General features: G+C 58.5%; 42 protein-coding genes. 14 read left to right on the forward strand and 28 right to left on the reverse strand.

What is annotated here, in order from left to right:
• Positions 1-291: 291 nt before the first annotated feature.
• Entirely contained in the window at positions 292-777 is a 486-nt protein-coding gene (locus LIO64_RS03540) for a hypothetical protein (protein ID WP_290548068.1), read from the reverse strand.
• 524 nt (positions 778-1,301) lie between these two features.
• Here LIO64_RS03540 and LIO64_RS03545 point away from each other — a divergent pair.
• Positions 1,302-3,266, forward strand: coding sequence for a TaqI-like C-terminal specificity domain-containing protein (locus LIO64_RS03545; RefSeq protein WP_290548069.1), 1,965 nt, complete (start codon positions 1,302-1,304; stop codon positions 3,264-3,266).
• Here the strand turns inward: LIO64_RS03545 and LIO64_RS03550 are convergent.
• On the reverse strand, positions 3,214-3,744 hold the full coding sequence (locus tag LIO64_RS03550) for a DUF805 domain-containing protein (RefSeq protein ID WP_290548070.1): 531 nt from the start codon (positions 3,742-3,744) through the stop codon (positions 3,214-3,216). The two genes, LIO64_RS03545 and LIO64_RS03550, sit on opposite strands and share 53 nt — an antisense overlap.
• Positions 3,745-3,863: 119 nt before the next feature.
• Here LIO64_RS03550 and LIO64_RS03555 point away from each other — a divergent pair, with 119 nt between their 5' ends.
• Positions 3,864-5,129 carry a hypothetical protein gene (locus LIO64_RS03555; protein WP_290548071.1) on the forward strand — a complete coding sequence of 422 codons (1,266 nt, stop codon included), beginning with the start codon at positions 3,864-3,866 and terminating at the stop codon, positions 5,127-5,129.
• Positions 5,130-5,142: 13 nt separating this feature from the next.
• Here LIO64_RS03555 and LIO64_RS03560 read toward each other — a convergent pair whose 3' ends face one another.
• The gene (locus LIO64_RS03560) at positions 5,143-5,880 is read right to left on the reverse strand and encodes a hypothetical protein (protein ID WP_290548072.1); all 738 of its coding nucleotides are present in this window, start codon (positions 5,878-5,880) and stop codon (positions 5,143-5,145) included.
• Positions 5,881-6,056: 176 nt separating this feature from the next.
• On the opposite strand from LIO64_RS03560, the gene LIO64_RS03565 reads away from it, so the two are divergent.
• Complete coding sequence (locus LIO64_RS03565; protein WP_290548073.1) at positions 6,057-7,088, forward strand: tetratricopeptide repeat protein; 1,032 nt, start codon at positions 6,057-6,059, stop codon at positions 7,086-7,088.
• Here LIO64_RS03565 and LIO64_RS03570 read toward each other — a convergent pair.
• On the reverse strand, positions 7,085-7,660 hold the full coding sequence (locus LIO64_RS03570) for a hypothetical protein (protein ID WP_290548074.1): 576 nt from the start codon (positions 7,658-7,660) through the stop codon (positions 7,085-7,087). The two genes, LIO64_RS03565 and LIO64_RS03570, sit on opposite strands and share 4 nt — an antisense overlap.
• Between LIO64_RS03570 and thiD the strand changes: the two genes are divergently transcribed.
• The 3 genes from thiD to LIO64_RS03585 all read left to right on the forward strand — a co-directional run bounded on the left by thiD (position 7,659) and on the right by LIO64_RS03585 (position 10,577).
• Positions 7,659-8,447, forward strand: a complete 789-nt coding sequence (gene thiD, locus LIO64_RS03575; protein ID WP_290548075.1) for a bifunctional hydroxymethylpyrimidine kinase/phosphomethylpyrimidine kinase — start codon at positions 7,659-7,661, stop codon at positions 8,445-8,447. The two genes, LIO64_RS03570 and thiD, sit on opposite strands and share 2 nt — an antisense overlap.
• A gap of 183 nt (positions 8,448-8,630) precedes the next feature.
• The gene (locus LIO64_RS03580) at positions 8,631-8,900 is read left to right on the forward strand and encodes a hypothetical protein (RefSeq protein WP_290548076.1); all 270 of its coding nucleotides are present in this window, start codon (positions 8,631-8,633) and stop codon (positions 8,898-8,900) included.
• A gap of 294 nt (positions 8,901-9,194) precedes the next feature.
• Complete coding sequence (locus tag LIO64_RS03585; protein ID WP_290548077.1) at positions 9,195-10,577, forward strand: DASS family sodium-coupled anion symporter; 1,383 nt, start codon at positions 9,195-9,197, stop codon at positions 10,575-10,577.
• Between the two features lie 70 nt (positions 10,578-10,647).
• On the opposite strand, the gene LIO64_RS03590 is transcribed toward LIO64_RS03585, so the two are convergent.
• From LIO64_RS03590 to LIO64_RS03600, 3 genes are all read right to left on the reverse strand, one after another.
• Positions 10,648-13,809 (reverse strand): efflux RND transporter permease subunit, encoded by a 3,162-nt coding sequence (locus LIO64_RS03590; protein WP_290548078.1) that lies wholly within the window; start codon positions 13,807-13,809, stop codon positions 10,648-10,650.
• A 12-nt stretch (positions 13,810-13,821) separates the two neighbouring features.
• Positions 13,822-14,979, reverse strand: a complete 1,158-nt coding sequence (locus LIO64_RS03595; protein ID WP_290548079.1) for an efflux RND transporter periplasmic adaptor subunit — start codon at positions 14,977-14,979, stop codon at positions 13,822-13,824.
• A gap of 111 nt (positions 14,980-15,090) precedes the next feature.
• Complete coding sequence (locus LIO64_RS03600; protein WP_290548080.1) at positions 15,091-17,847, reverse strand: calcium-translocating P-type ATPase, PMCA-type; 2,757 nt, start codon at positions 17,845-17,847, stop codon at positions 15,091-15,093.
• A 173-nt stretch (positions 17,848-18,020) separates the two neighbouring features.
• On the opposite strand from LIO64_RS03600, the gene LIO64_RS03605 reads away from it, so the two are divergent.
• Positions 18,021-18,674: a hypothetical protein gene (locus tag LIO64_RS03605; RefSeq protein ID WP_290548081.1), complete on the forward strand. Its 654-nt coding sequence runs from the start codon at positions 18,021-18,023 to the stop codon at positions 18,672-18,674.
• Between the two features lie 130 nt (positions 18,675-18,804).
• Here the strand turns inward: LIO64_RS03605 and LIO64_RS03610 are convergent, their stop codons facing one another.
• Positions 18,805-21,342, reverse strand: coding sequence for a hypothetical protein (locus LIO64_RS03610; protein ID WP_290548082.1), 2,538 nt, complete (start codon positions 21,340-21,342; stop codon positions 18,805-18,807).
• A 185-nt stretch (positions 21,343-21,527) separates the two neighbouring features.
• On the opposite strand from LIO64_RS03610, the gene LIO64_RS03615 reads away from it, so the two are divergent.
• Complete coding sequence (locus LIO64_RS03615) at positions 21,528-23,258, forward strand: thiamine pyrophosphate-dependent enzyme (protein ID WP_290548083.1); 1,731 nt, start codon at positions 21,528-21,530, stop codon at positions 23,256-23,258.
• Positions 23,259-23,344: 86 nt separating this feature from the next.
• Here the strand turns inward: LIO64_RS03615 and gatB are convergent, their stop codons facing one another.
• Together gatB and LIO64_RS03625 are read right to left on the reverse strand one after the other, a co-directional pair.
• On the reverse strand, positions 23,345-24,811 hold the full coding sequence (gene gatB, locus LIO64_RS03620) for an Asp-tRNA(Asn)/Glu-tRNA(Gln) amidotransferase subunit GatB (protein WP_290548084.1): 1,467 nt from the start codon (positions 24,809-24,811) through the stop codon (positions 23,345-23,347).
• Between the two features lie 569 nt (positions 24,812-25,380).
• Positions 25,381-26,112, reverse strand: a complete 732-nt coding sequence (locus tag LIO64_RS03625; RefSeq protein WP_290548085.1) for a uracil-DNA glycosylase family protein — start codon at positions 26,110-26,112, stop codon at positions 25,381-25,383.
• A 128-nt stretch (positions 26,113-26,240) separates the two neighbouring features.
• Here LIO64_RS03625 and LIO64_RS03630 point away from each other — a divergent pair, with 128 nt between their 5' ends.
• From LIO64_RS03630 to rfbA, 3 genes are all read left to right on the forward strand, one after another.
• Positions 26,241-27,185: a 6-phosphofructokinase gene (locus LIO64_RS03630; RefSeq protein ID WP_290548086.1), complete on the forward strand. Its 945-nt coding sequence runs from the start codon at positions 26,241-26,243 to the stop codon at positions 27,183-27,185.
• Positions 27,186-27,317: 132 nt separating this feature from the next.
• The gene (gene rfbB / locus LIO64_RS03635) at positions 27,318-28,370 is read left to right on the forward strand and encodes a dTDP-glucose 4,6-dehydratase (RefSeq protein ID WP_345779566.1); all 1,053 of its coding nucleotides are present in this window, start codon (positions 27,318-27,320) and stop codon (positions 28,368-28,370) included.
• Between the two features lie 9 nt (positions 28,371-28,379).
• Positions 28,380-29,243: a glucose-1-phosphate thymidylyltransferase RfbA gene (gene rfbA, locus LIO64_RS03640; RefSeq protein ID WP_290548088.1), complete on the forward strand. Its 864-nt coding sequence runs from the start codon at positions 28,380-28,382 to the stop codon at positions 29,241-29,243.
• 35 nt (positions 29,244-29,278) lie between these two features.
• Here the strand turns inward: rfbA and LIO64_RS03645 are convergent, their stop codons facing one another.
• The 8 genes from LIO64_RS03645 to mce all read right to left on the reverse strand — a co-directional run bounded on the left by LIO64_RS03645 (position 29,279) and on the right by mce (position 37,199).
• The gene (locus LIO64_RS03645) at positions 29,279-29,980 is read right to left on the reverse strand and encodes a hypothetical protein (protein WP_290548089.1); all 702 of its coding nucleotides are present in this window, start codon (positions 29,978-29,980) and stop codon (positions 29,279-29,281) included.
• A gap of 116 nt (positions 29,981-30,096) precedes the next feature.
• Positions 30,097-31,593 carry an acetyl-CoA hydrolase/transferase family protein gene (locus tag LIO64_RS03650; RefSeq protein ID WP_290548090.1) on the reverse strand — a complete coding sequence of 499 codons (1,497 nt, stop codon included), beginning with the start codon at positions 31,591-31,593 and terminating at the stop codon, positions 30,097-30,099.
• A 59-nt stretch (positions 31,594-31,652) separates the two neighbouring features.
• Positions 31,653-32,432, reverse strand: a complete 780-nt coding sequence (locus LIO64_RS03655) for a biotin--[acetyl-CoA-carboxylase] ligase (RefSeq protein ID WP_290548091.1) — start codon at positions 32,430-32,432, stop codon at positions 31,653-31,655.
• 36 nt (positions 32,433-32,468) lie between these two features.
• Positions 32,469-34,133: a sodium ion-translocating decarboxylase subunit beta gene (locus LIO64_RS03660; protein ID WP_290548092.1), complete on the reverse strand. Its 1,665-nt coding sequence runs from the start codon at positions 34,131-34,133 to the stop codon at positions 32,469-32,471.
• Positions 34,134-34,212: 79 nt separating this feature from the next.
• Positions 34,213-34,620 (reverse strand): biotin/lipoyl-containing protein, encoded by a 408-nt coding sequence (locus LIO64_RS03665; protein WP_290548093.1) that lies wholly within the window; start codon positions 34,618-34,620, stop codon positions 34,213-34,215.
• A gap of 79 nt (positions 34,621-34,699) precedes the next feature.
• Positions 34,700-35,158, reverse strand: coding sequence for an OadG family transporter subunit (locus LIO64_RS03670; RefSeq protein WP_290548094.1), 459 nt, complete (start codon positions 35,156-35,158; stop codon positions 34,700-34,702).
• A gap of 21 nt (positions 35,159-35,179) precedes the next feature.
• Complete coding sequence (locus tag LIO64_RS03675) at positions 35,180-36,745, reverse strand: acyl-CoA carboxylase subunit beta (RefSeq protein ID WP_290548095.1); 1,566 nt, start codon at positions 36,743-36,745, stop codon at positions 35,180-35,182.
• 31 nt (positions 36,746-36,776) lie between these two features.
• On the reverse strand, positions 36,777-37,199 hold the full coding sequence (gene mce, locus LIO64_RS03680; RefSeq protein WP_290548096.1) for a methylmalonyl-CoA epimerase: 423 nt from the start codon (positions 37,197-37,199) through the stop codon (positions 36,777-36,779).
• 186 nt (positions 37,200-37,385) lie between these two features.
• Between mce and LIO64_RS03685 the strand changes: the two genes are divergently transcribed.
• Both LIO64_RS03685 and rplS read left to right on the forward strand, forming a co-directional pair.
• Positions 37,386-38,903: a TIGR03790 family protein gene (locus tag LIO64_RS03685; protein WP_290548097.1), complete on the forward strand. Its 1,518-nt coding sequence runs from the start codon at positions 37,386-37,388 to the stop codon at positions 38,901-38,903.
• 110 nt (positions 38,904-39,013) lie between these two features.
• Positions 39,014-39,361 carry a 50S ribosomal protein L19 gene (gene rplS, locus LIO64_RS03690; protein WP_012419257.1) on the forward strand — a complete coding sequence of 116 codons (348 nt, stop codon included), beginning with the start codon at positions 39,014-39,016 and terminating at the stop codon, positions 39,359-39,361.
• Positions 39,362-39,537: 176 nt separating this feature from the next.
• Here rplS and LIO64_RS03695 read toward each other — a convergent pair whose 3' ends face one another.
• Both LIO64_RS03695 and LIO64_RS03700 read right to left on the reverse strand, forming a co-directional pair.
• Entirely contained in the window at positions 39,538-40,302 is a 765-nt protein-coding gene (locus LIO64_RS03695) for a DUF4328 domain-containing protein (RefSeq protein WP_290548098.1), read from the reverse strand.
• A gap of 5 nt (positions 40,303-40,307) precedes the next feature.
• The gene (locus LIO64_RS03700) at positions 40,308-41,972 is read right to left on the reverse strand and encodes a discoidin domain-containing protein (protein ID WP_290548099.1); all 1,665 of its coding nucleotides are present in this window, start codon (positions 41,970-41,972) and stop codon (positions 40,308-40,310) included.
• 345 nt (positions 41,973-42,317) lie between these two features.
• On the opposite strand from LIO64_RS03700, the gene LIO64_RS03705 reads away from it, so the two are divergent.
• Positions 42,318-42,518: a hypothetical protein gene (locus LIO64_RS03705; protein ID WP_290548100.1), complete on the forward strand. Its 201-nt coding sequence runs from the start codon at positions 42,318-42,320 to the stop codon at positions 42,516-42,518.
• Between the two features lie 1,126 nt (positions 42,519-43,644).
• Here the strand turns inward: LIO64_RS03705 and LIO64_RS03710 are convergent.
• The 8 genes from LIO64_RS03710 to ileS all read right to left on the reverse strand — a co-directional run bounded on the left by LIO64_RS03710 (position 43,645) and on the right by ileS (position 57,601).
• Positions 43,645-43,971, reverse strand: a complete 327-nt coding sequence (locus LIO64_RS03710) for a hypothetical protein (protein WP_290548101.1) — start codon at positions 43,969-43,971, stop codon at positions 43,645-43,647.
• 4 nt (positions 43,972-43,975) lie between these two features.
• A complete protein-coding gene (locus LIO64_RS03715; RefSeq protein ID WP_290548102.1) occupies positions 43,976-49,507 on the reverse strand; it encodes an RHS repeat-associated core domain-containing protein in 5,532 nt (1,843 codons plus the stop codon).
• 398 nt (positions 49,508-49,905) lie between these two features.
• Positions 49,906-51,642: a hypothetical protein gene (locus tag LIO64_RS03720; protein WP_290548103.1), complete on the reverse strand. Its 1,737-nt coding sequence runs from the start codon at positions 51,640-51,642 to the stop codon at positions 49,906-49,908.
• 27 nt (positions 51,643-51,669) lie between these two features.
• Positions 51,670-52,896: a cysteine desulfurase gene (locus LIO64_RS03725; RefSeq protein WP_290548104.1), complete on the reverse strand. Its 1,227-nt coding sequence runs from the start codon at positions 52,894-52,896 to the stop codon at positions 51,670-51,672.
• A gap of 2 nt (positions 52,897-52,898) precedes the next feature.
• Positions 52,899-53,381, reverse strand: a complete 483-nt coding sequence (locus LIO64_RS03730; RefSeq protein WP_290548105.1) for a rhodanese-like domain-containing protein — start codon at positions 53,379-53,381, stop codon at positions 52,899-52,901.
• Between the two features lie 18 nt (positions 53,382-53,399).
• Positions 53,400-54,062, reverse strand: coding sequence for a DUF1573 domain-containing protein (locus tag LIO64_RS03735; RefSeq protein ID WP_290548106.1), 663 nt, complete (start codon positions 54,060-54,062; stop codon positions 53,400-53,402).
• A gap of 7 nt (positions 54,063-54,069) precedes the next feature.
• Entirely contained in the window at positions 54,070-54,843 is a 774-nt protein-coding gene (locus LIO64_RS03740; protein ID WP_290548107.1) for a signal peptidase II, read from the reverse strand.
• A gap of 28 nt (positions 54,844-54,871) precedes the next feature.
• On the reverse strand, positions 54,872-57,601 hold the full coding sequence (gene ileS / locus LIO64_RS03745) for an isoleucine--tRNA ligase (protein WP_290548108.1): 2,730 nt from the start codon (positions 57,599-57,601) through the stop codon (positions 54,872-54,874).
• Positions 57,602-57,671: the final 70 nt, after the last annotated feature.

Here is a 57,671-nt window from a genome sequence, read left to right on the forward strand (position 1 = left end):
GCAGCTGACTCTTAATCAGTTTGTCCACGGTTCGAGCCCGTGACGGGGTACCATCTCTTTTTTAAGTCCGGCTTGCTGATAGCAAAGCCGGGCTTTTGGTTGATAGGAATGTTGAAAAAACGATTTGTTCTTGCCAATTCTCATTTATCCTGCCAGACCTTTTTCCCGGAGGTGCAAGCATACACGATAATATGGAGAGGCCGTTGTTTAAAATCAGGTGTTGAAATCTCTTGAGAATTACATTTCGTTTTTAATAACAGCAACATAAAGAATTCCATGCGAATGCCGTTCTTATTGATTTTCTCCATACATGGGGAAAGGATCGTTTTCGTCCACGCATGACATTTCAAGAAAATATTGCTTGGAATACGGTTCTTTGAAAACATGTCCACTGTAATAAGTGGAGATGGCAAACATATCCGTCAATACTGTGCCTTTTTTAACGAATCTCCCGGGAAGTCCCCATTGCCTGGAATCGTTCAAAGAACGCAGATATCCCTTATATCCCCGGTAAATGACATGATCGTTATTATAAATGATTATTCTGTCCGTATCTCCAATATCATTTTTTGCTAGAAAATCCCGGATGTTGTCGGAATCAAAATTTAAAAAATACGGATTTTGATTAAATGATACATCATCGGAAAAAACAATATCTCCGGATTCTGATTTTATTTGAATATGGGCACAATTGTTTTTTGTAAATAAAATAATTGCTGAAATGATTAAAATAACCAATGTAATCAGGAAAGATATTTTTAATACATTTTTTTTCATATTGCCTATGATTCTAAAGCTGTTTGGTATTCGTCGGGGCTGTAAACATCGCCTTGAGAATACATGGTACTGTCACATTTTCCAGAGTAATAGAAAAACAGGACGTCAGGGATACCTGTAACCGCAGTGCCCTCCCTTCATGATTTTATGAATGATTTCTGAAACATATACATTCGCCGCCTTCCTGTGCAGGGTTCCTGGCATAATGATATATTTTTGACGCTATACAGGTTTTATTGTTGCAAGAGCTGCGGATGCTCCCCGGATGATTTCAGGAGACTGCGACTGCCTTTCCCTGCGGGAAGCATGCATGGAATGTTAAGGAAAAACGTCCCGGACAGAAATATAGTGAGGGAGGCATCCGAGGCAATTTCTGCTTTTGATTGCGTGGGCCGGTCTGGTAGTGTACGAATACGGTAGTGAAGGAGCGGAGCGTTCAGGATTGTTTCATGGCCCGGTGTTTTGTCCCGGAGCGGGGAAGGGGGAGCCATTCCGAAGCATGGGGGCGGTTGAAAGAGGCTTTGATGAACAATTTGCTGGAACGGCAGGCGGACCATGCATGCCGCCTGCCGGAAGGATTCTTTTTTTCCCTGAGGGAAGAGGATGCTCACCGGGCTGTTACTCCTTCCGTGCTGGAGGGGATGCAGGAACGCTCTCTGACGGATGCCCGCCGTTCCGGAACCGTGTATACTCCCGGCTTCCTGGTCCGCTGGATGGTCCGGGAGGCGGTATCCTTCTGGCTGGCATCCAGATTGCCTGTTCCCAGGAATGGTGATGAGGAAGCCAGGTTGCTGAAAAATATCCGGGTGCTGGATTTATCCGCCGGGGCCGGGGCTTTCACTATGGGAATGCTTCGGGAACTTGTCGCCCGCAGAAAGCGTCTGGAGCCGAAATATACGGAGGCCGATTTAGTTCGTACCATTCAGGAAGAGAATATTTACGGGGTGGATGTTTGTGCGGAGGCGCTGGAGGTGGCGCGTTTCCGTTTTCACTGTGCATGGCTCGCTGCCGGAGGAAAAGGGTATTGCCGGGACCACCTGCTGTGCGGGGATGGCCTGGACATGTCTGAGGATGGCGTCTGGCAGCGGGGCCTTTCAGCGGTGATGGCGGACGGAGGCTTTGACCTGGTAATCGGGAATCCCCCTTTTGTCGGGGAAAAAGGGAACAAGGAACTGTTTGACCGCCTGAAGTCTTCTCCGTTGGCTTCCTACTGTTCTTCACGCATGGATTACTGGTACGTGTTCGCCTGCGTGGGGCTGGACGCCCTGAAGCCGGGCGGCGTGATGCATCTGGTCGTGCCCAACAAGTGGATGGCGAATGCCGGGGCGGCCCCCCTGCGCCGGAAGCTTCTGGCGGAATGTGCGCACCTGCATTTGTCGGACTTTGGCGCCTGCCGGGTTTTTGAGGGAGCGCGGGTGCATACCATGACCCTGCTGGCGGAAAAAGGGGCGGAGTCCGGGTGCGCGGCCGTGGAATACCGCCGTTTTTCCGGCTCCCCGGAAGCCGTGGAAGAAGTGCGGGATTTTCTGGACCATGCCCCCTATGAGGCGCATCCCTTGCCGGAAGACCGGAAGGCTGCGGCGCTGCATGGCCTGTTTTTCTGTTCCGCGGCGGAACAAGCTCTTCTGGACAGGATGGAGTCACGCAGGGATTTGGAGCTGGACGCTGCAAGTGAGATCGCCCAGGGAATCGTGCCCAATCCGGATGTGGTTTCCGCCCGCGCCCTGGGAACGCTGGGTGCCGGGGAGGCGCGAAAGAGGGGCATCCGGCGCGGGGAAGGCGTGTTTGTGGTGCCGGAGCGTCAATTCCATGACGTGCCGGAGCAGGAGCGGCGGTTTCTCAAACCCCTGTATGAACCCCACCTGGTGCAGCGCTACGGAGTACGGGAACCGGAAAAAGTGCTGCTGTACCTTACGCCTTCCAACGGGGCGGACCGGGCCGTTACGCTCATCCGCCATCTGGAAAAATTCCGCCCCCTGATGGAAGCCCGGCGGGAAACACGCATGGGCCGCATGAAGTACTACCACGTGCACTGGCCCCGGAAGGAACGGTTCTTCCTTCCCGGTCCCAAGATTCTGGCGGTACGCAAGTGCGCCCGGCCCACCTTTGCCTATACGGAGAAGGAGGCGTATGTGATGATGGCGTTCAACGTGATACGCACGGAGCGCATAAGCATGAAGTACCTGGCCGCCCTGTTCAATTCCCGCCTCATGCAGTTCTGGTTTCTCCGCCGGGGGAAAATGCAGGGGGATTTTTTCCAGATGGATACGGCCCCCATCCTGCGCGTTCCCATCCGGGTGCCCGGCCTTTCCCGGCTGCGGGAGGTAGAGGCGCTGGCGGATGCCCTTGCGGTCCGTTATTGCCCGGAGGCAGATGAACGGATGAACAGGCTGGTGGAAGAGATTTACGGACTGTCCCCGGAGGAGCGGGAGATGGTTATTCAGGCGTGTTCTCCTCCGCAGGCCGGGAGGGGAAGCATGCCAGAATGATCAGCAGCAGCCAGTAGGCGGAGGAAAGGACGCCCAGGAACTGGGTGATGGAGCCTCCTTCGTATTGGAAGCGGTCCAGCACGGCCCAGTTGATAATACTGATGACGGCCAGCGCAATGTAGCCGTACCCCCATGCCGTACTGAACCCCGCGTCCCTGAGCCTTCTGATGGTAACGCCCCAGATGGGCAGATAGAAGACCATGGTGACGATTTGCACGATGAGGATGAAGGGCGCCATGTGGGAAGAGATGATCGTCTGGACTTGTTCCGGGTCCTGCATTCCCGACAGTTCCCCCCACGGCAGCCCCAACGCAAAGATGACCCCGCCGGCCATGCCGAAGACGAAGGAAAAGATAAACAGGAAGAGGTAGAATCCCCAGAACTCCCGCCGCGAGGCCGTCCCCGAGAACGTAGCGTAATTTTTCGTGAGGCACAGGATAAAGTATCTCCAGAGGGAAGGGCGTGCTGGCGTGTTCATATCTGTCCGTTTTTATAACACGGCCACCCGGAAACCTGCAATGGCAAAAGGAACATCCGGACTTGATTTTCAGGGGTGTCCCCGTAAGGTGTGCGTCCTGCAACTTGTTCGTTAATCCTATGATGAAGCCTGTTTTTCTGCGGAATTGCCTGTCTGCCGTCTGCTGGTGCGCTGTTTTCCACGCGGCGGGGGACGGCGCGGGGATGGCGCAGGCCCGTCCGGCATCCGCGGGCTCCCTTCCTTCCCTGTGCAGCGTGCTGGACCGCGGCCCCGTTCTCTACCGGAATGATTCCTCCTGGATCAGGAAGGTGAAGCTGACTCTGATCGGCCAGTACCAGGCTGCCGCCGTCAGCCCCAATGGAGCCAACAAGTTCTGCCCTTCTTCCGGCGGCCATAACAGCGAGTGGCGGCGGGCCTACCTGGGCGGCGACATTCTGATGGGAGACGGCTCCTGGCGCCTGTCCAACCTGACGAATGTGGGGGACCTGGAAGGCCGCCACCGTGAAGTGCGCGGGGAATGGACCGGCAGCCGCACGGAATGGTCCCTGTATGAGCTTTATCTGGAAAAGACCATGCCCGGCGTCAAGTTCAGGGCGGGGAAGCTGACGCCGCAACTCACGTCCGAATACTGCCTGGCTTCCTCCCGGATCAAGACGGTGGAAAGGTCCGCCCTGTGCAATGAATTGATTCCCATTTCCAACTGGGGGCTGGAGGCCAATTTCCAGAAGGACGCCAAAAGCCTGTACCATTCCTACGGCATTTACCTGAACGCGAACGGCACGGATCTGAAGGATGAAATCCAGTTCCATTCCGCGGACAATCTTTTTGCCCTGAACGCCATGAAGTGGAAGGTGGCCTCCCCCATGTGGGACAGCCAGACCTTGGGGTACCAGTACGCCCATAATTTTACGGAGTGGCGCGGAAGGAAGATTCCTTCCACTTCCGATTACTGCGGAACGGGGGCGCAGGACGTTGTTTCCCTGAGCTGGGACGCCAGCCGTGGCGCCTTTTCCGTGATGGGGAACCTGCTGGCGGGGGTGGGGATTGTCGGGCAGCCGGGCGCCAAGAATGTGTATGGCCTGGTTCTTCAGCCCGTTTACCGGATTTCCCCCCATTTGGAAGGCGTCTTCCAGTACCAGTGTTCCTTCGGCAACCGTTCCGTGAAGCTGAACACCCGGTATGCGCCCAGCGTCACCCATTACCCCGCATGGGTGGACAGCATGCATTCCTTTTACCTGGGGCTGAACTGCTACCTGTGCCCGGAAGCCGTGAATGCGGTCAAACTGATGCTGGCGGTGGAATACATCACCAGCCGCGTGGATTCAACAACGGCCAGGGCGTTCAACGGATGGAGCGTTTTCGGAGCCGTCCGGTTCAAGTTCTGATCCACCACCTCCGTTATTGTAATTTTCTCAGTACGGTGGGCTGGTAGGCCGGGAGCGCCGGAATGGGGACGTACCCGGGGGGAAGCTGGTCCCACACGGGATGCATGGGCCGGGAGTCCGCTTCAAAAATGGTCCCGTTGAAGGATTTGATGATGGTGCGGAAGGCCCCGGACGGAGCCGGCTGGATGACGAAAGGTTTCGGCTCCGATTCCGGTAGATTCATGTGCAGATTGACTTCCGCCTCGTTCCAGGCGGGCCAGACGTCGGAGGGCGAGGAAATCTCACGGATCTCCGTATTGGTGGCGGAAGGGGGCGTATGGAAAAAAGGGCTGTCCGGGTCGCCGTCGTTCAGCCAGACCTCGTCATCCGGTTTTTCCGTGGTGATGACCAGCTCTTCCTTGCTGGCCGGATGGTAGAATTCGTAGCCTGACAGGGCTTGCCTGTCCGTTTCCACCCTGTCTTCATTCATGTGGATGCTGATGGCGGGCTTGTTTTTGGGCGCGGCGCGCTCCATCTGGGACTGGAAGAGGGCAGCCTGCTGTTTCAGGGCTTCCGGAGAGGTGCCGCGCGCGTATTTGGGGAAGAAAACGCTTTTGGTATCTATTTTCCCCGGGCGGACTTTCACCGGTTCGTCCGACAGTTCAAAAATGTATTTTACGGGAGGTTCCGCAGCAGAAATCCGGCAGCAGACTCCCCCCATGGACACCAGGACCAGGCACGTCAGGAGATACAGGCGCGGTACAAATTTCATCAGCGGTTGAACTGGTTCCAGTAGAACAAAAAGAGGAAAATATTCAATGATAAAAGAGAAAATCCCTCTTCCGCGGTTCAAGAGGCGTCCGGGATGTCCCCCAGGCGCGGGCGGCTGCGGCATTTCCGTCATTTCTCTTCTTGGCAGGTCCGCGCGGCTGTCCTATGGTAATGGACATGATGAGAAAAGTTGCCGCCGGATGCCTGGCTGTCTCCGTATCCCTTTTCTGGTGCGGGTGCGACCGCAAACCCGCAGCCGGGAAAGATCAGCCTTCCCCTTCCGGGGAGAGGGAAGCGCCTGCCGCAGAAAAGGGGGAGGCAGGAAAATGGCAGGAACGCCTTGCCGCCGCATCCGCCAGGGCCGCCCGTGAGAAGGGGAATGACAAGGAGCATGTGAAGGCGCTCAATGACGTGGCCGCCCTGTATGCGGAGGGATTGCAGAACGGCTGGGCCCATCCGCTGGATGTGCGTTCCTGGTGTGACTCCGTGGCGGAGGCCGGCGCCGGGTATTCCGGGGAAACGGTCATCGGCGCCATGTTCCTGTACGGAACCGGCGTCAAGCGTGATGCGGCAGCGGCCAGGGAATGGTTTGAGTACGGCCTCGCGCGGCCCGGCAGTCAGCGGGGTAACGCCCTGTACATGCTGGGCATGATGTATTTCAAGGGGGATGGAGTGAACCAGGACGGGAACAAGGCTCTGGAACTGTGGCAGAAGGCGGCGGATGAGGAACATCCGGCGGCCATGGGACTGCTGGGCCGGGCCTACATGGAAGGGAAAATGGGCTTTGACCGGGATGCGGCCTCCGGACTGGTTTTGCTGGAAAAAGCCGCCAACGGGGGGAATACGGCTTCCTCCGTCTATCTGGGGAATATTTATGCGAAGGGGACGGGCGTGGAGCAGGATATGGAGCGTGCGATGAAATGGTATGAGCAGGCGGCTTCCGCCGGGGACGCCCATGCCCAGTACATCGCGGGGCTGGCGTATCTGGAAGGCTCCGGCGTGCCCGTGGATGAGGGCAAGGCGTTCAACTGGCTCCGGCTGGCCGCCGGGCAGGACCACGTCAACGCCATGCTGATGCTTTCCGTCTGCTACAGCACCGGAAAGGGAACCAGGCAGGATGCGGACATGGCGGAAGTCTGGAAAAAGAAGGCCCTCCAGCTGAATGCAGAGCGGGAAGGCGGCCGTGCGCCGCAGACGGAAGAACGTTAGCCTTCCCGGATTTCCCGGTTCAGGAATTCCAGGGCCTGCTTCCGTTCCAGAACGATGTTTCCCCGGGCGTCCGGAATGACCAGCAGGCCGTCCCGGTGTTCCAGAATGGCGTGGATCATGGCGAAAACGTGGCCCAGGGCGCATTCATCCTCCAGGATGAAACGCAGCATTTTGGTACGGTTTCCTATTTGCCGGAGGGCGGAGGCGTCCCTCTTGAATGCCTGGCGCGCGTCGTCCCTCTCCATCACCCAGAACACGTCCAGCTGGGATTCCCCTTCTTCATCCAGGTATTCCCCTTCCAGCACGTGGTCCGGCGCGTTTTCCGGCGCGCCGGAAAGGTTCAGCCGGAAGCACGGGTCCAGGCGGAACATGTTTTTTTGCAATTCCTCAGCCGTGGGCAGGGGCGCAGGCTGGATGAAAAGCCAGAATTCCTGATCGTCCGGGGCAGGGTTGGTCATGGGCGGATTGTGGCATTCCCTCGGCGTTTTCCCACCCGGATGTGTGACATTGAGGCGGTGCGTGCGGATTTTGGGATGTTCAAGACCGTCCCTGCCGATTAAAAACAGGGGCATGAGCATTCCCGTAATGATGACGATTGCCGGTTCCGACTGTTCCGCGGGGGCCGGGCTTCAGGCGGATATGAAGGCGGCCCTGGCCATGGGAGCGTTTGCGCTGACGGCCGTCACCTGCGTCGTGTCCGAGGTGCCGGGGCTCGTGCGCGGCATTCAGGAGGTGGACCCTGCGCTGGTGGCGGACCAGGTCAGAATCAATCTGGAACATTTTCCCGTGGGCGCCGTGAAGACGGGCATGCTGTATTCTCCGGCCATTGTCCGGGCGGTGCATGAAGTGCTGGCGGATGCGGATATTCCCGTAGTGGTGGACCCCGTGATGATCGCCACGGCGGGCGATCGGCTGATGCGGGAGGAGGCGGTAGCCGTTTATGAAGAACTGCTGCTGCCGGGCGCGGCCCTGCTGACGCCCAATCTGGATGAGGCCGCCGTGCTGCTCCGCTCTTCCTCCAATCCCGGAAGGGATGAACTGCCGGAGGCCGCCGCACGGCTGGCCCTGAAGTACGGATGCCCGGTTCTTCTGAAGGGCGGTCATCTGGAAGGGGACTGCCGGGACGTGCTGGCGGGGCAGGACGGCCGCATTCTGGGGGAATGGAACCGCCCGCGCGTGCAGGGGGTGAGCACGCATGGAACGGGCTGTTCCCTGTCCGCCGCCATTGCGGCGCGCCTGGCCGCCGGGGACGGACTGGTCACGGCGGTGGAGCGCGGCCTGGAATTCATTGCCGCCGCCATCCGTGACCACCTGCGCTGGGAACGCCCGGTCCGGGTGGATGCGCTGAAATTGTGGTAGAACCGCCTCCGCTCCGTTCCTTTTTCCCGTCGTCCGGTTGGGAAAAAAGGGGGCTGCCGTCCCCTTTCTGTGCCTTAATAACGCTTTGTGCTTGCGTATGGGATGCGGGGTTGGTAGTTGTATCCACGCCCATGTGCCACATGGAGCTTTTAAGAATTAGTAAATATCATAGCAATTATCACTATGGGACAGCAAATCCGCAAAGTCACCAAGCGCCGCAGACGTGCCGAATACAACAAGCGTAAGAAGGAACAGGCCAAGTTGAATTCCAATACGCCTATCCGTCTGGCCGTTCCCGTTGCCAAGGACGCCAAGCCTGCCGCCAAGGAAGCTCCCGCCAAAAAGACCGCGGCCAAGGCCCCCGCCAAGAAGGCTGAAACCAAGGCTCCTGCCAAGAAGGCCCCCGCCAAAAAGCCGGCTGCCAAGAAGGCTGCCGAACCTGCCGCTGAATAATTGCCCGGGCGCAGGGTTCCCCCCTTCGCGCGTCAATCAAACAGTTTTTACAAGCCGCCCCGCATGTGCCGGGCGGCTTTTTGCATGTCTGGACTTCTCTCGTTTTCAAAAGGGGGAGGGATGGTCCGCACGGGTTTCCTGCGCCTGTGCCGGGGAGGCCGTATCCAGAGTCCGCACTCCGGACTCCTTCCTTGTTCTTGATGCAGGTGGGGGAGCTTCTCCCGGCATCTTCCGGAATGAAGTTGACTCTATTTCCCGGAAGCGTACAAAAGGAAATAACACCATTTTTTAACCATGCGCCATCGTACGACAGATTCCGCCAAGGGGCACCGCAATTACATCATCATTGCGTGTGACGTGCTTCTTTTCCTGGCGATGCTCAAGTGGCTCCCCGTGGACCCGGAGGTAGCCAGAGGGCTGGCCGTTCTCACCTTCATTGGCGTTCTGTGGCTGACGGAGGCGCTGCATGTGACCGTGACCGCCCTGCTGGTGCCGGTGCTCGCCATGTTCATGGGCATTCTTCCGGGAGCGAAGGCGCTGGCAGGCTTTGCCGATCCCACCATTTTCCTGTTCTTCGGCGGCTTTGCCATGGCCGGCGCCCTTCATGAACAGAAGATAGACACCTGGCTCGCGGGAAAAATTCTCAAAATGGCCCGCGGAAGCCTGGGCATGGCGCTGGTGCTGATCTTTCTGGCGACGGCCTTTCTCTCCATGTGGATGTCCAACACGGCCACGGCGGCCATGATGCTCCCCCTGGTTATCGGACTGCTGGACCGCATTCCGGCGGAAAAGATCGGGACAACGGCCCCCTTTGCCGTGCTGGGAGTGGCGTACAGCGCCTCCATCGGCGGCATGGGAACGCTGGTGGGTTCCCCTCCCAATGCCATTGCGGCGCATGAGCTCGGCATGGGGTTTGCGGAATGGTTCCGGATCGCCATGCCCATTGTGCTGGTATTCGGGGTAATTGTCTTTTGCCTGATGTACCTGTTTTTACGCCCACGGCTGGGTCTGCATGTGGATATGTCCCCGGCAGAAGGGGATGAGACGGAATCCCGCCTGAACGCCAGGCAGGTGCGCGTGCTGGTTCTGTTTGTGCTGGTGGCCGGCAGCTGGATGTGCAGCAGCTTCCTTTCCTCCGCGCTGGGGGGCATCCCGTCCATGGATACGCTCATTGCGCTGTGCGCCGCGGTGCTGCTGCCCCTGTGCGGGGTCATCAACTGGAGCGGCATTGCCAAAAATACGGACTGGGGCGTTCTGCTGCTGTTTGGGGGAGGCATCACGCTCAGCAGCATTCTGGTGCAGACGGGGGCCGCGGGATTTCTGGCGGACCGGGTGTCTTCCCTGGCCATGGGCCAGAGTCCCCTGGTCATCCTGCTCATCATCAGCGTTTTCATTACGTCCCTGACGGAATTCTGCTCCAATACGGCCAGCGCGGCCCTGGTGGCCCCCCTGATGGTTACGGTGGCCTCCGCCATGGGCATGTCCGCCCTGCCGCTGGTGCTTCTGGTGGGTATCGGCGCTTCCTGCGCCTTCATGCTTCCGGTATCCACGCCGCCGAATGCCCTGGCCTTCGCCACGGGGAAATTCCCTCAAATGACCATGATCAAGGTGGGGCTGCTGATCAATGTGGTGCTCGTCCTTGTCAAGGCCTTCTGGGCCTGGATATTCTGGATGTAGGGAAAAAGCGTGTAGAGAAAAAGCGTCTATTGCCGTCCGCAGGGTTTTCCGTTCCGGGCGCGGGCATTGCTCATTTTACCGGAGCGGGCGCTCCCTGCGCCTTTTCCTGAAGCTGGCGGGCCACTTTCTTGTCCAGCCTGGCAAGTTTGGCAACCAGATAGAAGAAGGAGGGGATGAAGAACACCCCGATGAAGACGGCCGTAATCATGCCGCCGATCACCCCTATGCCGACCACCTGCCGCGCCGCCGCTCCCGCGCCCGTGGCCAGGGCCAGGGGAAGACAGCCCATGATGAAGGCGATGCTGGTCATCAGGATGGGGCGCAAACGGATTCTGGCCGCATCCAGCGTGGAGGTGAGCAGGTCTTTCCCCTGTTTCAGTTCCAGCACGGCGAATTCCACGATGAGGATGGCGTTTTTCGCCGCCAGCGCAATCAGCACGATGAGTCCGATTTCCGAGTAAATGTTCAACTGCTGGCCGAAAATCCACAGTGCCAGGAAAGCGCCCAGAATGGCGATGGGAGCGGTCATGAAGACAGCGACGGGTAGCGACCAGCTTTCATACAGGGAGGCCAGGATCAGGAAAACGAAGATGGCGGAGGCCGCAAAAATCATGCCGATGGTGATGCCGTGCTGCGCCTGTTTTTCCTGGTAGCTCATGCCGGAATAATCATACCCCATGCCGGAGGGCATCGTCTGGGCGAAGACTTCCTCCAGGGCATTCATGACCTGCCCGGAGGAATAGCCCGGAGCCGGGGTGACGTTGAGCTGGGAGCTGTTGAACATGTTCTGGCGGATCAGGAATTCCGGCGCCCAGCCGTGCGTGACGTTGATGACGGAATCCAGCGGAACCGGGTCCCCGGCATTGTTGCGCACGTAGAACATGGAAAGCTTGTCGATGCTGTTCCGGTAGGGGGCGTCCGCCTGCATGTACACCTGCCATTCCTGCCCGTAAATATTGAAATTATTCAGGAAGGTGCTGCCCATGTACGCCTGGATGGTGGCGTAAATCTCATCCACGTTCATGTTCTGGAGGGTGGCCTGCTCCGTGTTCACATTCAGATTGTACTGAAGGTTGGACGGAGACATGAAATTGCTGATGCCTGCGATTTCAGGCCGTTTCGTGGCGGCCTCGATGAACTTGGCCGTGTTGGCGGCCAGGAATTTCTCCCCGATGCCCTGGCGGTCTTCCAGCAGGAAGGTGACGTCCCCGGACGTGCCGACGCCCGGCAGGGGAGGCGGCGGAACCACATACGCCATGCCGGAGGAAATTTCCGCGTTCAGCTTGCTTTTCAGCCTGGCGGCGATGCCGTCCGCCGTCATGCCCGGGGCGGTCCGCTCCGACCACGGTTTCAGGGAAATGAAGAAAAAGGAGTTGGAGGAGCTTTGGACGGAGCTGATGAGGTTGAAGCCGTTCACGGTGGTGACCACTTCCACGCCGGGATCTTCCCGGATGATCCGTTCAATCTGCGCGGCTGTGGCCGCCGTGACGTTCAGGGAAGTATTGTCCGGCATTTCCACCCCTCCGAACAGGTAGCCCTGGTCTTCATTGGGGAGGAACCCGGTGGGGATGAGTTTGGCAAGGGGGAAGAGAAGGACGGTCATGGCGGCCAGCAGAAGGATGGAAAGCCACATGTGCCGGATGAGTTTGGCGCAGGTTTCCACGTACCAGTCCCGTGTCTTGTTGAAGCCCTTGTTGAATAAATTGAAGAAAGGCCCCAGCAGTGGAATGGAATCCGCCTTTCCGGCTTTCAGCAGTCCGGCGGACAGGGTGGGGCTGAGGGACAGGGCGCAAAAGGCGGAGATGATGATGGACACGCCGATGGTCACGGCGAATTGTTCAAACAGCTTGCCCGTAACGCCGGGCAGCAGCAGGGTGGGCACAAACACGCAGGAAATGACCAGCGCCGTACTCACGATGGGGCCGGATACCTCCTTCATGGCCGCCATGGTGGCCTGCATGGGCTTCTCCCCGTTGGAGATATGGTTTTTTACCGCTTCCACCACGACGATGGCGTCATCCACCACCAGGCCGATGGCCAGCACCAGCCCCATCAGGCAGATCGTATTGATGGAAAAGCCGAAGAACGGAAAGGCGATGAAGGCGCCCACGATGGAAACCGGCACGGCGAAGGCCGGAATCAGCGTGCCGCGCCAGCCCTGGAGGAAGATGAAAACCACCAGCACCACCAGGCCCAGGGCGATCACCAGCGTGCTGACGATGTCATTAATCCCGGCACGGACGGCCAGGGTGGAATCCAGGGAAACGAGGTAATCCATGCCGGGGGGCATGTTGGTATCTTTCAGCAGGGCCTTGATATTGTCCACCAGCTGGATGGCGTTTCCTCCGGGCGCCTCATAAATGCCGATGGAGGCGGCAGGCATGCCGTTTACGGAAGAACTGAGGCTGTAAGTCTCCGAACCCAGTTCCACGCGGGCGACGTCACTCACCCGCACGATGGAGCTGCCCTGTCCGCGCACGACGATGTTTTCAAATTCCTTCACGCTGGTCAGGCGCCCAGGGGCCTTCACGGTAAAGGAAAGCTGCTGGTCCGGCGGAGCGGGCTGCGCGCCGATCTTGCCCGCCGGATTCACGGCGTTCTGGGCCTGCACGGCCAGCATCACGTCACGGGCCGTAATGTTCAGGGCGGCCATCTTTTCCGGATTCAGCCAGATGCGCATGGCATAGCGGCCGGAGCCGAATACCTGCACGTCGCCTACGCCGGGGACGCGCTTGATGGCGTCCACCATGTTGATATAGGCGTAATTCGCCAGCCAGAGGCCGTCATAGGTGCCCTGCGGGGAATAGAGGCTGACCACCAGGGCGGGCAGCCCGCTGGTCTTGCGCAGGGAGACGCCCAGTTCGCTGACTTCCGGCGGAAGCTGGGAGGTGGCCTGCCCGTAGCGCAGGTAGGAAAGCACCTGGTCCATGTTCGCCTCCGTGCCGGTTTCAAAAAGGATCATCATGCTCATCTGCCCGTTGTTGGTATTGACGGAAGTCATGTAGGACATGCCGTCTACGCCGGACATCTGCTGTTCAATGGGGGAGGCGATGGATTTGACCACCGTCTCGCAGTCCGCCCCGGGATAGGTGGCCGTCACCTGGATGGAGGGGGGGATGATATCCGGGTACTCGGATATGGGAAGGCGCAGAATGGAGAAGACCCCCAGCAGAACGATGATGATGGAGAGGCAGATGGAAAGGATGGGGCGCTTGATGAAGAAATCAGCCATGGGGAGAAGGGCTTATTGGTTGCTGGCGGGGACTGCTTTCATGCGTGCAGCCGGGTTTCTGGAAGCCATTTCCGCCTGGAGAAGGCCGTCCACGACCACCTTGCTCTGCGGGGTGAGGGAATCCGGTTTCAGCGGAATAACCTGCTGCCGGTCGCCCTGCTGCGTTCCTGCCTGCACGGGAATGATGGAGGGGTGGTCGTTCCCGTCCAGCGCGATGACGAAGAAGCGGCCCTGGGTGGAAAGAAGGGCCTTTGACGGAACGGTCAGCGCATTTTTGACGGTGGCCAGCCGGGCCGTGGCGAGGATGAACATGCCGGGACGCAGCAGGTAGTCGGCATTGGGAAGATTGGCCTGCACGCGGATGGTGCCCGTCTGGGGATTGAACGCCCGGTCAATGGCCACCACCGTGGCTTGTTCCGGGTATTTGGTGCCGTCCTTCAGCGTGATGTCCAGCTTGCTGCCTTTCTGGACGCCTTCATTTCCGTTCTTGCCGGCCTGCTGGATCCATTCCTGCTGGGTGACGGCAAAATTGACGCGGATGGGGTTGACGGAGGAGACGATGGCGAGGGGGCCGCTTTCCGGGCTGACCAGGTCGCCGATGTTTGTTTTGGAAATGCCGGCAATTCCGTCAAAGGGAGCGTACAGCACCGTATAGGAGAGATTCTTTTCAGCCAGGGCCAAGGCCGCCGTGGCCTGCTGCACCTGCGCTTCCGCCGCAATGGCGGACAGGCGCGTGTCCTCGTACTTCTGCTTGGAAATGGCGTTCTCCGCGGCCAGGGGCTTGTAAATCTCCGTATCGTAATTCAACTGCTGAAGCTGGGCCTGCGCCTGCGCCAGCGTAGCTTTGGCCCTGGTTACCTGGTCCTTGAAGGTGGAATCGTCAATGCGGAAGAGCGCCTCTCCCTTCTTCACAATGGCCCCGTTGGCGTAATTCTGCGTTTGCAGGTAGCCCGTGATCTGGGGCACGATGGAGGAGTTGTCCACGCCGTCCAGATGGCCCACCCAGCTCCCCATGACCGGAATGTCCATGACAACGGGCTGTTCATAGATAATCGTGGGCGTTTCATGAGGAGCCTGTTCTGTCTTTTTACACCCGGAAAACAGGAGGGGAAGCAGGAAAAGGAGAACGGCGGAACCGGAAATAGAGCCCGTCAGGCGTGTCAAGTCCATGCTGTGAATGACACGCCTGCGGCCTCCTTTGTTGAAAGAAGGCTTTCCGGGCGGCAACGCCGTCCGTGTCATGCAGGGGTGGTTTCCGCCGCATCAGGCGGCTGGACGTGCTTACGGATGCCGGGGAGATGGGGACGGGGTGAAGGCCCTCGCCAGTTCCCCGATCCACAGGACGATGGAGGTGCCGGCAAAGATGAGGCCCCAGTCCGTCCAGCTCAGGGGCACCACGTTGAACATCTTGCCGCCGAAGGTGACAATGATGTATTGCCCGGCCAGGATGAGCAGCGCCACCAGGCCGAAGCCCCCGATACTGGCGCCCATGCGGGCGAAGGCGCTCTGGTGTGTGTTGAATGCCTTGGCATTGAACATGTTCCAGAATTGGAGAAATACGAAGATGGTGAAGAACAGGGACAGTTCATATCCGGTCAGTTCGTGTTCCGGAGAAGAAAAATCCAGGTAGCTGCGGAAGTAGCCGCTGAGGCTGAACTGCGTCAGGCTGGTGATGTCCGCATGCTTGAAGTATTGCAGCAGGCCGAACAGGAAGGCCACGAACAGGATGCCCACGCCCAGGATGTTCCGGCCCATGGGGCGGGTGATGATGTGGTCCGTGGTTTTGCGCGGCGGGTCCTGCATCACGCGTTCGTCCGGCGGCAGGGAGGCCAGGGCCAGGGCGGCGAAGGTGTCCATGATGAGGTTCACCCAGAGCATCTGCGTGACCGTGAGGGGAGATTCCGCGCCCAGGAACGCGCCGATGAGCACAATGAGGCAGGCCGCCACGTTGATGGTCATCTGGAAGACGATGAAGCGCTGGATGTTCCTGTACAGGGAGCGCCCCCACATGACGGCGCGGGAAATGCTCATGAAGGAGTTGTCCAGAATGGTGATGGCGCTGGCCTCCTTCGCCACGGTGGTGCCGTCCCCCATGGAAAGGCCCACCTGGGCGGCGTTCAGGGCAGGGGCGTCATTGGTGCCGTCCCCCGTCACGGCCACCACCTGGTCCTTCTTTTGGAGCAGTTTCACCAGGCGTTCCTTGTCCATGGGCCTGGCGCGGCACATGATTTTCAGGTCCATGACGCGGTTAAGCAATTCCTCATCCGGAGTCTGCTCAAACTCCACGCCCGTCATCAGGCGGTCCGGCGTGTCCGCCTCCGTCCACAGGCCGATCTGGCGGCCGATTTCCCGCGCGGTGCCGGGCGTGTCTCCCGTGACGATCTTGATATTGATGCCTGCATCCATGCAGTCCTTCACGGCCTGGGGGACATCGTCCCGGACGGGGTCGGAAATGGCGGCGATGCCCAGATAAACCAGGTCTTTGCGGATGACGCGGCCATCCTCGAATACCGGGGCGTCATCATCCAATATCCGGTAAGCAAAGCCCAGCGTGCGCATGGCCTGGTTCTGGTAGGCCAGCAGCTGCTCCTCAATCGCGGGGCGCATGTCTGCGGCAGGCACATGGCCTTCCGGAGTCAGGACGGTGGAGCAGAGGCCCAGCACGATTTCCGGCGCTCCCTTCACGTACAGGATTTTTTTCCCCAGCAGGGGGGATTCCACCACGGTTGCCATGTACTTGCGCTCCGTGGAGAAGGTGAGCTGTTCCAGCACGCGGGCGTTTTCCCTCAGGTCCAGGTAATTCACTCCCAGCCCGTGCAGCCACAGGAGAAGCGCCCCTTCCGTGGGGTTGCCCAGGGCCTTGATGTGTTCCGGATTCTCATAGTCCAGGAAGGCGGTGGAGTTCACGGCGATTCCCTCCCGGATCAGGTTGCCCAGCTCGTTGTCCGCCGGGGAGGCGTTCCCCAGGCCGTAAAAGTCCGCCTTGTACACGTTCATCTGGTTGCGCGTCAGGGTGCCCGTCTTGTCCGTGCAGATGACGGTGGCGGCCCCCATGGTTTCACAGGCGTGCATTTTACGCACCAGGTTGTTGTTGGCGAGCATGCTCTTCATGCTCAGGGCCAGGCTCAGGGTGACGCTCATGGGCAGGCCTTCCGGCACCGTGACCACGATGACGGTTACGGCGATCATGACGGTGTTCAGAATGTAGGTTCCCGCGCCCAGCCATTCCACGGGGCCGTCCAGATGGGAGAAGTACAGAGTAAGGCGGCCGATGATGATGAGGGCGGCAATGGCGTAGCTGGCCCAGGTGATGAGGTCGCCCAGCCTGGAAAGCTGGCGGTTGAGGGGAGTCTGCACCTTGTTGTCAATCTGGGAGCCTTCGTAAACCTTGCCGTATTCCGTCTTGTCCCCCACGGACGTCACTTCCATGATCCCGTGGCCGTCCACCACCGTGGTTCCTTTCAGAACATGGTTGGAGGGGTAGGTGGCGTCCTTGTTGAACTCCGCTTCCACCGTGGTTTTGCTGATGAGGGGTTCCCCGGTCAGCGTGGATTCATTGACCTGGAGGGAAACGGCTTCCAGCAGAACTCCGTCCGCAGGGACTTCCTCCCCGGTGTTCAGGATGACGACGTCCCCCGCCACCACGTCACGGCGGGGCAGTTCGCAGACGTTGCCCCCGCGGATGACCTGGACCATGGTGTCGTCATTGACCTGGTTCAGGATTTCAAATTTCTTGTTGGCGCTTACCTCAAAGGCGAAGCCCACGCAGGTAGCCAGCAGGATGGCTACCAGAATGCCCACGGGTTCCAGAAAGACGCTGGCCGGTTCCGCTCCGGTAAAAAACTGGTAGCAGGCCACGCCTACGGACAGGAGCAGGGCCACCAGCAGGATCTTGATGATAGGGTCTGAGAATTTCTCCAGGAATTGCTTCCACAGGGGTTCCTTTTCCGGCGGCGTCAGGATATTGACGCCGTATTTGGTCCGGCTTTCCAGAACCTGCTGTTCCGTGAGTCCCTGATGGTGTGCTGCGCTCTTCATGGTCGAGATGTTTCTTTACCTGATTGGAGTGCATGAGGAAAGGACGGAGGAAGATTTGCGGAAATGATGACGGGAGTTTTTGAGGAAGAGGCGGCGCAGTTTTTCCTTCCGTGCCGTGAAGACCAGCATTGTTGCCTTGACTTTGATGGAGTTCTGGAGATTCTGAATTACCTATGTGGAGTGATCTTTCTCATGGCTTTTCCGTGCTGGCGGAGGCTCTTTCCTTCCTCTCCCGTTCCTGGGGCTTCTGGCTTTGCGTGGGCAGCGTGGCGGGACTGGCCGCCGTTTATGCCTGGTGGAGAAAGAGGCTGGCCCTGTGGGCGTTTTTGCTGGCGTTCCTTTCCCTGCTGGCCGTGGTGGGCCTGGCATGCCACCGGGTGATGCATAAAAATACCTTCCTGTGGATTCAGGAGCCGGCGCTTCAGGCCCTGTCCGGAAAGTATGAGGTGGAATCCACTCCCAGGGAGCGGTGGTTTTTCCGGCCTCCGGAGCTGAAACGCTTTTTCCAGGTCAGTTCTTCCACGATTTTCCTTCATGAAGACGGAACGTGTGAGATTTCCTCCTTCCCTCGTCCGGAGGCGTGGGGCTGGTGGATTTCCCATCCGGAGGAAAGGGACGACCTCTCCGTGCTGGAAGAGGATCTTGTTTCCTCCTGCCGGGGAACCTGGTCCCTGGTGAAAAAGGGCGGGTATTACGGCGTATCCATCGTTTATTCCCCGGGCAGCAGCCTGACGCTGTACCTGGGCGGAGAGAATGCGGAATGCCTGGTGTTGCCGGTCAACCCCGCCGATCCGCTGGAAGCGGTGACGTTTGAGAAGATGCTCTGATCTCCGTGCGGGCCGCCGGTCCGTGGGAGGAATGCATCCACGGGAGGCCGCGTTGCCGGCTTCCGCCCACGGAGTTGTTTTAACCGTCCGTCCTGCATTGCCGGTGCATGCTCCCGGATGACGGAGGGTTTTATTTGGCCTTGCCCCCTTCGTACACCAGCACTTCAAAGGGTTTTAACGTAAAGGTCAGCTCTTTGTCGATGTCCAGGGGCTTGCCGGTGAAGCCGTCCAGAGCCCTCTGGTCGTCATAGGAATCCTTGAAGGTGATGGCCCCCTTGACGTCTGCGGGGATGTCCAGAAGGCTGCGCAGGGTGCCGGTCAGGCTTTTCTCCTGATCGGAGGAGTTGCGGAGCGCCAGGGTTGCCTTGTTTTTATTCCAGGCGGCCCACCCGTACACGGCTCCTTCATTGGTATCCTTGTTCCACGGGTTGCCGCCCACCCAGTGCACATCGTCCAGCACGTCCGCATTGCGGCGTATCCATTTGATGCTCTTGGCCAGCTCGTCCCACAGCAGGCCGTTTTGGGCGTTCATCAGGTCCCGGTCCACATAGAGTTCCTGGAGGGAGGTCCCGCAGGCCATGGCGCAGCGGAGTTCCTTCTTCACGTTTTCAGGATCGCGGGGCATGCACGCGGGCGGCCCGAACTTGGTGACGATCACACCGTGGGTCATCATGGAGTTGATGGGCATCAGCGGAGAGCCCTGCACAAAGACTTCATGCACCAGGCGGTCGCGGTAGGTGATCCACTTGTCGCGGTTGTCGCCCACGCCGATGGTGCCGAAGTCGTTTTCCTGCCTCCAGACGGAGTCCGCGTAACGGAACCAGAAGGGGGAGGCCCAGGTTCCCACCGTGCAGTTGATGTAAAGATCTCCCTTCTTTTTGCGCAGGGCGGTCAGCACGCGGATGATGCCTTCCGCATCCTCTTCATTGCCGGGGCCCTTGGCGTGGAAGTGGGTGCTGATGCCGTCGAATTTGAAGTACTTCATGTTGTAGTCCTTCACCATCTGGGAGCAGCGGCCCACAAAGGCGTCAAAGTATTCCTTGTTGGAAAGCTGGAAGTTGCCGATCTTGTTGTCCGGGTGCTTGACGTTCCAGTGGGCGAGGCGCTTGCCCTTGGAGGCTCCATAGCCGCCCACCGGGCCCAGCCACGCGCCGATGCCCGCCTTTTGCCTGCCGGCGGCGGCGTCCACGCGCTTGAATCCCTGCGGGAACATCTTGTGGAAGTCCCACAGGCTGTTGAACTCGTCCCATCCGTCATCCCAGACGAAGGCGTCAATAGACATGCCGCGTTTCTGGAAAAACTGTTCCTGCCAGTCCTTCAGCACGGCCAGGCACTGCTCTTCCGTCATGCGCTTGGCGGGATCGGAATCATTGTTCCGGTTGATATTCAGTTCATACCAGGAATTGTAATGGATGAAAGGGCGGTAGGGCATCACGCGCTCCCGCTCTATATAGGCCAGGAAGGAGCGGCGCTGCTGGCCGGGGGCAAAGATGCCGAGGACGGAGGATACTTCCCACACTTCCCTGGGCTGCATGGTGGTTTTACGGCTCCAGAGGCCCTGGGCCATCCGGGAATCGTCCGTTTGGGCAGCCTCTTTTTTATCCAGCGTGCGCACGGGGAGGGAGAAGATGATTTCCCCCTTGCTGGCAATCGGTTCAGTCTTGGTCTGGACCCAGTAGCGCAGCATGTAGTCCCCCTTGGCGGGAACTTTTACGGTATAGGTGTTGTTGGCATTGGCATTCCCGGTGCTGCCGGCGTGGAAATCCGAGTCCAGAACGGCTCCCTTCGTGGAAAGGAGCTGCACGCCGACCGTGTTCAGCTTGTTATTCCCCTTGTCGCCTCCCTTGTACTGGAAAGTGACGGTGCAGGGCCCTTTGCCGTCAATGGTAACGGGGCCTTCCGCAGAGGCCAGCTTGTCCCCGTACTGCTTGTTCAGTTCCTTCGGGATGTTGAAATTGCCCGTCCATGAAGCCGTGGACCATGCGTTGGCTTTCCAGGTTGCGGAGTCCCCGCTTTCCGCATTTCCGGTTCCTCCCACGGTATTGATGCCCATGGGCGTTTCCAGGGCGGTGAAAGCCAGGTCATTGACGATGAGGGCGCCTCTGGCGTTGCCGGAGACGGAGGCGGCCCCGGCTTTTCCTTCCACCAGGTCATATTGCATGGCTACGATGTTTTTCATCTGGACGGGCTGCGTACTGACCAGGCGGAGTTCCTGCCGCAGGTAATGGGAATGGTCCCTGAGCACGGCGCGCCAGGAGATGTGCAGGGAACCGTTCAGCGCCTGGAAGGAGGCCGTGACGGCTTTTCCGGGGAAGCGGTCGGCCAGTTTGAACGCCTTGGGATTGGGCTGGAGGGTGACGAGTTTGACGTTTTCCGCCTTCAAGTCGGAGGATTTGATGCTCCGGCCGTCCTGGAGGTTGATGATGAACAGTTCCTCTCCGGCCTTGGCTACGGGGCCCAGTTTGGACGTCATTCCTCCAAAGGAAAGTTTGCCGCCGCGGTTGAGGAATTTGGCCGTCAGAAGGTTGTTGGAGAGGGTATAGCCGGAGGAGGCCTGCTCCGCATTGGCCGCACCGGGGGTGGACCCCGGAAAGACAACTGCTGCGGAAGCGGTTGCAAGACTTCCGGAGACGGTGGCCAGCAAGAAAGCTTTAGTAAGAAAATTCATGGTGGGATATAAAAACGGAGCTAGGATGCTAAGATAGCTCCCGGCGCGGTTTCTTCAAGGAAAAAGCCTTCCGGCGGGGAAGACGGCCTCTTGAAAATCCGTCATCGTTTTACGTGCGGAAAGGGTGCCCGGATTCCATGACACGCAAGCATTGATTTTTTTCACCCCGTTTTGGTCTAATCTACATGTATACGGTAGCCGAGCAGCTTGTTGAGATTCTGGAAAAAGCGGGGGTAAAGCGCATTTACGGCATTGTGGGAGACAGCCTGAACCCCATCACGGACGCCCTCCGCCGGAAGAGAACCATTGAATGGATTCACATGAGGCATGAGGAGGTGGGCGCTTTCGCCGCCAGTGCGGAAGCCCAGTTGAGCGGCAACCTGGCCGTGTGCTGCGGAAGCAGCGGCCCCGGCAATCTTCATTTGATCAATGGCCTCTATGATGCCCACAGGAGCAGGGCCCGCGTGCTGGCCATCGCTTCCCATATTCCCCAGAGCCAGGTGGGGGTGGATTATTTCCAGGTGACTCATCCGGAACAATTGTTCAAGGAATGCAGCAGTTATGCGGAGCTGGCGTCCACCCCGGTACAGGCGCCACGCGTGCTGATGTCCGCCATCCAGCACGCCTATTCCCTGCATGACGTGGGCGTCATCGTGCTGCCGGGAGACGTAGCGGACGCTCCCGCGGAATCCAGGGCGCTGATGCACCCTCCCGCCTACACCAGGGAAACCGTGGTGCCGGATCATGAATCCGTGGCACGGCTGGCCCAGATGCTTGCCGCGCACGACCGCATCACCTTCTTCTGCGGGGGAGGATGCGCCGGAGCGGAAAACAAGGTGGTGCAGCTGGCCGCGAGGGTGAAAGCTCCGATTGCCTACACCTGGCGCGGCAAGGAGTATTTTGAGCATGACAACCCCATGGGCGTGGGCATGACCGGCCTGCTGGGTTGGGGGGATGCCTACAAGGCCATGCATGAGAGTGACCTGATCGTGATGTGGGGAACGGATTTCCCCTACTTCAATTTCCTTCCTGTCAAGCCGACCATCGTCCAGATTGACTGTCGCGGGGAAGTGCTGGGGCGGCGCTGCCGCCTGGATTTGGGAATTTGCGGGGATGTGGGTGCTACGGCGGACGCCCTGCTGGAAATGGTGGAAGAGAAAAAAGATTCCGAACATCTGGATGCCTCCCTGAAACGCCATGCCAAAGACGTGAAGGACATGAACGCTTATATGGAAGGGAACGACAAGGAGTCTCCCATCCGTCCGGAACAGGTGACCACCGCCCTGAACCAGTACGCGGCTCCGGATGCCGTGTTCACCGTGGATACGGGCACCCCCTGCATCTGGAGCGCGCGGTTTCTTTGCTCCACGCTGGGCAGAAAGACGCTGGCGTCCTTCAATCACGGTTCCATGGCCAATGCCATGCCGATGGCCATCGGAGCGCAAAAGGCATACCCGAACCGCCAGGTGATCGCCCTGTGCGGGGACGGCGGCCTTTCCATGCTGCTGGGGGACCTGATTACGATTGTGCAGTACAGGCTTCCGGTGAAACTGGTGGTGTATAATAACGGCTGCCTGGATTTCATTCAGTTGGAAATGCAGGCCGCGGGCCTGATTCCCTGGCAGATTGACCTGGACAATCCCTCCTTTGCCGCCGTGGCGGATGCCGTGGGCATCAAGGGGTTTGTGCTGGACAAGTCCAGCCAGGTGGATGAGATGGTGCAGGATTTTCTGAAATATCCGGGCGCGGCGCTGCTGGATGCCCGTGTGGACCGTGACGCCCTGGCCCTGCCTCCCTACATCAGCCTGGGGCAGGCGGCGGATTTCTCCCTATCCATGGTCAAGCAGACCTTCTCCGGAGAAGTGAAGCAGGTGTGGAATACCCTGTCCGGGAACAGGAAGCTGTTCAAGCCCTGATGACTTGAACAAAAATACTAAATATGAAAGACCAACTACTAAATCTCGTGCTGGGAAATATTTAGTCTTTCACCTTTAATAGTTGGTCACTGCGCTGACAGCGCTTTCTTCAGAGCTTCCGTCACGATCTTCGGATTGGCCTTGCCTTTGGCGGCTTTCATGACCTGGCCGGTGAGCCAGTTGAGCAGCTTGTCGTTTCCGGCCTGGATTTCCGCCACCTTGTCCGGGTTGGCGGAGATGACTTCCTGCACGATGCCGTCCAGGAAGGAGGAATCCGCTTTTTCAAAGCCAAGCATCTTGGCGGCCTGCGCCGCAGTGAGGGACGGTTCCTCCCACATTTTGGAGAAGACGTCCTTGGCCTGGTTGTTGGAAACGGTGCCGTCGTCAATGATGGCGATCAGGTCCCGGATGGCTCCTGGCTTCACCGGGCATTCGGACGGCCGCATGCCCTTTTCATTCAGCACGGCGGAAATGTTGTTGATGACCCAGTTGGCGATCTTCTTGCCGTTTGCGGTTCCCTGCGCGGCCTCTTCAAAGAAGCGGGCCAGCTCCAGGTCTCCCACCAGCACGTTGGCGTCATATTCGCTCAGGCCGTACTCCTCCATGAACCGCTTCTGGCGTTCCTGGGGCAGTTCCGGAATCTCGCTGCGTACCTTGTCCACCAGCGGGACCGTATGCACGGGCACCAGGTCCGGGCAGGGAAAATAGCGGTAATCGTGCGCATCTTCCTTGGTGCGCATGACGACGCTTTCCCCGCGTTCGTCGTCCCAGCGGCGGGTGGACTGGATCTGCAGAATACCCATGTCCAGTTCTTCCGCCTGGCGCTGGATTTCATAATGGAGGGCCCTGCGGACGGCGGACATGGAGTTCAGGTTTTTCATTTCCACCTTTGCGCCCAGTTCCTTCTGGCCGTGGGGACGCAGGGAAATGTTCACGTCGCAGCGCATCTGCCCCTTCTCCATGTCAGCGTCGGAAATATCCCCGTAATTCAGGATCTGCTGGAGGGATTTGAGGTAGGCGTAGGCTTCCTCCGGGGTGTCGATATCCGGGTCGGAGACGATCTCCATCAGGGCGGACCCGGCGCGGTTGTAGTCGATCAGGGAATAATTGGCGTGGTGGGTGATCTTCGCTGCGTCTTCCTCCAGGTGAATGCGGGTCAGCTTCACCGTGCGGAAAGGGGGTACGCCGGCCTTGATCACGTCATTCGGGTAGGACCAGGGGTACAGGGGCACCTCGCCGCCCAGGCACAGGGGAAGGTCCAGCTGGGAGGTCTGGTAGTTCTTCGCCATGTCCGGGTAGAAATAATTCTTGCGGTCCCATTGGGAAACCTCCGGGCTGGAGCATCCCAGCATCAGGCCGGTCAGCAGCGTGCGTTCAATGGCAAACTCATTCAGCACGGGCAGGGCGCCCGGAAGCCCCAGGCAGGTGGGGCATACGCGCGTATTGGGTTCAAAGCCAAAGCCGGTCTCGCAGGAGCAGAACATTTTGCTCTTCGTCTTGATCTGGCAGTGGACTTCCAGGCCAATGGTCACGATGTAATCTGAAATTGCCATAAAATTCGGAACGTTTGAATATCGCGGAAACTGTACGGGAGCGCTTTATCCGTGTCAAGGTACACCTCCGATTCCTGACTGGAAATTATGTGCCGTATGATATTTCACTTCTCCGGCCATGTATGGCGTTCGCAGAGGAAATAGTAAATCAGGAATGGCATGTCTACGGAAGTCGGGAACCGTCGGTCACTAGGGAAGAGGGAGAACGATGCCGTGCCTCTTTTGTAAAAACTTTGGTATTGTTCCCGGGATACGGTATGGATGAAGGCCGGGAGGCCTTCATTCCCAGGTGCGGTTTTTGTTCAAGAGAGGCTGTTTTGCTCAGCCCTCGATTTTTCGTTCAAATCACGCTGTTCTGTTTAACCAGGAGTGTTCTATTTATCTCACGGTGTTTTTGTTCAAACCACGGGCTTCGTTCAAGAATCCCGGTGTTCCGGTTAAACCATGGGGATGCAGTCCTCTCACCGTGTCAGATAATGGCGGCTTATTGGGAGCAAGGGCCTCCCGGCCCTTGTAAAAACCGTGGAGAAAGGCAGTCCCTTTTATGTCCATTCATTTCTCCACTCTTTTTATAAAATGCCCAGTTCCTTAAGTTGCTGGATGGGGCGTTCCGGCCAGAGTTTGTTGGCAATGGGGCTGGCGGGGCTGGGGTGGAGCAGGGTGCCGATGGTGAAGCTTTTCTCCGGCAGGCGTGCGGCGGCGTCCCTCAGTTTCTGCGTGGCGTATGCCCCTACTCCCACCAGGGTATGCGGGTTCAGGATGGTGATGAGGGAAACCAGGTGATCCATGCACACTTCATCCACGGCGGCGCGCTGTTCCACGGGCAATTTGTCCGGCGTGATGTTGGCTCCGGTGGCGCCCATCCAGATCAGAGGGCAGTAGTTGGCCACGTAATTGTGCCGGAAGAAGTTTTCCGCAGTGCCGAAAGTCTCTGCAAACAGCCCCCAGAGGCGGCGTCCGCTGACTTCCGACCGTGGGCAGTTGAAGCCGTCCACGGGACGTTTGGGATGGGTATGCTCCGGTTTGCCGACTTCTCCGCTGATTTTCAGCCAGTTGACGACCGCATCCACTTCGCCGAAGGGAACGCCCGTCTGGGCCATGCCGAAGGGGCCCGGATTCATGCCCAGGAAGAAATGGCTCTTTTCCCCGTTCCCGTAGGTGCGCACGTATTGCTCATGCGGCGCCCACGCATAGGTGAGCGGGTTGTAGGTAAAATGGACCGGGTCTCCGAACCGGAGCCGGTCCGTGCCGTCCCGGAGGGCGGCCGTGGCGTTCAGAATGGCTGCTGCGGTGTCGTTCATGTCTTCTCATCATGAAGCGTTGCCCTTTATTGCGCCAGCAAAAACTCCGCGCTTGCATTATTTGTCCGGCCCGGTAACATTTCCCCCCGGACAAGTTAATCTTATTACTTATGAGTGGAATAGCCATTATGACATCAGGCGGTGACGCCGCCGGAATGAATCCGGCGATCAGGGCGGCTGTGGATCATGCCCGCCAGCTTGGAATGAACCCGTACGTTGTCTATGACGGCCTGGAAGGCCTGATCGATGGAAAAATCAAGGAAGCCACCCGGGAACTGACCAGCGACATGATTTACAGGGGTGGAACTCTCCTCCGTTCCTCACGGTCCAAGCGCTTTTTCGATTACGAATTCCGAAAGCAGGCCTATGAACACCTGAAGTCCCGCAATATCGACAAGCTGGTCATCATGGGCGGCGACGGCTCCTTCCGCGCTCTGAACGACTTTTTCAACGATTTTGAAGTGCCCTTTGCCGGTATTCCTGCTACGATTGACAACGACATCGCCGGCACGGACTACTGCCTGGGCGTGGACACGGCCCAGAACGTGATTCTGGACTGCATCGACTCCGTCCGCGATACCGCCCGCTCCCATCACCGCGCATTCGTGATTGAGACGATGGGCAGGGAGTGCGGCTACCTGGCGATGACCACCGCCCTTTGCAGCGCGGCGGACATCTGCATTGTTCCTGAAATTCCGTACGACCTGGAATCCATTTACAAGCGCCTGCAGCCCGTCATCAATGAAGAAGGCAGCTGCATCATCGCCGTGGTGGCGGAAGGCACCCGCGTGGCGCAGTACCTGACCCGCTGGCTGACGGAACGCGCCGGCATGGACACGCGCCTGACCGTGCTGGGCCATGTACAGCGCGGCGGCTCTCCTTCCGCCCGCGACCGCCTGATGGGCACCCGCTTTGCCACCCGTGCCGTGGAAGCCCTGAACAACGGTGACATCAACCAGATCATGGTCTACCATGACGGCCAGTACGGCTATGCCTCCCTGGACTCCGTGGCCGGGCAGCAGTATTCCGTGAATCCGGATATTATCAACCTCTGCCGGGAACTGAGCTGTTAAGCTGGTTCCACGGCTCCGAGCACCGCTTTTTCACGCCCATGCCTTCCCGTTCCGGCGGCATGGGCGGATTTGTTTTGAAAAACCATGCCTCTTCTGTATGATGGCACCGTATCTTTTCCTGAAGACAGTATGATGAAAGTTATCGTTACGGGGGGCGCCGGCTTCATCGGTTCCAATCTGGTCAGGCTGCTGCTTGAGCACGGCCATGAAGTCCTGAATATTGACGCCCTGACCTATGCCGGCAATATCCATTCTTTAGATGACGCGGCAGGTTCCCCTGCCTACCAGTTCCTGCACGCCGACGTGCGGAATGCCGACCTGATGCGGCGCACCCTGCGGGAGTACGGCCCTGACTGGGTGATGCACCTGGCGGCGGAGTCCCACGTGGACCGTTCCATTGACGATCCGGGGGATTTCATGACGACCAACGTGATGGGCACCTTTTCCATGCTCCAGGCGGCCCTGGAGTATTACCGTTCCCTGGAAGGGGGGAAGAAGGAGTGCTTCCGCTTTCACCACATTTCCACGGACGAGGTATACGGTTCCCTGGGGAAGGACGGCCTGTTTACGGAGTCCACGCCGTACCGCCCCCATTCCCCGTATTCCGCCAGCAAGGCGTCCAGCGACCATCTGGTGCGCGCCTGGCATGATACGTACGGCCTGCCCGTGCTGATTACCAACTGTTCCAACAATTACGGCCCCTTCCAGTTTCCTGAAAAGCTGATCCCCGTGGTCATCCTGAAGGCGCTGGCCGGGGAGCCCATCCCCGTGTACGGCAGGGGAGAGAACGTGCGGGACTGGCTGTATGTGGTGGACCACTGCGAAGCCCTGCTGACGGTCGTCTCTTCCGGAAAACCCGGCGAGACGTACAACATCGGCGGCAATAACGAGAAAACGAATCTGGAACTGGTGGAGCTGCTGTGCTCCCATCTGGATGAGTTGCGGCCCCGTGCGGACGGCCGGAGCTACCGGGAGCAAATCACCTTTGTGCAGGACAGGCCGGGGCATGACCTGCGTTACGCGATTGACGCGTCCAAAATACGGAGGGAGCTGGGCTGGGCTCCGCGCCAGGATCATTCTTCCGGGTTCAGAAAAACCATCCAGTGGTATCTGGACCATGAGGACTGGTGGCGCGGCATCCTGTCCGGGGAATACCGCCTGGAACGTCTGGGAACCAATGGTTAGGAGATTGATATGAAAGGTATTGTTCTGGCCGGGGGGAGCGGCACCCGTCTGCATCCCGTTACGCTTTCCATCAGCAAGCAATTGCTGCCCATTTACGACAAGCCGATGGTGTATTACCCCATTTCCGTACTGATGCTGGCCGGGATACGGGAGATCCTCATCATTTCCACCCCACGGGACCTGCCCCTGTACCGGGAGCTGCTGGGGGACGGAAGCAGGTTCGGCGTATCCTTTGAATACCGGGAACAGCCCAGGCCGGAGGGGCTGGCGCAGGCCTTCCTCATCGGGGAGGAATTCATCGGCGGCGATACAGTGGCCCTGGTGCTGGGGGACAATATTTTTTACGGGCGCGGCCTGACGGAGAAACTGAGGCGCGCCGCCAGGCTGACGCGCGGAGCGACCATCTTCGGCTACCAGGTGCACGACCCCCAGCGTTTCGGCGTGGTGGAGTTCGATGAGGAGGGAAAGGCGGTTTCCATTGAGGAAAAACCGCTCAAGCCCAAGTCGGACATGGCCGTGACCGGCCTATATTTTTACGACAACCAGGTAGTGGAAATCGCCAGAAAGGTACCCAAGTCCGCCCGCGGCGAACTGGAAATCACGTCCGTGAACCAGGAGTACCTCAAGCAGGGGCTTCTGCATGTGGAAAAGCTGGCGCGCGGTTATACGTGGCTGGACACGGGCACGCACGACACCCTTCTGGAGGCTTCCATGTTCGTCCGCACTCTGGAGAACCACCAGGGGTTCAAGGTGGCGTGTCTGGAGGAAATCGCCTTCAACAACGGCTGGATTTCCCGGGAGATGCTGCGGACCCAGGCCGGAGCCATGAAGAATAACGGCTACGGCTGTTATCTGGATGAATTGGCGAAGTAGCGGCTGATGCCTGTACGGCGGACGCGTTTTTTGCCTTATTCCCGGCGTCCGCGTATTTCCGGATCCTGAAGGTCCGGGAGGGAGGCTATTCCCATCACGTTCCGGTACAGGGACCATGCCAGGAGGGCGGAGAGAACGGCCAGGGCCGCATCCAGCCCGCAGGAAAGCAGGAACACCGCATAAGGAAGGGCCGCCGCCAGGGGGGCGCACAGCCCGGACAGCATTCCCCACAGGAGAAAGAACAGGAAAAACAGGAGGCTTTGCAGCCCGTTGCAGGCGGCCAGAATGCCCCAGGCCAAGAACAGTTTTCTAGAGGGGGCCGGATAGCCGCGGGTATAGGGAAAGGCAAAAAAGGCAGTGACGGCGACCAGAAGCAGGAACATCTCCCAGGTTCTCCCCATCTCTGCATACTGGAACGTCACGGGCTGCGCCGTGAACGGAATGAGGAGGGCGTACAAGGCGGGCAGGATCGCCAGGGAGCTCAGAATGCGCGTGACATGATTGCCGCGGGCCGCGAGCAGAACCCGGCTTCCCCACAGGATGATGCATGCCAGGGAAAGGATGCCCAGCAGGGTCGCCCAGGTTCCGGCGAGCATGTACCCGGTTGCCTGCTCCGGAGAATGGAACAGGGCGGGTATAAGTATATGAAGGATTGCCACCAGGATGGATCCCGCGCCGAAAACGGCGGAGCAGGCGCGGATAAATGCCTTGACGGCGGGATAAATCATCCAGTCCATGGAGGGGAAGAGGGAAGGCAATTGCAGGTTGGAAAAAGACCGCTCCGTGTGCGGGAGCGGTCCTGTGAGTTTAACGTAAAGTCATGGGTGCCAATGCAAATGACGGCAGGCGGGAGTTACTGGTACTGGGCCCAGTCAACGTTTTTCATGTCTCCGCTCCTGGCCAGCTCGGCATGCATGCCCAAAGCGGCCCGGATGGACTGCGGAGTCTGGGCCTTGTCGCCGGACAGTTTCAGGTAATCCCAAAGGATGTTCTTGTAATCCGGATGGACGCAGTTTTCAATAATGGTCTGGGCCCTTTCTTTCGGACTCTTGCCGCGGAGGTCGGCAACACCCTGTTCGGTAATGATGATGTTGACGTCATGTTCCGTATGGTCATGGTGGGAGACCATGGGGACGATGGCGCTGATCTTGCCGTCCTTGGCAACGGACGGGCAGGTGAAGATGGAAATGTAAGCGTTGCGCGTGAAGTCGCCGGACCCGCCGATACCGTTCATCATCTTCGTGCCGCCGATGTGCGTGGAGTTGACGTTCCCGTAGAGGTCGGCTTCAATGGCGGTATTGATGGAGATGACGCCGAGGCGGCGGATTACTTCCGGGCTGTTGGATATTTCCGAGGGGCGGAGCACCAGCTTGTCACGGAAGAAGTCCATGTCCCTGTAAATGCCTTCCAGGCAGTCGTTCGTCACGGTCAGGGAACAGGCACTGCCGAATTTCACGCGGCCTTCCCGGATCAGTCCGATGACGGAGTTCTGGATGACTTCCGTGTACATTTCAAAGGCGGGAATGGTCTTGTCACGGCCCAGGGCCCCCAGCACGGCGTTTGCGATGTTGCCTACGCCGGACTGAAGCGGCAGGAAGGTGGAGGGGATAATGCCCCGTTTCATGTCGGCGGCCAGGAAATCCGCCACGTTCTGCCCGATTTTATCGGTCAGGGGGTCTGCCGCGGCAAAGGAGCGGGCTTCGTCCGGCCAGTTGGTTTCCACGATGCCTACGATCTTCTTCGGATCAACCTGGATGTAGGGTTTCCCGATGCGGTCGCTGGCTTTGTAAATGGGAATTTCACGGCGGTTGGGGGGATCCAGGGGTTCGTAAACGTCGTGCAGTCCCATGGCATTCTTGCTGTGGGCGGCGTTCAATTCCACGATGATCTTGTCGGCAAGGCGGCAAATGGTGGGAGCGATTCCGCCGGCGGCCGTCAGATAAATTTTACCGTCCGCCGTGACTTCGCAGGCTTCGATGATGGCAACGTCTACTTTGCCCATGAACCCGTAACGGACTTCCTGGGCCATCTGGGATAAATGGATGTCGTTGTAAGCGATTTCCCCGTTGTTCACCGCCTTGCGGAAATCCGCATTGGTGGTGTAAGGGGCGCGGTAGCGAATGGCCTTGGCGCGGGAAAGAACCCCGTCGCAGGAATCGCCCGTGGAAGCGCCGGTGAAGACGCTCACCTGGAAGGGGTTTCCCTTCGCGTGTTCCGCTTCCGCAATTTTTGCCAATTCAGCCGTAACAGCCTTGGCCGTCCCTGCGGGAGTGAACCCGCTCAGGCCAATGTGGTGGCCATGTTTAATCAGGCTTGCTGCTTCTTCTGGTGTTAGTTCCTTGTAACTCATGTCAGTGATTTTTGTTGGATGAAAAAGAAAGAAACTCCGTGTCAACGGAGCGGGCAGGCTCATTCTTCAATAAGCCTGTTGATCAGGTGCGCCGGAACGGTCCGGATGGCGCCGGCCGGAAGGGATAACACAGGATTGCCCTGATCGTCAATCCCTGTAAAAATTCCCCGGATGGTTTCGTCATCCGTGAGAATGGAAACCGGCCTTTGCCCGTCCCATGCACGTGCCAGTCCCTTCTGAAGAGCAGGGATGCCGCCATGGGAAAAGGTAGAGAGAATCCGGTCCAAATGACTGCTGAGGGAAACCATGACGGCGTGCAAAGAGGGGCAGTCCCGAACAAGATCCGCCAGTCTTGCGGGAGGGTCCTTGATTTCTCCAGCCAGGGAGGCCACGTCATTGAAGACATTGATGCCGATGCCGATGACGGCCATGTTTTCTGCGGGGCGTTCCACCAAGATGCCCGCCAGTTTGGATTTGCCTGCAAGCACGTCGTTGGGCCAGCGCAGGCGGGCGCAGGTAATGCCCATGCCGTGGAGCATGTTGAGCAGGGCCAGCCCTGCAACCAGGGGAAGATGGCCCCAGTACACCTGGGCCGCAGCGTCTGCGGGAGTATCCAGGGGAATGGTGAAGGAGGCCCACAGGCCGCCTTCCTCCCCTATCCATTTGCGGTTGAACCTGCCGCGTCCGCCTGTCTGCACACGGCAGACGGCAATGTGCCTTGGGGGCAGGGAGCGGGCCAGGTCGTTGGTGGAAAAAGCCTCGGCCCATTCATGATAGGTCCAGTCGCCGCATGGTCCTTCCTCCTCTGCAGGAGTGGAAAATGAGGCTGTGGAATTCATGGGAGGGGCCGAGGCCTGGAATAGGTTCTGTTCAGGTTATCTCGCCAAAGTGGCGATGTAATAGCCCGCGATAACCGCGGTGCCGATCACGCCCGCAACGTTCGGTCCCATGGCGTGCATGAGAAGGTAGTTGGAGGGATCGTACTTCTGGCCCACATTGTGGGAGACGCGGGCCGCCATCGGGACGGCGGAAACGCCTGCGGAACCGATCAGGGGGTTGACCGGATTCTTGCGCCAGATGAGGTTCATGATCTTGGCGGCGATCACGCCGCCCGCGGTGGCTACGCCGAAGGCGACGATGCCCAGCAGAATGATCAGCAGCGTTTCCTTTTGCAGGAAGCGGTCCCCCTGCATCGTGAGGCCCACGGAGGTCCCCAGGAAGATGGTGACGATGTTGATGATTTCATTCTGAGAGGCCTGCACCAGGCGTTCCGTTACCTTGCATTCGCGCAGGAAGTTGCCCAGCATCAGCATGCCGATCAGCGGAGAAGCGTCCGGAATCAGCAGGATGGTGACAATGGTGACCAGCACGGCGAAGAATAGTTTTTCACTCTTGCTGACCGTTCGCAAGGATTTCATGCGGATGACGCGCTCCTTCTTCGTGGTCAGCAGCGCCATGATGGGCGGCTGTATCAGCGGCACCAGGGCCATGTACGTGTACGCGGCCACGGCCACGGCGCCCAGCAGGTGCGGGGCCAGCTTCATCGTCAGGAAGATGGAGGTGGGACCGTCAGCACCGCCGATGATGCCGATGGAGGCGGCTTCATTCGGGTTGAAGCCCATGAACAGGGCCATGAAGAACGTGGCGGCCACGCCCACCTGGGCCGCGGCGCCCAGAAGAAGGGTGCGCGGTGCGGCAAGCAGCGGGCCGAAGTCCGTCAGGGCTCCCACGCCCAGGAAGATGATGGGCGGGAAAATTTCAGCCTTGATGCCCAGCCCGATCCAGTCGTACAGGCCGCCATGGATGGAGGTGACCAGTAGTTCCTGGGTGTGCTGGCCCACAGCCACGTATTTGCCCGCGGCGGAAACCACCAGGGGTTCCAGCTTCTGCGTTTTCAGGTCCACCGGAACCTGGTTGCCTTCCGTGTCAAAGTAATTGACGCCCTGCTGGCGGATAACGGTGGTGGTGCCTCCGCCGGTGAGCAGGTAGACCGGATCGTTGCCGTTGGCTTCCGTCACGTTCTGGAAATCCTTCAGGTTGGGATCCACCGTCAGGCTGTCGTCACCCAGAAGGGCGGCGTCCGCCTTGGCTTTTTCCTGGGATTCCCGCACGGACTTGATCTGGGAAACGGTCAGCGGGCTGCCGGGGTAAACCTGCATGGGCTGCTGCATGTTTTCCAGATACTGGGCGCGGGCTTCAGGCGTGGTCAGGTTGGCCGGCACCTTGACAGGCGCCTGCTGAAGCGGAGCCACATGAACGCGCAGGTAGCCCACGTTGTTCAGGGACGTGGCGGTTACTTCCCCCTTTTCATTGGAGGAAATGACCTGCTGGTTCAGCTGGGTGATGAGCATTCCGTTGTCCGGAATGTTGGCGATGAGGGCGCCAAAGGCAATCGGAACCATCAGGAGCGGTTCATATTGCTTGGCCACACCCAGATACAGGAGCAGGATGGCAATACCCCACATCCCTACCATTTGCCATGATAGGGAGAAGACGCCCATGCCCTGTAAAAAGGTGATTAATGAATCAAGAAGACCCATATGGAATTATTCTTGTAGCGGTTTGTAGTCTGAGCCGGAGTCCGGAACCGTTGCCGGTACCGGGCTGCTGCCGCCGGGATTAACCGATCTTGGCCAGCGCCTGTCCTTCCTGAACCGTGTCGCCCGCGTTCACGCAGAAGGCGGTGAGCGTACCGGAGGCGGGAGCGTAGATGATGGTGTTCATCTTCATGGCTTCCAGGGTCAGGATCTGGTCTCCGGCCTTCACGGGGGTGCCTGCGGCCACGTCCAGGGAAACGACCTTGCCGGCAAGCGGGCTGGGGACGTCGCCTGCGCCGGCGGCGGCAGGTGCGGGAGCCGGGGCAGGAGCGGGCGCCGGAGCGGCAACGGGGGCGGAAGCCGCAGGAGCAGGGGCCGGGGCAGGAACAGGAGCGGGCGCGGGAGCCGCCGTGGTGGAGGATACCTGGTCCAGGAGTTCTACGGATACGTCAAATACCTTGCCGTCAACGGTGATGCGAAGTTTCTTCATAATAATGTATGGTATGGAATGTTAAGTTAAATGGTTCCCGCCGGAAGGGCGGGGGATAAGGGTGAATAGTACAAGTGGCTCAATGGGTAGGCCGGATGCGGTGGGAGGCGAAGATTTCCGCCCTTCCCGCTGCCGCATAGCCGGAGCCCGGGGATTGCTTGATTTCCACGATGCGGTGGCTCAGGCCGTCCAGGCCCGCGTCCACGGCGGCGGAGATGACGGCCACCATTTCCGGCGTAAGCTCCGTCATGGCGGAGTCCACGGCGGCGGAGAGGATGGCGAGCATTTCCGGAGTCATTCCCGGCTTTCCCGCTGCCGCGGAAGCGGCGGCAGGAGCAGGTACGGGAGTGGAAACGGGTGCGGCGGCCCTGGCTTTGGCCTTGTTCTGAATGGAGGCGGCAATGGAGCCGCTGATGGTCAGAATGACGGCCAGGCCACCCAGGCACATCATGACCACCATGATGCCGACAAGCTGGTAGTCCAGATTGTCCATGATGTTGGCCATGCCCTGTGCAAAGGCGAGTGCTGTGAGTAACATATGAATCCGTTAAGATGGATGTTAAAGCGGAATGTTGCCGTGCTTCTTGGCGGGACGCACTTCCTTCTTGTTCAGCAGGGTGCGCAGGGCAAAGGCGATCTTGGCGCGGGTTTCTTCCGGATTGATGACTTCCGTGATCTGGCCCATGCCGGCCGCAACGTACGGGTTGTAGAAGGCTTCCCGGTATTCTTCCAGAAGCTCTCCCTGGCGCTTGGCCTTTTCCGCCGGGTCTTCCACCGCTTTCAGTTCACGGCCGTAAAGCACCGGAACGGCGCCTTCCGCCCCCATCACGGCGATTTCCGCACCGGGCCAGGCGAAGACGGCGTCCGCGCCCAGGTCCTTGCAGCACATGGCGATGTAGGCGCCGCCGTAGGCCTTGCGCATGATCAGGGTGACCTTGGGCACCGTGGCCTGGGAGTAGGCGAAGATGAGCTTGGCGCCGTGGCGGATGATGCCACCGCGTTCCTGGTTCTTGCCGGGCAGGAAGCCGGGCACGTCCACCAGGTTCACCAACGGAATGTTGAAAGCGTTGCAGAAACGGATGAAGCGGGCGGCCTTGTCGGAAGAGTCGATGTCCAGGCAGCCGGCCTTTACGTTGGGCTGGTTGGCGATGATGCCGACCACTACGCCGCAGACGCGGCCGAAGCCGACGACGACGTTCTTGGCAAAGTCCTTGTGCACTTCCAGGAAGTCCCCGTTATCCACCAGGCGGGAGATGATGGGCTGCACGTCCAGAGGCGTGCGGTTGTCCCCGGGAATGAGGTCGCTCATGCCTTCGTCCGCGCTCAGGTCAAGCGGGGTGTCCAGCTTGTGGGGCGGTTCTTCCGTGTTGTTGGAAGGAAGGAAGGAAAGGAGCCTCTTCAGGATGTCCATGGCGTGCGCGTCGCTGTCCGCCACAAAGTGGACGTTTCCGGAAACGGAAGCATGGATGGCCGCGGAGCCGATGTCGTCCATCGTGCACTTTTCATACGTGACCTGTTCAATCACCTTGGGACCGGTGATGTACATGCCGGCGTTGCCGGAATTGCGCATGATGATGAAGTCCGTCAGGGCGGGGGAATAGGCTGCGCCGCCTGCGCAGGGCCCCAGGATCATGGAGATCTGCGGAACCACGCCGGAAGCCAGCACGTTGTTGTAGAACACCTGGGCATAGCCGGACAGGGCCGCCACGCCTTCCTGCAGGCGCGCGCCGCCGGAGTCGTTCACCGTCACCATCGGGATGCCGGCCTTCAGGGCGTACTTCTGGGCATCCGCGATTTTCATGGCGTGCATGTAGCCGAGGGAGCCGCCCTGGGCCAGGAAGTCGGAAGCGGCGCAGGCGACCGGACGGCCGTTCACCAAGCCGAAGCCGGAAACGACGCCGTCACCGGGGATTTCCTTCTTGCCCATGCCGAAGTTGTGGCAGTTGTGGCGCACATGCATGCCGATTTCCGAGAAGGTGCCTTCTTCAAAAAGGTACCCCATGCGGTCACGGGCGGTCATTTCGCCCTTTTCGTGTCTCTTGTCGATCTTTTCCTGACCGCCGCTGAGGATAACCTTCCTGCGGCGGTTGTTCAGATCGTCAATCAATTTGGGATCAATAGCCATTGGTATAGTGGTATGGTGGATTCGGAGAATGTTACTTGCCGCATCCGCAGCTGCCGGGGTGCTGGCAGAATTCAGTCAGTACGCCGAAGGTGCATTTGGGGTGCAGGAAGGTGACCTGCGTATTGTGCGCGCCGGGAACGGGCGGATCGTTCAGCACGGTCAGGCCTGCGTTCTTGGCCTGGGAGATGTTGTCAGCAATATCGTTGGTCTTGAAAGCGATGTGGTTGATGCCTTCCCCTTTTTTCTCAATAGCCTTGGCGATGGCGCTTTCCGGAGAGGTGGGTTCGAGCAGTTCGATATGGACTCCGGCAACGTCAAACATGGCGACGCGCACCTTTTGCGTGGGCACTTCCTCAATGTGGGGCTCTCCGAGGCCGAGTGCGTCACGATAATAGGGAATGGTGGCGTCAAGGCTCTTGACGGCGATGCCGATATGGTCAATTTGTTGAATCATATGCGTATGATGGTTGTAGGGAATGCAGGTGGAAGCCTGCAATACATCAGGAGCCATTAAAGCGGATTTTTTTTAGATGTGAAGCGAAAAGCGGAAAAATGGCGAAATCGCGGCCGCTCCGTTTCACCTGCTTGATTGCCCCGGAAGATCAGGTATGGTAGGGGCATGTTCAAGAGGGGATTATCTGTGTTATTCTTTCTGGCGGCGTGGCTTTCCGCTGCTCCGGCTTATGAGTTGCAGCCCGCGCATGTGGCCGTGGTTTACAATGGGAAGTCGGAGCTGAGCCGCCGCATGGCCAGGGAGTATGCGCAGGCGCGCGGCGTACCGGAAGAGAACCTGGTTGCCCTGGACTGTCCCACGGCCAATGAGATTTCCCGGAAGGAATATGAGGACCTTGTCCGCGCCCCCCTGCTGCGGACGGCACGGGAGCAGCGGTGGTGGACGCCTTCCGGCATTGCCTCCGCCCCCATGATGGACCGGAAGATTTTTGCGCTGGTGCTGATGGCGGACCTGCCGATGAAGATAAGGCATGAAACGCCCGTGCCCCCTCCCGGGAAGGATATCAACCAGATGCAGACGGACCGCGCCGCCGTGGATTCCGAGCTGGCGCTGCTGGCCGTGGACGGCTATGAGAAAAAGTCCTGGTTGAGGAACCCTTATTTTGACAAAAAGGAGGATTTTGTGGGGGCCGGTTTTCCCACGTTTCTGGTGTGCCGCCTGGACGGCCTGACGGCGGATACCTGCATGCGGCTGGTCAGGGAACCCGCCGCCGTGGAGAAGAATGGCCTGTGGGGCTGGGCCGTGGTGGACCGGGGCGGTCCCTACGCCCAGGGAGACCAGTGGCTGGACGCGGTGTTCCGGCGCGTGCGGGAGGCGGGCATTCCCGCTTACCTGGACGATTGGCCCCAGACCCTGCCGGAGAAATTCCCGCTGAGCCGGGACACCGCGCTTTACTGCGGCTGGTACACGGGAAATGCGAACGGTCCGTTCACGGATCCCTCCTTCCGCTTCCGGCCCGGAGCGGTAGCCATGCACCTGCATTCCTACAGCGCCTCCGATTTCAAGGTTCCCGGCAGGGGGTGGAGTTCCGCGCTGCTGGAGAAGGGGGCGGACGTGACGGTGGGGAACGTATATGAGCCGTTCCTGGGCGCCTGCCACCGCTTTGACATTTTTGTGGACCGGCTGCTGGACGGCTATACCGTGGCGGAAGCTTCCTGGATGAGCATGCCGGTGCTGTCCTGGCAGGGGGTAGTGTTCGGGGATCCCCTGTACCGTCCGTACGCCCGCATGAAGGACATGGACGTGAAACCGACGGAGGAGGACCGCTATTTCCAGGGCTGGTGGGCTTCCCTCGTGCAGTTCGGAGACCGCTGGCAGGACCGTTCCGCGCGCCTGGCGGAGTCCGCCCGGAAGGCCCCCTCCTCCTGCCTTTATGAAGCGCTGGCCCTGGAATACCTGTACCGGAAGGATCCGGGACAGGCCGGCAAGCTGGTTTCCACGGCGCTGGCCGGAGCTTCCGACGACCGCACCCGCAGCCGTCTTCTGCTGGAATCCCTGCTGGTGGACCGCGTCCAGGGCGGGGACAAGGCGTGCCTGCTGCGGATGGACGGTGTCCGCGCCCTCATGTCTTCCTCCGCCTTCCTTCCGGCGCTGGAGGAATGGCGCCGCAGGCTGTCCCCTCCGCCGGCCCCTCCGAAAAAATAAAATTGAGGCCGTACGGCAAATTTGGATTGCCTTTTAGGGGATTATGGCCCATATTCTGCGTCCCGTAAGTTTTCCTTTTACTGATATTCACCAGCAATAGATAACACAAGATGAACATTATCAACAAAATCGAGCAAGAGCAACTCAAGGCGGATGTGACCCCATTTAACGTAGGTGATACCATCAAGGTTCACACTCGTGTTATTGAAGGCGGCAAGGAACGTATCCAGATTTTCCAGGGCATCGTGATCGCCAAGCGCGGTTCCGGCATCAATGAAGCTTTCACGGTCCGCAAGATTTCCTACGGTGAAGGCGTGGAACGCGTGTTCCCCCTGCACACCCCCCGCATCGCCAAGATTGAAGTCGTGAACCGCGGCAAGGTCCGCCGTGCCAAGCTTCACTACCTCCGCGGCCGTATCGGCAAGGATGCCATGATCGTGAAGTCCGCCAACCGGTAATCGGAAAAATTGCTATTTTTGCTGGCCCGGCCCGCCGTGAGGCGAGGCCGGGTTTTTATATTCCTGTGGCGTGGATGTTTCAGGGGAAGAAGGGCGGGATGATTCCTTTTTTCCTAGGGAAGTAAAGGGAAGAGGGAGCTCCGTCCGTCACTTTTTCCTGACGGCGGCTTGTTGATCTATTTTGCCGCCAGCGGCAGCATTTTTCTGCTGCGGAAATCAAGATAAAACACCATCAAGGTGGAAAACAGGATGCCCAACATCAGGACGATGCCGTTATAAATAAAGGTATCCTTCACGGACAGGACAATGGACTGGAAGCCTTCCTGAATGCTTTCCAGACTCAGGGAATCCTTTTCCTCGTTCCATTCCTGGAACACGTTCATGAAAGTCATGAGAGGGAGGAAAAAGGTACCGAGGAATGTCAACAGGGTGACTGGCACGCTAACAGCCCAGGCTGTCCAGATGAGAACGGCCCCTCCAGTCCGGCTACTACCCGTGGAAAGAACGGAATTGATGTTAAGCAGGGCTTCCAAGGGTCTCCACAGGTTGACAATGGGAAGGAAGAAGGAAAGGATGCATTCTCCCGGACTCATGCGCATGAGAGTTCCTCCGACGCGCCGGGCATCCGCGGCCAGACGGTAAATCATCAAAAACCAGCAGACCAAGCATCCCAGGGAGGCCAGGGAAAGCAAGTACGCCAGATTGGCGTTCCATGCCGGGGAATAGGAAACATATTCCGGTTGTCCCCCTGTTTGCCCGGAAACTGCGTCGGAAATGAGCTGGTTGATCATTTCCCTGAGGGTGTCCTGTATCTGTGAGACCTGGAAGAAAATGACGTGGGCTGTTCCGGCAATGAGGACCAGGGAAAATATTCCCAGAAGAATAGGCAGCGCTTTTCCTGACCTGAAAAGAAGACGCTGTTGATGGACGGAAGATGCCATGGATATTATTCCATTTCTTCCGGAGCAGCGGCGGCTTCCGGTGGTGCCTGTTCTTCAGGGCCGTAGGCTTCCACCTCCGTCAGAGCCAGCGGATGGGCCGGATTGGTGGATTCCACGCGCAGGGCGCGCGCCTTGACCGGAGCGTCCAGTTTCCAGGTGGTGACATTGGTGGATTTTTCCGAAGGAGTGGTGGTGAAGGTTTTTTCCGCAAGCACCTTCTTGTCATTGTCGTACAGCAGCACCTTGAATTCCTCCATGGTGCCCAGCAGGGTCAGGTTGGCCGGCGTGTAAATGACTATTTTTTCCACAGTGCGGTTGGTTTCCGGGCCAAAGTCAATGCCGAACCAGGCAGTTTTTCCTTCTACGACGCCGGTGGCGCTGATGGAAACGTCGGAAAGTTCGGAGCTGGTGTTGCCGTCAATGGCCTTTTCCGGACCATAGGCACTCAGCATATTGCGGTTGGAGCTCTGGCGGGCCTTGACGCCGGGTTGAAGGCTCCAGTTCACTTTTCCGGGTTCTGCGGAAGGTTTGGGAGCCGCCGGCACGGCTGCCGGACGCGGGGACGGAGCAGGCGCGAGGGCTGAGGGTTCGGCAATAGCCGGGGCGACGGGTGCGGGAACTGCCGGAGCATGGCGGCGGATTTCCCTGTTTGCCTTTCTCGCTGCATCCGCCTTGGCGTTGTTCTCCTTCTGCACCTGCTCATTATAATCAGTGCGCATTCTGGCTACATCCTTCTTGTACAGGATGCAGGTGTAAGTCAGCACGATGCCTATGATCAGGGTCGGGATGAGATAGTAATAAATATTGGATTGTCCTTTTTGCGTGTTCAGGACGGGAACCGCCTGGGAGGAAGGCTTTGCAGGGATGGCGGCTGCGTTTCTTCCCACAGGGTTGGCAATGGCCTTGTCCAGGTCCGTGATGAAATCCCCCATGTTCCGGTAGCGTTCCCGTGTGTCCGGATTGATGGCGCGGGAGACTACGGCGTCCACGGCGTCACTGCACTTGATCAGGGTGGACGGCATGGCGAAGCCCGCTTCCATCGGCGTCTTGCGGGTCAGCAGAATGTAAAGCGTCAATCCCAGCGCGTAAATGTCCATGCCCGGCGTGAAAGCGGCTTCCGCCCCGGTGACCCATTCCGGAGAGGCAAAATCCCCCATGTCCACCGGGGGCTGGGCTGGATAAATGTTGATGGGGAGCAGCAGGGCGTCTCCGCCGTCCGCACGCAGGGAAATCAGCTTGGGCGTGATGCCCCCGTGAAAAATGCCTTTCCGGTGCAGCGTCAGCAGGCCTTCCGCCATGTTGCGGACCATGTTGAGCGCCGCCTGGGGAGGAATCTGGGGCACGGCTTCCATGTCCGCCAGGCGCGGGTAGGGGGCATGTTCGGAAATGATGAAGGTGAACGGACCTGCCTGCCCCACTTCATAAACGCGCAGAAGACCCTGGTGTGCCTGTTCCACGATGGTGAGGGAACGGACGATGAATTCCGGATCCCAGCCGAAAACGCTGGCCTCTTCCGTGGGGACCAGCCGCAGCATGACGGGAGCGAAGTTGGATTTCAGGGTTGCTGTGAAAATCTGCTGGGGACCTTTGGTCCCGGTAAGCCGGATGTTTTCCAGCTGGGGGAAGAGCTCGGAGATTTGGTCCATGGGAAGGGAGTCGTTGGCGGGCATGGAAGAGGAATGTAGAATAGTATTGGGCGGCAGTCTACCTTAAATCCCCCGCCGGAAGCAACTCTATAAGCGGGCATATTTTGTTGGCGGGATGCCCTGACGCTGAACGGAAATCAATTATACCGGGCCGGAATGAACCTTTCCGGGCGGGACAGACTCTTTTCTTGAAAAAAGGGGCTGCCAAGGGAACGTTTCTTTCCTGTCCATGCGGGTGACAGACCTGTTTCTTCCGTTGACCGGATATTTTTTCCGGGAACGTTGGTGGAAGAAGCCTGGCCCCTCTCCATTTTCGGGAATGGTTGGTCCCGTTTTGTTCTGTGACCGGGAAATGGCCTTTTTTCTCACATGCTGATTACCATAAAGAAGGCAAAATCCGGAAGGCTGAACAAACCAGTCCTGAGCAAGCCGCAATCAGCAGGAAAAATTTCAGTTGCTTCAGGCGCCTGGGAGGCATTCCTGCCCGATTGGCCATGGCGATGTAAAATCATGTTCATCCCAATCCTTGCGGATGCGGCAAAGCAGGTGGATAACTGTGGCGGTGATTAAAGCCACCGTGTACAGGGAGCCCAGGAAAAGAGTCATTTCCGGATATCCGCTTGACTGGAAAACGGCGGATGCGAACAACAAGCATAACAGAATGAGGAATAAAGAGCCGGCAAACTCAACAGGGAGTTTGTATTGGTTAACGGCTTCCTGAACCTCCTTCTTGCCGGAAAAACGTTCCTCCTTCCTTGTCCTGAGCATCATCCATCCGGTCAGCAGGGACGTCAGGAACAGCCATAGGATGCCATGCATGGGGCTGAACGGGGGAATTTCGGGAAATAAGCGCGGGCATTACCGCCTTTTCTGCATGATAGGGGACCCGGTCGCCCCAGTACATCGTAAATCTGGGCGTGAAAGATAAGGCTTCAATTTTTGCAGCCTCAAGTCAATCTTATCATGGAACGCCTCAGAAACTCTTCGGTAGCCGGAGTAGCGCCAAAGAGACCTTGAAGGAGAAGGGCTCGAACTTCCATTGATTGTTTTCCCGTTTCAGAACATGCGGGGGCATGCCGGATGGATGAAGAGGAGAAGCTTGTTTACTCGCTTCCTGTGCAGAGCCTTCTCCTCCCCAACTTCCGCGTCAAATTGGGCTAATTCCTCGCGGAGTCGGAAGAGAAGACGCGCAGGGCTTTCCTTGAAATTTCAATGAGAAAGCGTTCGTTGCCGGAGTTGGAGTAGATGTAGGAGGCGAGGCGAAAGCGTTTCCATGCCTCCGCGACTGCGGATGCCCGATCCCGAGGGGAGGGGCAGGTCATGCAGGGTATGTAAGGAAATGTTATGGAGAAATTGGATGTCCCCAGGCACTGGAGCCGTTGATTTCTTTCTTGATGAGTATTTTTTGCCTATCACGAAGAATCATACATTTTAACGTTGTCGATAATTCTTGTATAAACTTGCCTATTGCCTGATCAAAAACATCAAATACGATGTACGATTCATAGACATCGTTTCAACTCTGAAGTAGAAAGAAACAATGGAAATGAATTCAAGAGGAAGGGGAAGAGAACTGGCAATGTAAGCTTGACTTGTCTGCGTTAAACGATGTCTATGAATCGCACAAATAAAATTTCAATACTCCTTGAGCGATATATAGCAATAAAAACGGTTATGAAACAGCTACCGATTCAAGTCAAATTAGCTTATCTAACATACCAATTAAATATTGATCATCCAGATTATTATTCATTGCTCCTTCTTTTGAAAAGAACAAAACTCCCTGCCTATCTTTAATAAAATCTTCCAATATTTTATCTGCAAACAACAAAGCTGTTTTTAAGGACAAAAGCTGTGTGGTATTATGTATTGAAACTTTTCCACATAAAGAAAAATTACCATATGTAATTTCAACTTGGGATTTCCACTTCATCTTTTCTTCCTCCACCGGATATAGTATATTTATCGTGACATCTGATATATTTCCGGCGGAGTCCTTTAAAAAAACAATTTCTTTTATCATCTTGTTATCTTGTAGCACGATTACATTCTTGTATGCAAGAAGCACAATCCTCAGCAGCTCGTTCGTAACATAAGGCATGAGAACGTGCTGACAAAAGCAAACCACAAGAAACAGCTTGTATATCATAAGCCAAATGACATCCTTCTATACAAGCCCGACGTAATGTTTCTTTTGTAAGTTTCACAATCAATTCACGACAAGCCGGTGTAGCTAAACACGCGCAGACACTAAGCCCCATCATATTTGCTGCAGTATACGTAGAAGCTCCTACAGCAACTCCGCCACAGACGACCACTGGTGCAGCCAGTCCCTTTTCGTCATAGAATGTTATTGTATTATTTTCAAGCATCTCATATAAATTCCACCCGCCCTGTTCAGCGATAGGATCTCTATTGATCCACCTGCCGTCTACGGGATTATAGCAACGGTAATTGTAATAGACCAAGGCTAGTTCTTCGTCGTTCATCTCGCCGGACCACTGCACAGGCTGATCAAGGTTGCCCGTTTTCGCGACTGTCCCATAGGGTGAGTAGTCATAAGCTGCCGCGATAGCTCCCTGCCCATCGAACACTTCCGTCACATTCTTGTTGAAGTCTGTTCCATAGCAGTAGAGGGCAACGTTCTGCACCAGGGCCAGGGGGCGCGTAGCCACCGGTTCCAGAGGATCCCACAGCAGCGTGCGGAGCACGTTCCGATTGTTGAGCATGTCCAACGCTGCTATTTGCAAATAGGAACGGTACAGGTAGCGTTCATGGCTGGTGACCGTCCCGTTTACAGTTACCTTCTTCATGTAGCGGCGCCCCTGGTAGTCATAGCCGCATTCCACCACCGTATTACCGTCCTGGCTGGTGAAGCTCACCGAGCGGTTGGCCGCGTTGTACGTAACTGCCCACACACCTGTTGCGGTCTTGATCAATGTCTGGTTGCCGTTGGCGTCATATTGCGGCACGAAAGGCGTTTCCCCGCTTTCTTCAATTCGGGTGTACTGGTTGAGCTGGTTGGCCGTGTAGTCCAGTTCCTCCGCCAGTTCCTGCGCCGTCTTACGGTTGCCGATGTTGTCGTAGCTGTAATCGTAGGCATCACTCCCCAATATGGCTCCGGTGAGTTCGCTTCTACAATTATAGGTGAAGCTGTCATTGCGGGCTGGTTCCGTTCCTCGTTGCCGGGTGCGGGTGGTTGGGCGGCCCAATGTATCATAGCTTTGGGTGCGGGAAGCAAGTACGGTTTCTCCCTGACGGCAAACGATACCCGTGACCAGATTACGGTGTTCTTCATAGGCAAGTTCCCTGATGATACCGTTGGGCATCGCAAGGCTGGCGGGAAGACTGCTTCCTGCCAGATAGCCGTAGGCGAAGCTTTGCTCCGTTCCCTCGTGCATTATTCCGGCGCTGGCAAGTCGTCCGTTGTCTTCATAGCCCTGGCTGACTTCCTGGAGGACGTTCGTTCCCTGCTTCAGGGTATAGCCGGAGGATCTGCCGTAAATGTCGTAGTTTTCCTGAAGCTGATAAGAGTTTCCTCCTATGGTGATGGTATCGGTGTCCGGTTCGTTGTACGGGGTGTAGGCGATGGTGCGTGAGCCGGAGGCGTCCGTGACCAGGGTCAACTGGTTGAGGTAGTTGTAGGCGTACTGGATGCCGGGCGTGGAGTCGCTGTAGGAGACGGAGTTGTTGACCCCTTTTTTGAGGTTGTAGCCCCAGGTGGTGACGATGCCGCGGGCATCGGTCAGGGTGGATTTCAGGTTCAGGGCATTGTAGGCGGTGTCTTCATGCGTTCCGTCTGCGTAGGTTTTACGGGCGAGCAACCCCGTGGCTTCATCGTAGCTCCAGGTGGTGACGTCCCCGTCCGTGCGTCCCGTGGGATCAGTGGTGATGTCCCCCGCATCTTCCCGGAACGTGGTGAGGCTGACCATTCTGTCTGCCTCGTCGTAACCGAAGAGCAGAGGCTGGGTGGCCGTGCCGTATTCGGCTGTTTTGCGGCCCCGGATGTCGTAGCTGTAGCACGTCGTTTTCCCGAGGGCGTTGGTGACGACGGAAGGCCGGTCGAAGAAGGGATCGTAGGCTGTGGTCGTCGTATTGCCTGCTGCATCGCTAACCGAAACGGTGCGCCCGACGAGGTCGGTCTTCGTTGTGGTCGTGTTGCCACGGCCGTCCGTGCCGGCGTAGGTGATTCCGGTTGCCGCATAGGCACGGGTCTGTGTGGAAGTAAGACCCGCGTAGTCCGTCTGCGTGGTGATGAAGCTATCGATGACCGTAGTTGTGGTCGTGATGTTGGATGTGGGGATGCTGCTCTTTTGCGTCCGTAGGGCGCCCGCGCCGTATTCGCTCCATTGGGTGGAAATATTTCCTCTGGGATCAATGGAAACGACTTTGTTTTCCAGCGTAGAGGAGAGGCTGGAGACGAGCGTTTTCTGCGTTTCGCTATAGGTTGTGCCCTGGCCGTTGTTTTTGGTCGTCGTGACGATACGATACACGCCATCTTCCGCCTGTTCCGCTCCGTAGCTCCACGTGGTGATGCGTGAGTTGGACACGGTGGCCGGATCGGCTAGTTTCCAGGTTTCTTTCATCCTGTTGCCGAAGGCGTCGTATTCCCACAGGGTCGGGGCCATGGTCGTAGCCGCATTGCCCGCATCCGTCTGTTCTTTGGTCATCTGCCCTTTGGCGTTGTAAGTGCGCCTTGTATAAATGACGCCACCGGTGGTGTTGGGTCGGCCCGTGCGCAGGGTTTCTCCAACGCCATTGACGATGCTGCGCTGCAGTTCGGTTTCCGTTTCACCGGACACGGCTTTCATGAAGGTCCGCACACCGTCGTTGACCAAGTCAATGGAGTAGACCAGATGTCGCTGTCCCGTGCCGGATTCTTCCATGACCGTTCCATCCGGGGCACTCCGCGTGATGAACGTAGCCCCGGAGGGGATGTTTTGTGTTGCCGTCAAGCCGTTTTCGCTGTAAGCGTACGCAGTCACTCGGTCCAGAACGTCCGTTGCGGAGACGATCCTGCCAAGAAGGTCGTAGGATGACGTTTGCACGGTTTGCATAGCCCCGGCATAGATCGTCGTGGCGAGAGCTCGTCCCGCTGCGTCCCGCGTGTAGGAGGTGATGGTTTCAGGCGTGACGACGGTTTCCCCGTCCATCACGGCGGAGCGCGTGGCTTCCACCAATTGCCGTGCCGTGTCATAGGCATAGTCCATTCTCACGCCGTTTTCATTAATTTCCCACAGCAGGCGCCCGTCACACATCAGCTCGCGTTGTGTTATCCGGCCGTTGCCTGAAGTCTTCTTCACCCATCGGTTCTGCGTGTCAAATTCATAGGCGGCGCTCTCCGTGAGAGCCCATTCCCCGCTGGTGAGAAGAAGGTAGTTTTCCTCCCTCACACGCTGTCCTTCCGCCGTGATCCAGGTAATGATGCGCGTGCTTTGTCCCGGCACGGTTTCTCCGTTGATGCGCGTTTCAACCGTTTCCGTGTAGAGGGCGCCGTGCTCCGTCGTTGCCGCATAGTCGTGCCAGGTTTGCACGCCGTCAATTTCCCGCGTCATCCGCATGCGTCCGCGGGCGTAGACGTCGGGGGCGCTGGCCAGCCATTGTTCCGTAGCCGTGAGGCGCGTACCCGTGACCCCCAGCCCGGTGACCCGTTTTTCCGTCCTCTTGACATGGTTGGCCGTCGTGTAGTTGTAGGCGGTGGACGTCAACGTTTTGATGTGCCCTTCCAGTGGAAGCAGGTCCACCGTTTCCGTGGCGGGTTCGTCATTGAAGTTGGTTTCTCCCGAATGCGCATACGTGTAGCGCGTGATGCGCCTTCCGCTTTCCGCCCACGGTTCATCGCGGGAGAGCAGGCGCCCGTAGAGGTCATACGTGTAATGAGTCTGGCTGCCGCCGGGAGCCGTTTCCGTCTTCAGCCTTCCGCACTGGTCATAGATATACTGCGTGGTTTGGGCTTCCGGGCTTCCATAGCCATCCACCTGGGTGAGCAGCAGGTCGCCTACGTCCGTCGTCTGGTAGATTCCGCAACTGCGCAATGCAGTCACTCCTCCCTTGGAGATTTCCGTCACCAGCTGCCACACCGAGTCTTCCGGTTCCAGCTCCGTGCGGGTGCGCATGGTCGTGACGGCGTCTTCCCCCGTACCCCTCCGCATGTTCCACGCCAGGCCGTTTTTCCACCAGGTGACGGCGTAGGCCTGCCTGCCCGGCGTTTGTTCCGTGATGGTGAATTGGCCTTCCGTGGAAAGGAAGAGGCTGAATGTTTTGAAGGGAGTGCCCGTAACCGTGTAGAATCCCTGTTCGTCCGTTCCCGTGATTTGGCCGGGGGTATAGAGAGCGATGGTGTACCCCGTGGAGGTGACGGATTCCACTTGGAGCAGTCCGTCCCACAGGTTCCAGATTTGCCTCAGCGACCCGTCTTGCGCATGCTTGACGTCCAGGTAGGCGGAGGCATTGGAAATGACTTGCTTGTCCGCCGTCGTGTAGGAGAGGAGTTGGCCCGTTTCCGACGAGAAGAGGTACTCGCTGCCATCCATGACCTTCCATTGCAGGCAGGATTGTCCTTCCACCGTGACCAGTGCCGCCCGGCCACCGCCCGACGTGTCCACCCCTACCGGACGCACGTCCACGCCATTGGAGGCGCAGCGCATCGCGATCACCCGATCTCCCTGTACCAGGTCAAAACGAACCCCGGCCGCCAAGCCGCCCTCCGGCACCTCCAGATGGCTGTTCAACGGATGATTGTAGGCCAGGGAAGAGGGATTTTCCAGGCCGGAGACATGTTCCTCAGCCCTCAGTTCCACCCTTCCGGCGGGAAGGCCCCCCAGTCCCCGGAACGCTCCGAAATTGCAGGCCCAGTACATCAGGGTGGCCGTGCTTTCCGCCGCCACGCTGCAGCCGGCCGAAGAATAGTTTCCTAATGCTCCGCTTCTCACCGCGGAACCCGACCGGGCCAGGGACGGGGAAGGCGGGGTTCCGCCGCTCCCGTCGTACGTATCCCCCTCGCAAGGGCAGGGATCGGGCTTCTCCTTGCCTCCCGGTTCCGTCGGCACGACGTCGATGCTGTAGTTGCAGATGGAGACGTTGTCGTCTTCCGGATCGTAGTCGATGTTGGTCTGGTTGACTTCCCAGCTGTAGGTGCCGGAGGGAAGCTGTGCACCGCCAGTGGATGAGTGGTATTTATGGCCCCCCTGGTCTCCCGCCTCCTGTGAGTTTTCCTTCAAGTCCACCTGTGCCACCACGTTGCCGCCGGAGTCCTTGACCTCCAGGCTTCCCCAGTCGTCCACGCCCAGGAAGAGCGAACAGGTGCCGTAAAGCTTTTTACCCTCCTCCCCTTCCGGAATGGTGAACGAGCCATAGGCGCTGTGTCCGTCCGCCGACGTACTCGGCGGTCCCACGGTTATTTCATCATGTTCGTGGATTTCTTCAAACGGTAGCGGATCGGGCTCCGGAGCGGAGCGCATGCCCTGCGGCGCGGGTTTTGCCGTAGAGCCAAAGTACCACTTGTGATAAGAGGGAATGGAAGAATATTTGCCGTTAAAGGATTGGTCAGACGTACTCATAAGATATGGAAGGTTGGGGATTGATCAAGAAAGCTCTAAAGGGGGACAGTCCCCAATAGTCATCTTCTTGCTAGCGTTATCCAGATTCCATGTCAATAGAATTTTATTTGAATATTTCTGCTATCCTTAAAAACATAACAAATATTTTCCATTTAAAAAGAATAATATGATTTTACAATCAATACCTTCTTCCTATAGACGTAATTATTTTCTATTTGTTAGAAAAAAATTTCACAGTAGGATGAAAGATGATATATGTTTTTCTTAAAATTTGCCTGTATAGTCCGGTTTAAGTTTGCCGGCACGGGCAAGGGGAGGAACTGTGTGGAATGAAGAAATCCTTTTCCCCGGAGACAAAGGGTACGGACGATTCTTTGGAAGAGCAGCTCCGGTTTCTGTTACGGCCTTTTCAGGATGATGGGCGGTGCGGGATTGGTCTGCCATACCGGAGTGGCGGCCCGTGCGTCCGCTTCCTCCAGGGCTTGGCGGCCCTTGACCTTGGCCAGGTGCTCCCGGAGGATGCGCCGCAGTTCCACGGCAGTGGCCGGATCATCCTGCACGCTGTGCCCGGACGGAACGATTTTTTCACTTACGCTCCAGTCCAGATGGGAAGAGCGGTACTTGACCACGCCGTCGGAGGAGTTGGGAGTGTCATTCCTGCCCCTGTCCCCAATGATGGAGTGAACCGGAACGGAGGGGGAACAGCGCAGCTCCGACATATACCTGACCAGGGATGAGTTCGGGGAGAGCTGGCGGATGCTGGTGAGCTCGTCCTTCAATTGCAGAGGATTGAGCAGGAACATGCCGCGGCTGAGGGTGGCGATGCGGGTGACTTCTTCCAGCATGTCGGACGGGAGGTCGATCAGGCGCTGGCCCAGGCGCCCTATCCAGTTATCCGCAAAGGTGGAGCCGCGGTGCGGAGTGGCCATGTACACGATGCGCGTGACGCCCCTGGCCGGGGAGAAGATGAAATTGTTCTGGAGCTGTTCCAGCGTGTGCTCGTCACAGTGCAGGGGTTCCAGGCCCGTCTTCCAATTTTCCAGCGTCATTCCCGTAAAGGTTTCCGGCGGGAGCTCAAACAGGCCTTTCATCAGCGTCCAGGGCTTGGTGGAGTTGTTGAACCGGGTGATGAGCCCGCCCATGGAGTGGCCCACCATGACGATGTTGTTCATTTCCCGGGAAGTCCCGTGGGGATTGTATTCCTGCATCAGTTCCGCCAGGGCCTTCCGCTGCCTGCTGGCCGGGATGGTCCACGCCAGGCCGGACGGATAGCCGAAGAACCAGAACTGGTAGTTTTCCCGGATGACGGGGTCCACCAGGAGGCGGTTGGTCAGGTTGGCGAAGGTGGCGGGGCCGGACATCAGGCCGTGGGTGAAGAGCACGGGTATTTTCCGGGGGTCATAGGGTTCGGAAAAATAGAGGCCCATGGTATTGATGGCCTTTTTAGGGCGGAAGGCTCCCAGCAGTTCCGTTCCGTCCGCGTCGGAAAGCTTCCAGAAGAGGGCGATGGGAACGGAGAAGTTGGCTGCCAGAGGCTGCCGCACCTTGTTCCTGCCGATGAAGATGTGTTCATTCATCAGGCGCGGAATGGTGCGCAGCACCGGTTTTCCGTCCACCATGCGGTCAAAATCCAGGATGGCCGTCAGCGTGTGGACGTTGCCGTTGTCCTTGAGTACGTCGGCATGGGGCCGGGAGGTCCCCTGGGGCGCCAGGCCCGCCAGGGGAATGCCCATTCCCTCCACGGTCACGCTTTCGCGCAGGCGGAAGGTGGGGTCCACTTCGTCAGACATGAAGATGGCTTCGTAGAACCAGGGGTTGCTGTCCTGGGCGTAGGGAGCTTTTCCAATGGTGAAGGGGAGGCGCTGGAACGTCTCCTCATTCATGCCTCCTTCGCGCCTGGTCTCTTTCAGGTGGGAGGCCAGTTCCCGGATGCATGCATTGTATTTTTTCCTGGCTTCCGGCCATTCCCTGCTGCGGCGGGGGGAGGAGAGGATGAGCCATGCGGCGCGGGCTTCACTGATGGCCACGGAGTCGTCCTGGTAATGGGCGTACACCATTTCCTGCTGCTGGTGCAGGGAGGAACAGCCGGAGAGGCCCAGGACCAGGGCCGAAAGAATGGCGTAAGCCGTTTTCATGGTGAAAAAGGAAGAAGGCCCGGGAGATCAGGAGAGCATGTCCAGAGCCCTGTCCATGGATTTGAGGAAGGTCTGCACTTCCTCTTCCGTATTGTACAGGGCGAAGGAGGCCCGTGTGGTTCCGGTAGTGCCCAGGGCGCACATGAGCGGCTGGCAGCAGTGGTGCCCGGTGCGCACGGCGATGCCCATTTGGTCCAGCAGGGTGCCCAGGTCGTAGTGGTGGATGCCGTCCGCCAGGAAGGAGACCACGGCGCTGTGCGGCACGTCCGGCGCCAGCACGGTCAGGCGGGGCATGGCCTTGAGGCTTTCCACGGCCATGTCCGTCAGTTTCCGTTCATGGGCGGCAATGTTGTCCAGCCCCAGCCCGGAGACGTAGCGGATGGCGGCCGCCAGCCCCACGGCTCCTTCAATGTTGGGCGTTCCCGCCTCATATTTGAAGGGGATGTCGTTGTAAACGGTTTTTTCAAAGGCGACTTCCTTGATCATCTCCCCGCCGCCCATCCACGGCGGCAGTTTTTCCAGCAGCTCCCTTTTCCCCCACAGGACGCCGATGCCGGTGGGGGCGTACAGCTTGTGGCCGGAGAAGGCATACAGGTCGCAGCCCAGATCCTGCACGTCCACGTTCATGTGGGAGACGGCCTGCGCGCCGTCAATCAGCACGATGGTATCCGGCCTGTTCTGTTTGGCGAGTGCGGTGATTTCCTGAACGGGGTTGACCGTTCCCAGGGTATTGGAGACGTGCCCCACGGCCACGATGCGGGTGCGGGGGGAAAGCAGTTTCCGGTAAGCTTCCATGTCCAGCGTCTGACCCGGCATCAGGGGAATGACCTTGAGGACCGCGCCCGTGCGTTCGCAGAGCATCTGCCAGGGGACGATGTTGGAATGGTGCTCGGAGGCGGACAGGATGACTTCATCCCCCGGCCGGATCATGCCGGATCTGGCGATGGTGTCCGCCGCCAGGTTGATGCTCATCGTGCAGCCGGAGGTGAACAGGACTTCCGCGGTTTCCGGCGCGTTGATGAACCGGGCTGCCGTTTCCCGGGATTCCTCATGCGCTTCCGTAGCCAGCTGGCTCAGGTAGTGGGAACCGCGGTGGACGTTGGCGTTCTGCGTTTCGTAATAATTCCGGATGGCGTCCAGGACGGCCAGGGGCTTTTGAGTGGTGGCCGCATTGTCCAGGTAAATGAGAGGTTTGCCGTGCACGCTGGTTTCCAGAATGGGAAACTGCGGGCGGATGATTGCTGTGTCAAGCATGGCTATGGTACGAGTGAGGGTTCTTTGCGCAGTTCGTCCCAGCCCCCTTCCAGAATGAAGATGGGCGCGCAGATGCCGTATTCCGGCTTTTTCAGTTCATTGGCTACGGCTGCGCTGGAGGTGCAGTCCCTGCTGCAAAAGATGACGATGCAGTATCCCTTGTCTTCCGCCGTCATCAGGGCCTCCATGGCGCCGGCCAGAAGTTCTTGGTAATTGGCATCCGCCGGGCGGATGGGGTAAACTGGGGCCTGCGTGACGGTGTGGCGTTCAAAGTCGTCCTGCTTTCTGGCGTCTATCCAGATGATTTTTCCCGGCCATTCCTTCATCACCTGGGACAGGCACACATGCCCTTCCTCCAGCATGTCCGGATTACAGGGCGGCGTGCGGAACGGCTGGATGACGCGCAGGTCCAGCGCAGCGATACCCACGGCCAGCAGGAATACAACCAGCAGGAGCTTCAGAGCGGTGGAAAGGGCGTCTCTCATGGCGGGGCGGGGTGGGCGTCAGTCTTCCTTGATGGTCAGGAATCCCATCTGGCGCTTGTAACGCGGCACGGTGGAGTCCGTGCGCACCCAGATGGTGTTGAAGGCCGGCTTGTCCGTGGACTTGGGCGTGACGATGATTTTGTATTCCCTGCCTTTCCGGACGGTGACGGGTTCATAGTCGAAGGCGTCCCCGGTCAGGTCCACCGTGGTCAGGTTGACGGGCAGTTCTTTGGAAATAGTGATTTTGATGGTCTTTGGAGTGGGAGGCTCTCCCTTGTTCCATTCCAGCTTGCGGGGCTCCATTCGGATGATGTCCGGGATTTGCGCCCTGATTACCAGCTTGTAGGCGGAGCCGTTGGCATGTACCGTCATGTCCTTGTCCACCGTGCCGGAAAAGTTGCCGGTTTTCATAACGGCGCTGATGACGCCTGATTCCCCCGGAGCGTACGTCAGCTTGTTATCCTTGACTCCGGCAGTGGTGCAGTCGCAGGAGACGTTGATCTTGCTGATGGTGACAGGGGCGCCGGAGGTGTTGGTGAAGGGGAAGGAGGCGGTGACGCTGTCCTGGTCCGGAGCCACTTTCACCGGAACCACCGTTTCTTTAAAGGACAGTTCGTCCCTGCCGGAGGCGATGCCTCCGCACAGCAGCAGTCCTGACAGGATGACGGTCCGGATGGTCATGGTCGTTTCAAGATGTTTTTTCCTCTTTTTTCCTGGCGGCGAAGATACTGGCGATGAAGAAGATGATCGCCGCGATGAAGATGCAGGAGTCCGCCACGTTGAAGGCGGGCCAGCGGTAGTTGAAGAGGGGGATGGTGACGTCAATGAAGTCCACTACGTAGCCGTTCATGAGCTTCGTGAAAAAGCCGTGCGTCTGTTCGTAAGGGATCAGGAAGCCCTGCATCAGGCGGTCCGTCAGGTTGCCCGCCACGCCTGCCAGCAGCAGCACGTAGGCCAGTTTGAGCCATACCGTATGGAAGAAGTTTTTCCGGTAAAGCACGATCAGGGCCACGATGGCGAGTATGGGAATGGCCAGGAACAGGTAGCTGGACCATTCCGTTCCATTCCCCAGCCCGAAGGCCACGCCCGTGTTATGCACGCGGGTGATGTTCACGGTCCCGTCCAGGAAGGAAATGGGTTCCAGATCCCTCAGCTTGGTCAGGGCGTCCACCGTGTTCGGGTTCAGGTCCTGGAACTTCGCCAGGTCCGCCGCCGGTACGTGCGCGTTCGTGGCGAAATCAAGCGTGCCGTCCGCATTGATGTGGTAGAATCCCGGAAAATCCGGCAGGTAGGCGTATTTCTGGGCTTTCTCGTTCAGGTAGTTCAGCGGGAAGCGGTGGATGATCCACAATTTGCTGACCTGGTCCAGCACATAAAGCCCCACGCCCAGCAGGCTCCACCAGAGCCAGCCGGGAAGTTTGTTCGCATGGGGCCGGGATTCCTTTTCCGTCTGGGTGTCCATAAAAGGTCGGAGAATGGGAGGTTGCGGTTCAGGAAAGGACTTCCGAGCAGCGTTCGCACACGTCGCCGCCGTCCGCCGCGGGTTCGTACCGCCGGCAGCGCGGGCACATGGCGTGTTCCGTCTTGGCGGCGGAGGCCGCCAGCTCCGGCCCGGTCTTTACGTCCAGGTCTGCAATGATGAAGAATTCCGTGGCAAAGGCCCGGTCTTCCAGCAGAGCCACCACGTCCTCGCTTTCATTCGCCGGGACGGAGAGGGAGATGGAAGCCTCGTTGTTCTTGGAGAATGCCTTGGCCTTCACCTGTTCTTCAATGGCTACCTGGATGACAGATTTGATTTCCTGAAGGCGGGACACGGCGGAGGACGCCTCCTGCGTGTCGTATTCCGGCATCGGGGCGGGGAAGTCCTGTTCATGCACGCTGCCTTCATAGCCGGCGTACTCCCAGGCTTCGTCCGCCGTGAAGGCCAGGATGGGGGCCAGCAGGCGGCACAGCGCGCGGAAGATGATGGTCATGGCCGTCTGCGTGGCGCGGCGGCGCACGGAGGTGACGGAATCGCAGTACAGGCGGTCCTTCGTGGTATCCACGTACAGGGCGGAGAGGTCGCTCGTACAGAACTGGTTGATGACGCTGAACGCCTTGCGGAAGTCATAGGCTTCATAGGCTTTCAAGGTTTCCTTGATGACGGCGTTCAGGCGTTCCAGGATCCAGCGGTCCAGGATGGGCATGTGTTCCGGAGAGACGGCCTGCGTGGCAAAGTCAAACCCGCTGATGTTGCCCAGCAGGATGCGCAGGGTATTGCGCAGGCGGCGGTAGGGTTCCGTGACCTGCTTGAAAAGGTCTTCCCCGAAGGGGACTTCATTCTGCCAGTCCACGGAGGCGGCCCACAGGCGCACGATGTCCGCGCCGTATTTGTCGTAATAGTAAGCCGCGTCAATAGGCTTGCCGCTCTTGGCGTCGGATTTGGAAGTCTTTTTCCCGGTGTCCTTGTCCACTACGAAGCCGTGGGTCATCACGGCCTTGTACGGCGCCTTTCCGCGCCAGGCGACGGAGAGCATCAGGGAACTCTGGAACCAGCCGCGGTGCTGGTCCGTGGCTTCCAGGTACAGGTCCGCCGGAGCATTCAGGCCGGAGCGGGAATCCATGACGGCCATATGGGAGCTGCCGGAATCGATCCAGACGTCCAGCGTGTCCTTGCCCTTCTTCCAGGTTTTGGGCAGGCCGAGGCGTTCGCACAGGTCTTCGTCGGAAAGTTCAAACCAGATATTGGAGCCGTGGGCTTCCACCATGTCCGCGATCTTGCGGACCAGGGCGGCGTCCAGAACGGCCTTGCCGTTGTCGTCAAAAAAAACGGGCAGCGGCACGCCCCACGTGCGCTGGCGGGAGATGCACCAGTCCGGGCGCGCCTCCACGGTGCCGTAAATGCGGTTGCGGCCCCAGGCAGGCAGCCACTGCACCTTGTCGATCTCTTCCAGGGCCTGCGGGCGCAGTTTGTCCATGGAGATGAAGAACTGTTCCACGGCGCGGAAGATGATGGGCGTCTTGGAACGCCAGCAATGCGGGTACTGGTGGCGGTATTCCTCCACGCCAAAGAGGTTGTTGTCCTGTTCCAGCATGGCGATGATGTCCTTGTTGGCGTCAAAGACGTGCTTGCCCACCAGGGCGGGAACACCCACTTCCTCCGTGTACTTGCCGTCGTCGTCCACGGGGGAGAGGACGGGCAGTCCGTACTGGCGGCCCACGTTATAGTCGTCCGCGCCATGGCCGGGAGCGATGTGGACGGCGCCGGTGCCGGTGTCCGTGGTCACGAAGTCCGCCAGGATGATTTTTGACGTGCGGGGAAGGAAGGGGTGCTGCGCCTCGCAGTTTTCTAGGTCGGCCCCCTTGAATTCACGGATGGTTTCCGCAAGGGCCCAGCCCGTCTTCTGCGCAAAGGCGTCCAGCAGGTCTTTCAGGATGATGAGCGTTTCCGTCTGGCCGTCCTTCATGAACTTGCCGGCCACGTACGTAAAGCGGGGATGGAGGGCAATGCCCACGTTGGCGGGCAGCGTCCAAGGAGTGGTGGTCCAGATCACCATGGAGGCTTTCAGGCCCAGCGGATTGTCCAGCAGCGGAAAACGCACGAACACGGAAGAACTGACCTTTTCCTTGTAGTCGATCTCCGCTTCCGCCAGCGCCGTGTAGGCTCCGTAGGACCACTGGACGGGCTTGCGGCTCTGGTACACGGCTCCGTCTTCCACCAGCTTGGCGAATACGCGCAGGATGTTGGCTTCATACGCCGGCTTCATGGTCAGGTACGGGTGCTCCCAATCGCCGAAAACGCCCAGGCGGCGGAAGGAAGTCCGTTGGATGTCAATAAAGCCCTCCGCAAATTCCGCGCAGCGGCGGCGGATTTCAGCTGCGTCCAGGTCGCGGGCCTTCTGCACCACCTTGAATTCGATGGGCAGCCCGTGGCAGTCCCAGCCGGGAACGTACGGGGCGGCATAACCGGCCATGGTCTTGGACTTGAGGACCAGGTCTTTCAGAATCTTGTTCAGGGCAGTCCCCATATGCACGTCGCCATTGGCGAAGGGAGGGCCGTCGTGGAGCAGGAACCGGGGTGCGCCCTGTTCTATCCTGCGGGACAAAATTCGTTCGTACAGCCCGGTGTCTTCCCACTTTTTCAGGCGTACGGGTTCGTTTTTCGTCAGGTCCCCTCTCATGGGGAAGACTGTCTCCGGCAACAGGATGGTGTCTTTGTAATTTTTTTCGGGCGCACTCATGCGCGTGAAAAGTTAGCATCCGTCTTGACAGAGGTCAATACCCCGGTATGGCACATTCAGGTGCTGGGGT

The organism is Akkermansia sp., from assembly GCF_020860705.1.
Classification (GTDB): domain Bacteria; phylum Verrucomicrobiota; class Verrucomicrobiia; order Verrucomicrobiales; family Akkermansiaceae; genus Akkermansia.

Bases quoted from the DNA above. Each gene is read 5' to 3' on its own strand.
- LIO64_RS03540 (WP_290548068.1), bottom strand. From the start codon at position 777: ATGAAAAAAAATGTATTAAAAATATCTTTCCTGATTACATTGGTTATT.
- LIO64_RS03545 (WP_290548069.1), top strand. From the start codon at position 1,302: ATGAACAATTTGCTGGAACGGCAGGCGGACCATGCATGCCGCCTGCCG.
- LIO64_RS03550 (WP_290548070.1), bottom strand. From the start codon at position 3,744: ATGAACACGCCAGCACGCCCTTCCCTCTGGAGATACTTTATCCTGTGC.
- LIO64_RS03555 (WP_290548071.1), top strand. From the start codon at position 3,864: ATGATGAAGCCTGTTTTTCTGCGGAATTGCCTGTCTGCCGTCTGCTGG.
- LIO64_RS03560 (WP_290548072.1), bottom strand. From the start codon at position 5,880: ATGAAATTTGTACCGCGCCTGTATCTCCTGACGTGCCTGGTCCTGGTG.
- LIO64_RS03565 (WP_290548073.1), top strand. From the start codon at position 6,057: ATGATGAGAAAAGTTGCCGCCGGATGCCTGGCTGTCTCCGTATCCCTT.
- thiD (WP_290548075.1), top strand. From the start codon at position 7,659: ATGAGCATTCCCGTAATGATGACGATTGCCGGTTCCGACTGTTCCGCG.
- LIO64_RS03570 (WP_290548074.1), bottom strand. From the start codon at position 7,660: ATGCCCCTGTTTTTAATCGGCAGGGACGGTCTTGAACATCCCAAAATC.
- LIO64_RS03580 (WP_290548076.1), top strand. From the start codon at position 8,631: ATGGGACAGCAAATCCGCAAAGTCACCAAGCGCCGCAGACGTGCCGAA.
- LIO64_RS03585 (WP_290548077.1), top strand. From the start codon at position 9,195: ATGCGCCATCGTACGACAGATTCCGCCAAGGGGCACCGCAATTACATC.
- LIO64_RS03590 (WP_290548078.1), bottom strand. From the start codon at position 13,809: ATGGCTGATTTCTTCATCAAGCGCCCCATCCTTTCCATCTGCCTCTCC.
- LIO64_RS03595 (WP_290548079.1), bottom strand. From the start codon at position 14,979: ATGGACTTGACACGCCTGACGGGCTCTATTTCCGGTTCCGCCGTTCTC.
- LIO64_RS03600 (WP_290548080.1), bottom strand. From the start codon at position 17,847: ATGAAGAGCGCAGCACACCATCAGGGACTCACGGAACAGCAGGTTCTG.
- LIO64_RS03605 (WP_290548081.1), top strand. From the start codon at position 18,021: ATGTGGAGTGATCTTTCTCATGGCTTTTCCGTGCTGGCGGAGGCTCTT.
- LIO64_RS03610 (WP_290548082.1), bottom strand. From the start codon at position 21,342: ATGAATTTTCTTACTAAAGCTTTCTTGCTGGCCACCGTCTCCGGAAGT.
- LIO64_RS03615 (WP_290548083.1), top strand. From the start codon at position 21,528: ATGTATACGGTAGCCGAGCAGCTTGTTGAGATTCTGGAAAAAGCGGGG.
- gatB (WP_290548084.1), bottom strand. From the start codon at position 24,811: ATGGCAATTTCAGATTACATCGTGACCATTGGCCTGGAAGTCCACTGC.
- LIO64_RS03625 (WP_290548085.1), bottom strand. From the start codon at position 26,112: ATGAACGACACCGCAGCAGCCATTCTGAACGCCACGGCCGCCCTCCGG.
- LIO64_RS03630 (WP_290548086.1), top strand. From the start codon at position 26,241: ATGACATCAGGCGGTGACGCCGCCGGAATGAATCCGGCGATCAGGGCG.
- rfbB (WP_345779566.1), top strand. From the start codon at position 27,318: ATGAAAGTTATCGTTACGGGGGGCGCCGGCTTCATCGGTTCCAATCTG.
- rfbA (WP_290548088.1), top strand. From the start codon at position 28,380: ATGAAAGGTATTGTTCTGGCCGGGGGGAGCGGCACCCGTCTGCATCCC.
- LIO64_RS03645 (WP_290548089.1), bottom strand. From the start codon at position 29,980: ATGGACTGGATGATTTATCCCGCCGTCAAGGCATTTATCCGCGCCTGC.
- LIO64_RS03650 (WP_290548090.1), bottom strand. From the start codon at position 31,593: ATGAGTTACAAGGAACTAACACCAGAAGAAGCAGCAAGCCTGATTAAA.
- LIO64_RS03655 (WP_290548091.1), bottom strand. From the start codon at position 32,432: ATGAATTCCACAGCCTCATTTTCCACTCCTGCAGAGGAGGAAGGACCA.
- LIO64_RS03660 (WP_290548092.1), bottom strand. From the start codon at position 34,133: ATGGGTCTTCTTGATTCATTAATCACCTTTTTACAGGGCATGGGCGTC.
- LIO64_RS03665 (WP_290548093.1), bottom strand. From the start codon at position 34,620: ATGAAGAAACTTCGCATCACCGTTGACGGCAAGGTATTTGACGTATCC.
- LIO64_RS03670 (WP_290548094.1), bottom strand. From the start codon at position 35,158: ATGTTACTCACAGCACTCGCCTTTGCACAGGGCATGGCCAACATCATG.
- LIO64_RS03675 (WP_290548095.1), bottom strand. From the start codon at position 36,745: ATGGCTATTGATCCCAAATTGATTGACGATCTGAACAACCGCCGCAGG.
- mce (WP_290548096.1), bottom strand. From the start codon at position 37,199: ATGATTCAACAAATTGACCATATCGGCATCGCCGTCAAGAGCCTTGAC.
- rplS (WP_012419257.1), top strand. From the start codon at position 39,014: ATGAACATTATCAACAAAATCGAGCAAGAGCAACTCAAGGCGGATGTG.
- LIO64_RS03695 (WP_290548098.1), bottom strand. From the start codon at position 40,302: ATGGCATCTTCCGTCCATCAACAGCGTCTTCTTTTCAGGTCAGGAAAA.
- LIO64_RS03700 (WP_290548099.1), bottom strand. From the start codon at position 41,972: ATGCCCGCCAACGACTCCCTTCCCATGGACCAAATCTCCGAGCTCTTC.
- LIO64_RS03705 (WP_290548100.1), top strand. From the start codon at position 42,318: ATGCTGATTACCATAAAGAAGGCAAAATCCGGAAGGCTGAACAAACCA.
- LIO64_RS03710 (WP_290548101.1), bottom strand. From the start codon at position 43,971: ATGATAAAAGAAATTGTTTTTTTAAAGGACTCCGCCGGAAATATATCA.
- LIO64_RS03715 (WP_290548102.1), bottom strand. From the start codon at position 49,507: ATGAGTACGTCTGACCAATCCTTTAACGGCAAATATTCTTCCATTCCC.
- LIO64_RS03720 (WP_290548103.1), bottom strand. From the start codon at position 51,642: ATGAAAACGGCTTACGCCATTCTTTCGGCCCTGGTCCTGGGCCTCTCC.
- LIO64_RS03725 (WP_290548104.1), bottom strand. From the start codon at position 52,896: ATGCTTGACACAGCAATCATCCGCCCGCAGTTTCCCATTCTGGAAACC.
- LIO64_RS03730 (WP_290548105.1), bottom strand. From the start codon at position 53,381: ATGAGAGACGCCCTTTCCACCGCTCTGAAGCTCCTGCTGGTTGTATTC.
- LIO64_RS03735 (WP_290548106.1), bottom strand. From the start codon at position 54,062: ATGACCATCCGGACCGTCATCCTGTCAGGACTGCTGCTGTGCGGAGGC.
- LIO64_RS03740 (WP_290548107.1), bottom strand. From the start codon at position 54,843: ATGGACACCCAGACGGAAAAGGAATCCCGGCCCCATGCGAACAAACTT.
- ileS (WP_290548108.1), bottom strand. From the start codon at position 57,601: ATGAGTGCGCCCGAAAAAAATTACAAAGACACCATCCTGTTGCCGGAG.